53 protein-coding genes, 1 tRNA gene and 1 other RNA gene are annotated in these 49,841 nt (G+C 66.7%); 28 read left to right on the forward strand and 27 right to left on the reverse strand.

All coding sequences use genetic code 11. The features are described from left to right. Window positions 1-83: 83 nt before the first annotated feature. The 5 genes from BVE01S_RS15035 to BVE01S_RS15055 all read right to left on the reverse strand — a co-directional run bounded on the left by BVE01S_RS15035 (window position 84) and on the right by BVE01S_RS15055 (window position 5,210). Window positions 84-1,151 (reverse strand): substrate-binding domain-containing protein, encoded by a 1,068-nt coding sequence (locus BVE01S_RS15035; protein WP_066629283.1) that lies wholly within the window; start codon window positions 1,149-1,151, stop codon window positions 84-86. A gap of 91 nt (window positions 1,152-1,242) precedes the next feature. Next, window positions 1,243-2,055 (reverse strand): phosphonate ABC transporter, permease protein PhnE, encoded by an 813-nt coding sequence (phnE, locus tag BVE01S_RS15040; protein ID WP_045809538.1) that lies wholly within the window; start codon window positions 2,053-2,055, stop codon window positions 1,243-1,245. After that, window positions 2,052-3,068, reverse strand: a complete 1,017-nt coding sequence (gene phnD / locus BVE01S_RS15045; protein WP_055754543.1) for a phosphate/phosphite/phosphonate ABC transporter substrate-binding protein — start codon at window positions 3,066-3,068, stop codon at window positions 2,052-2,054. Before phnD ends, phnE begins: the two co-directional genes overlap by 4 nt. Further along, window positions 3,065-3,874 carry a phosphonate ABC transporter ATP-binding protein gene (gene phnC, locus BVE01S_RS15050; protein ID WP_055808912.1) on the reverse strand — a complete coding sequence of 270 codons (810 nt, stop codon included), beginning with the start codon at window positions 3,872-3,874 and terminating at the stop codon, window positions 3,065-3,067. Before phnC ends, phnD begins: the two co-directional genes overlap by 4 nt. Window positions 3,875-3,980: 106 nt before the next feature. Continuing rightward, the gene (locus BVE01S_RS15055; protein ID WP_066629284.1) at window positions 3,981-5,210 is read right to left on the reverse strand and encodes a DUF2254 domain-containing protein; all 1,230 of its coding nucleotides are present in this window, start codon (window positions 5,208-5,210) and stop codon (window positions 3,981-3,983) included. 229 nt (window positions 5,211-5,439) lie between these two features. Here BVE01S_RS15055 and BVE01S_RS15060 point away from each other — a divergent pair, with 229 nt between their 5' ends. Together BVE01S_RS15060 and BVE01S_RS15065 are read left to right on the forward strand one after the other, a co-directional pair. Further along, the gene (locus tag BVE01S_RS15060) at window positions 5,440-6,705 is read left to right on the forward strand and encodes a type III PLP-dependent enzyme (RefSeq protein ID WP_066629285.1); all 1,266 of its coding nucleotides are present in this window, start codon (window positions 5,440-5,442) and stop codon (window positions 6,703-6,705) included. 213 nt (window positions 6,706-6,918) lie between these two features. Beyond that, window positions 6,919-7,974 carry a 1,9-bis(guanidino)-5-aza-nonane synthase gene (locus BVE01S_RS15065; RefSeq protein WP_066629287.1) on the forward strand — a complete coding sequence of 352 codons (1,056 nt, stop codon included), beginning with the start codon at window positions 6,919-6,921 and terminating at the stop codon, window positions 7,972-7,974. Window positions 7,975-8,035: 61 nt separating this feature from the next. On the opposite strand, the gene BVE01S_RS15070 is transcribed toward BVE01S_RS15065, so the two are convergent. From BVE01S_RS15070 to BVE01S_RS15090, 5 genes are all read right to left on the reverse strand, one after another. Continuing rightward, the gene (locus tag BVE01S_RS15070) at window positions 8,036-9,172 is read right to left on the reverse strand and encodes a CobW family GTP-binding protein (protein WP_066629296.1); all 1,137 of its coding nucleotides are present in this window, start codon (window positions 9,170-9,172) and stop codon (window positions 8,036-8,038) included. A gap of 57 nt (window positions 9,173-9,229) precedes the next feature. Continuing rightward, a complete protein-coding gene (locus tag BVE01S_RS15075) occupies window positions 9,230-9,454 on the reverse strand; it encodes an alkylphosphonate utilization protein (RefSeq protein WP_055754537.1) in 225 nt (74 codons plus the stop codon). Between the two features lie 212 nt (window positions 9,455-9,666). Next, a complete protein-coding gene (locus BVE01S_RS15080) occupies window positions 9,667-11,706 on the reverse strand; it encodes an NAD(+) synthase (RefSeq protein ID WP_066629298.1) in 2,040 nt (679 codons plus the stop codon). Between the two features lie 90 nt (window positions 11,707-11,796). Next, on the reverse strand, window positions 11,797-12,564 hold the full coding sequence (gene map, locus BVE01S_RS15085; RefSeq protein ID WP_066629300.1) for a type I methionyl aminopeptidase: 768 nt from the start codon (window positions 12,562-12,564) through the stop codon (window positions 11,797-11,799). Beyond that, window positions 12,561-12,773, reverse strand: a complete 213-nt coding sequence (locus BVE01S_RS15090; RefSeq protein ID WP_066629396.1) for a ParD-like family protein — start codon at window positions 12,771-12,773, stop codon at window positions 12,561-12,563. Before BVE01S_RS15090 ends, map begins: the two co-directional genes overlap by 4 nt. A gap of 124 nt (window positions 12,774-12,897) precedes the next feature. Here BVE01S_RS15090 and BVE01S_RS15095 point away from each other — a divergent pair, with 124 nt between their 5' ends. Beyond that, window positions 12,898-14,019 (forward strand): Rieske 2Fe-2S domain-containing protein, encoded by a 1,122-nt coding sequence (locus BVE01S_RS15095; protein ID WP_066629302.1) that lies wholly within the window; start codon window positions 12,898-12,900, stop codon window positions 14,017-14,019. Between the two features lie 45 nt (window positions 14,020-14,064). On the opposite strand, the gene BVE01S_RS15100 is transcribed toward BVE01S_RS15095, so the two are convergent. Further along, window positions 14,065-15,081, reverse strand: a complete 1,017-nt coding sequence (locus BVE01S_RS15100; protein WP_066629304.1) for an adenosine kinase — start codon at window positions 15,079-15,081, stop codon at window positions 14,065-14,067. A gap of 92 nt (window positions 15,082-15,173) precedes the next feature. On the opposite strand from BVE01S_RS15100, the gene BVE01S_RS15105 reads away from it, so the two are divergent. After that, a complete protein-coding gene (locus tag BVE01S_RS15105; protein ID WP_066629307.1) occupies window positions 15,174-16,046 on the forward strand; it encodes an ATP-grasp domain-containing protein in 873 nt (290 codons plus the stop codon). A gap of 39 nt (window positions 16,047-16,085) precedes the next feature. Here the strand turns inward: BVE01S_RS15105 and BVE01S_RS17420 are convergent, their stop codons facing one another. Further along, window positions 16,086-16,409 carry a hypothetical protein gene (locus tag BVE01S_RS17420; RefSeq protein ID WP_306301769.1) on the reverse strand — a complete coding sequence of 108 codons (324 nt, stop codon included), beginning with the start codon at window positions 16,407-16,409 and terminating at the stop codon, window positions 16,086-16,088. Between the two features lie 15 nt (window positions 16,410-16,424). After that, a complete protein-coding gene (locus tag BVE01S_RS15110; protein ID WP_306301770.1) occupies window positions 16,425-17,549 on the reverse strand; it encodes a methyl-accepting chemotaxis protein in 1,125 nt (374 codons plus the stop codon). A 229-nt stretch (window positions 17,550-17,778) separates the two neighbouring features. Here BVE01S_RS15110 and BVE01S_RS15115 point away from each other — a divergent pair, with 229 nt between their 5' ends. Further along, the gene (locus BVE01S_RS15115; RefSeq protein WP_066629310.1) at window positions 17,779-18,267 is read left to right on the forward strand and encodes a MarR family winged helix-turn-helix transcriptional regulator; all 489 of its coding nucleotides are present in this window, start codon (window positions 17,779-17,781) and stop codon (window positions 18,265-18,267) included. Here the strand turns inward: BVE01S_RS15115 and nth are convergent. Together nth and BVE01S_RS15125 are read right to left on the reverse strand one after the other, a co-directional pair. Then, a complete protein-coding gene (gene nth, locus BVE01S_RS15120; RefSeq protein WP_066629313.1) occupies window positions 18,264-19,007 on the reverse strand; it encodes an endonuclease III in 744 nt (247 codons plus the stop codon). The genes BVE01S_RS15115 and nth overlap by 4 nt on opposite strands. Then, entirely contained in the window at window positions 19,004-20,335 is a 1,332-nt protein-coding gene (locus BVE01S_RS15125) for a flavin monoamine oxidase family protein (RefSeq protein ID WP_066629316.1), read from the reverse strand. The genes nth and BVE01S_RS15125 overlap by 4 nt, the downstream gene beginning before the upstream one ends. A gap of 121 nt (window positions 20,336-20,456) precedes the next feature. Here BVE01S_RS15125 and BVE01S_RS15130 point away from each other — a divergent pair, with 121 nt between their 5' ends. From BVE01S_RS15130 to BVE01S_RS15150, 5 genes are all read left to right on the forward strand, one after another. Next, the gene (locus BVE01S_RS15130; RefSeq protein WP_055754526.1) at window positions 20,457-21,542 is read left to right on the forward strand and encodes an HlyD family secretion protein; all 1,086 of its coding nucleotides are present in this window, start codon (window positions 20,457-20,459) and stop codon (window positions 21,540-21,542) included. Then, window positions 21,539-23,149, forward strand: a complete 1,611-nt coding sequence (locus BVE01S_RS15135; RefSeq protein WP_066629318.1) for a DHA2 family efflux MFS transporter permease subunit — start codon at window positions 21,539-21,541, stop codon at window positions 23,147-23,149. Before BVE01S_RS15130 ends, BVE01S_RS15135 begins: the two co-directional genes overlap by 4 nt. After that, on the forward strand, window positions 23,149-23,766 hold the full coding sequence (locus BVE01S_RS15140) for a TetR/AcrR family transcriptional regulator (protein WP_055754528.1): 618 nt from the start codon (window positions 23,149-23,151) through the stop codon (window positions 23,764-23,766). The genes BVE01S_RS15135 and BVE01S_RS15140 overlap by 1 nt, the downstream gene beginning before the upstream one ends. Window positions 23,767-23,813: 47 nt before the next feature. After that, on the forward strand, window positions 23,814-24,587 hold the full coding sequence (locus tag BVE01S_RS15145; RefSeq protein WP_066629320.1) for a creatininase family protein: 774 nt from the start codon (window positions 23,814-23,816) through the stop codon (window positions 24,585-24,587). Window positions 24,588-24,733: 146 nt separating this feature from the next. Then, window positions 24,734-25,054 carry a phasin family protein gene (locus BVE01S_RS15150; RefSeq protein WP_240612045.1) on the forward strand — a complete coding sequence of 107 codons (321 nt, stop codon included), beginning with the start codon at window positions 24,734-24,736 and terminating at the stop codon, window positions 25,052-25,054. Here BVE01S_RS15150 and BVE01S_RS15155 read toward each other — a convergent pair. The 3 genes from BVE01S_RS15155 to ftsY all read right to left on the reverse strand — a co-directional run bounded on the left by BVE01S_RS15155 (window position 25,051) and on the right by ftsY (window position 27,321). Next, complete coding sequence (locus BVE01S_RS15155) at window positions 25,051-25,665, reverse strand: MarR family winged helix-turn-helix transcriptional regulator (protein WP_066629323.1); 615 nt, start codon at window positions 25,663-25,665, stop codon at window positions 25,051-25,053. The genes BVE01S_RS15150 and BVE01S_RS15155 overlap by 4 nt on opposite strands. Before the next feature lie 98 nt (window positions 25,666-25,763). After that, window positions 25,764-26,384 (reverse strand): inner membrane-spanning protein YciB, encoded by a 621-nt coding sequence (locus tag BVE01S_RS15160; protein ID WP_066629325.1) that lies wholly within the window; start codon window positions 26,382-26,384, stop codon window positions 25,764-25,766. A gap of 1 nt (window position 26,385) precedes the next feature. Beyond that, window positions 26,386-27,321 carry a signal recognition particle-docking protein FtsY gene (gene ftsY / locus BVE01S_RS15165; protein WP_066629327.1) on the reverse strand — a complete coding sequence of 312 codons (936 nt, stop codon included), beginning with the start codon at window positions 27,319-27,321 and terminating at the stop codon, window positions 26,386-26,388. 328 nt (window positions 27,322-27,649) lie between these two features. Between ftsY and BVE01S_RS15170 the strand changes: the two genes are divergently transcribed. The 3 genes from BVE01S_RS15170 (at window position 27,650) to BVE01S_RS15175 (ending at window position 30,958) form a co-directional block, all read left to right on the forward strand. Beyond that, on the forward strand, window positions 27,650-28,621 hold the full coding sequence (locus tag BVE01S_RS15170) for an alpha/beta fold hydrolase (protein WP_066629329.1): 972 nt from the start codon (window positions 27,650-27,652) through the stop codon (window positions 28,619-28,621). 5 nt (window positions 28,622-28,626) lie between these two features. Continuing rightward, window positions 28,627-28,758 carry a hypothetical protein gene (locus BVE01S_RS17405; RefSeq protein ID WP_276309696.1) on the forward strand — a complete coding sequence of 44 codons (132 nt, stop codon included), beginning with the start codon at window positions 28,627-28,629 and terminating at the stop codon, window positions 28,756-28,758. A gap of 106 nt (window positions 28,759-28,864) precedes the next feature. Then, window positions 28,865-30,958, forward strand: coding sequence for a transglycosylase domain-containing protein (locus BVE01S_RS15175; protein ID WP_066629332.1), 2,094 nt, complete (start codon window positions 28,865-28,867; stop codon window positions 30,956-30,958). Between the two features lie 71 nt (window positions 30,959-31,029). On the opposite strand, the gene BVE01S_RS15180 is transcribed toward BVE01S_RS15175, so the two are convergent. The 4 genes from BVE01S_RS15180 to BVE01S_RS15195 form a co-directional block, all read right to left on the reverse strand. After that, on the reverse strand, window positions 31,030-31,407 hold the full coding sequence (locus tag BVE01S_RS15180; protein ID WP_066629335.1) for a lysozyme inhibitor LprI family protein: 378 nt from the start codon (window positions 31,405-31,407) through the stop codon (window positions 31,030-31,032). Window positions 31,408-31,465: 58 nt separating this feature from the next. Beyond that, window positions 31,466-32,188, reverse strand: a complete 723-nt coding sequence (locus tag BVE01S_RS15185) for a M48 family metallopeptidase (RefSeq protein ID WP_055754441.1) — start codon at window positions 32,186-32,188, stop codon at window positions 31,466-31,468. Beyond that, window positions 32,154-33,434, reverse strand: a complete 1,281-nt coding sequence (locus tag BVE01S_RS15190; protein WP_066629337.1) for a polyhydroxyalkanoate depolymerase — start codon at window positions 33,432-33,434, stop codon at window positions 32,154-32,156. The genes BVE01S_RS15185 and BVE01S_RS15190 overlap by 35 nt, the downstream gene beginning before the upstream one ends. Window positions 33,435-33,514: 80 nt before the next feature. Then, window positions 33,515-34,138 (reverse strand): SCO family protein, encoded by a 624-nt coding sequence (locus BVE01S_RS15195; protein ID WP_066629339.1) that lies wholly within the window; start codon window positions 34,136-34,138, stop codon window positions 33,515-33,517. A 44-nt stretch (window positions 34,139-34,182) separates the two neighbouring features. On the opposite strand from BVE01S_RS15195, the gene BVE01S_RS15200 reads away from it, so the two are divergent. The 3 genes from BVE01S_RS15200 to BVE01S_RS15210 all read left to right on the forward strand — a co-directional run bounded on the left by BVE01S_RS15200 (window position 34,183) and on the right by BVE01S_RS15210 (window position 37,102). Next, window positions 34,183-35,649 carry an ActS/PrrB/RegB family redox-sensitive histidine kinase gene (locus BVE01S_RS15200; RefSeq protein WP_244878406.1) on the forward strand — a complete coding sequence of 489 codons (1,467 nt, stop codon included), beginning with the start codon at window positions 34,183-34,185 and terminating at the stop codon, window positions 35,647-35,649. Window positions 35,650-35,736: 87 nt separating this feature from the next. After that, entirely contained in the window at window positions 35,737-36,291 is a 555-nt protein-coding gene (locus BVE01S_RS15205; RefSeq protein WP_055754444.1) for an ActR/PrrA/RegA family redox response regulator transcription factor, read from the forward strand. Window positions 36,292-36,334: 43 nt separating this feature from the next. After that, window positions 36,335-37,102 (forward strand): DUF3800 domain-containing protein, encoded by a 768-nt coding sequence (locus BVE01S_RS15210; RefSeq protein ID WP_205678461.1) that lies wholly within the window; start codon window positions 36,335-36,337, stop codon window positions 37,100-37,102. 122 nt (window positions 37,103-37,224) lie between these two features. Here the strand turns inward: BVE01S_RS15210 and BVE01S_RS15215 are convergent, their stop codons facing one another. Both BVE01S_RS15215 and ffs read right to left on the reverse strand, forming a co-directional pair. Beyond that, window positions 37,225-39,066, reverse strand: coding sequence for a DNA polymerase III subunit gamma/tau (locus BVE01S_RS15215; RefSeq protein ID WP_066629356.1), 1,842 nt, complete (start codon window positions 39,064-39,066; stop codon window positions 37,225-37,227). A 594-nt stretch (window positions 39,067-39,660) separates the two neighbouring features. Further along, an RNA gene (ffs, locus tag BVE01S_RS15225) (signal recognition particle sRNA small type) lies at window positions 39,661-39,756 on the reverse strand. 47 nt (window positions 39,757-39,803) lie between these two features. Here ffs and nudC point away from each other — a divergent pair. Further along, a complete protein-coding gene (gene nudC, locus BVE01S_RS15230) occupies window positions 39,804-40,724 on the forward strand; it encodes an NAD(+) diphosphatase (RefSeq protein ID WP_066629360.1) in 921 nt (306 codons plus the stop codon). Here the strand turns inward: nudC and BVE01S_RS15235 are convergent. Beyond that, window positions 40,721-41,443, reverse strand: a complete 723-nt coding sequence (locus BVE01S_RS15235) for a 3-deoxy-manno-octulosonate cytidylyltransferase (protein ID WP_084375445.1) — start codon at window positions 41,441-41,443, stop codon at window positions 40,721-40,723. The two genes, nudC and BVE01S_RS15235, sit on opposite strands and share 4 nt — an antisense overlap. 142 nt (window positions 41,444-41,585) lie before the next feature. Here BVE01S_RS15235 and BVE01S_RS15240 point away from each other — a divergent pair, with 142 nt between their 5' ends. Continuing rightward, entirely contained in the window at window positions 41,586-42,320 is a 735-nt protein-coding gene (locus BVE01S_RS15240) for a c-type cytochrome (protein ID WP_066629370.1), read from the forward strand. A 72-nt stretch (window positions 42,321-42,392) separates the two neighbouring features. Here the strand turns inward: BVE01S_RS15240 and BVE01S_RS15245 are convergent, their stop codons facing one another. After that, entirely contained in the window at window positions 42,393-43,007 is a 615-nt protein-coding gene (locus BVE01S_RS15245; RefSeq protein WP_066629373.1) for a malonic semialdehyde reductase, read from the reverse strand. Window positions 43,008-43,164: 157 nt separating this feature from the next. Here BVE01S_RS15245 and BVE01S_RS15250 point away from each other — a divergent pair, with 157 nt between their 5' ends. Then, the gene (locus tag BVE01S_RS15250; RefSeq protein ID WP_066629376.1) at window positions 43,165-43,494 is read left to right on the forward strand and encodes a YbaB/EbfC family nucleoid-associated protein; all 330 of its coding nucleotides are present in this window, start codon (window positions 43,165-43,167) and stop codon (window positions 43,492-43,494) included. Further along, on the forward strand, window positions 43,494-44,096 hold the full coding sequence (recR, locus tag BVE01S_RS15255) for a recombination mediator RecR (protein ID WP_066629379.1): 603 nt from the start codon (window positions 43,494-43,496) through the stop codon (window positions 44,094-44,096). Before BVE01S_RS15250 ends, recR begins: the two co-directional genes overlap by 1 nt. Window positions 44,097-44,101: 5 nt before the next feature. Here the strand turns inward: recR and BVE01S_RS15260 are convergent, their stop codons facing one another. Next, window positions 44,102-44,464, reverse strand: coding sequence for a hypothetical protein (locus BVE01S_RS15260; protein ID WP_055754450.1), 363 nt, complete (start codon window positions 44,462-44,464; stop codon window positions 44,102-44,104). A 120-nt stretch (window positions 44,465-44,584) separates the two neighbouring features. Between BVE01S_RS15260 and BVE01S_RS15265 the strand changes: the two genes are divergently transcribed. The 8 genes from BVE01S_RS15265 to BVE01S_RS15300 form a co-directional block, all read left to right on the forward strand. Continuing rightward, window positions 44,585-45,802 carry a DNA recombination protein RmuC gene (locus BVE01S_RS15265; protein ID WP_066629380.1) on the forward strand — a complete coding sequence of 406 codons (1,218 nt, stop codon included), beginning with the start codon at window positions 44,585-44,587 and terminating at the stop codon, window positions 45,800-45,802. An 85-nt stretch (window positions 45,803-45,887) separates the two neighbouring features. Then, the gene (locus tag BVE01S_RS15270) at window positions 45,888-46,346 is read left to right on the forward strand and encodes a hypothetical protein (RefSeq protein ID WP_066629381.1); all 459 of its coding nucleotides are present in this window, start codon (window positions 45,888-45,890) and stop codon (window positions 46,344-46,346) included. Window positions 46,347-46,349: 3 nt separating this feature from the next. Then, window positions 46,350-46,556, forward strand: coding sequence for a helix-turn-helix transcriptional regulator (locus BVE01S_RS15275; protein ID WP_039244055.1), 207 nt, complete (start codon window positions 46,350-46,352; stop codon window positions 46,554-46,556). Then, entirely contained in the window at window positions 46,553-47,203 is a 651-nt protein-coding gene (locus BVE01S_RS15280) for a hypothetical protein (RefSeq protein WP_066629383.1), read from the forward strand. Before BVE01S_RS15275 ends, BVE01S_RS15280 begins: the two co-directional genes overlap by 4 nt. A gap of 44 nt (window positions 47,204-47,247) precedes the next feature. Next, a complete protein-coding gene (locus BVE01S_RS15285; RefSeq protein WP_084375446.1) occupies window positions 47,248-48,210 on the forward strand; it encodes a TraB/GumN family protein in 963 nt (320 codons plus the stop codon). An 81-nt stretch (window positions 48,211-48,291) separates the two neighbouring features. Beyond that, window positions 48,292-48,366, forward strand: a tRNA-Gly gene (locus BVE01S_RS15290). 422 nt (window positions 48,367-48,788) lie between these two features. Next, on the forward strand, window positions 48,789-49,355 hold the full coding sequence (locus BVE01S_RS15295; protein ID WP_066629393.1) for a hypothetical protein: 567 nt from the start codon (window positions 48,789-48,791) through the stop codon (window positions 49,353-49,355). 257 nt (window positions 49,356-49,612) lie between these two features. Beyond that, on the forward strand, window positions 49,613-49,841 hold a 229-nt coding region (locus BVE01S_RS15300; RefSeq protein ID WP_157076483.1), incomplete at its 3' end, for a hypothetical protein.

Below are 49,841 nucleotides of genomic sequence, written 5' to 3' on the forward strand. Positions count from 1 at the left end.
CAAATCATCCTGACAGCTATCCCGCCCCTTCTAACCGGTGCGGACCGGCGAAAGAAGGGGCGGAACGGCGGTCGGGTTCCGCCTTACTTGGCGGGGCGGGCCATCGGGGTCATGGCGGCGATGGTCGCGCGCTGGGCCAGCAGTTGGTCTTCCGGCAGCGGGATCAGGCCGCGGTCGGCCAGGTAGCCGCCCTTGCCGGCGGCGCCTTCCGAAAGGAACTCCTGCACGAACTGCTGCAGGCCCGGAATGACGCCGATATGGGCCTTCTTCACATAGATGTAGAGGCTGCGCGACAGCGGGTATTCACCGCTGGCGATGGTGTCGGCGGTCGGGGCCACGCCGTCGATGGTCTCGGCCTTCACCGTATCCAGGTTCTGCTCCAGGAACGAATAGCCGAACACGCCCAGCGAACCCGGCGTGCGGGTCAGGGTCTGGACGATGGCGTTGTCGTTCTCGCCGGAATCGATCCAGGCGCCGTCCTCGCGCAGGGTGTGGGCGATGCCTTCAAACCGGTCCTTGTCGCCTTCGATCGCCTTGACCGCCGGCACCAGCTTGGCGCCCGGCGTCATGCCCAGCTCCAGGAAGGCGTCGCGCGTGCCCGAGGTGGGCGGCGGGCCATAGACCTGGATGCGCTGGTTCGGCAGGCCGGCGTTGACCTGGTTCCAGGTCTTGGCCGGATTGGCGACGAACTGACCGTTGGCGCCCGGCACTTCCTTGGCCAGGCCTTCGTACAGGTCATTCAGTTCGAAGTTGAAGCCGTTGCCGTTACGGGCCGTGGCGATGACGATGCCGTCGAAGCCGATCTTGATCTCGACGATGTCGGTGACGCCGTTCTTGGCGCACAGGTCGAACTCGGACTGCTTCATCTGACGCGAGGCGTTGGCGATGTCCGGGGTGGTCGGGCCGACGCCTTGGCAGAAGGCCTGAATGCCGCCGCCGGTGCCCAGCGATTCGACGCGCGGCGCCGCGCCGCCCGAACCGCGTGCGAAGGTCTCGGCGACCCGCGTGGCGAAGGGGAAGACGGTCGACGAACCCGCCGCCCAGATGCCGGAGCGCGCGCCGGAGGCGGAACCGCCCCCGCCGTTGTCGCCACAGGCCGCTAGGGCCAGAAGGGCGGCGGCCGAAGCCGCCAGTTTCAGTGTGCGGATCATCCAAGGCTCTCCCTGAGCATCGATTTCGCGATGCTTAGAGCAGAGGATTATGACAGTCCCGAGAATGGGCCCGCGAAAGGAACCGCCGCCGCTACAGCAGGCGGCGGCGCATTACCTGCGACAGGGTGTCGATCAGGGTCACGGCGACCACGACGACGATCACGATGGCCGAGACGGCGCGGAAATCGAAGGCGTTCATGCTGTCGAACAGCACCTGGCCGATGCCGCCCGCGCCGATCAGACCCAGCACGGTCGCGGACCGGCTGTTGGATTCGAAACGGTACAGGGCGAACGAGGTCCACAGCGGCGCGACCTGAGGCAGGACGCCCCAGACGATCTCGTGCAGCTTGCCGGCGCCGGTGGCGCGCACGCCTTCGACCGGACCCTTGTCGATCGACTCGACCGCTTCCGAGAACAGCTTGGCCAGAACCCCGGCCGTATTCAGGGTGATGGCCAGAACACCCGCCAGAGGCCCAAGGCCGACGGCGGTGACGAACAACAGGCCGATCACCAGATCCGGCACCGAGCGCAGCAGGTTCATGATCCAGCGCACCGGCGTCACGACCCAGACGGGCGCGATGTTGCGCGCCGCCGCCAGACCCAGCGGGATACCCAGAATCACGGCCAGGAAGGTGCCCCATAGGGCGATCTGCACCGTCTCCCACATCTTGGCGACGAACATCTTCCAGTCGCTGAAGTCGGGACGCAGCAGGTCGTGGACGAACAGCTGGGTGCTGTCGTTGCCGGCGAACAGACGCGAGATGTTGCCCAGATCGACGGCGTCAATGCTGTACAGCAGGACGGCGGCGACGCCGCCCCAGACCAGGACGTCGGCGACCCAGGCGAGGGCGGACTTCTTGGGCGCCGCCGGAATCGCGACGGCGGGAGACGCGACTGCGGTCAAGGCCGGACCTCACGCAGGCTGCGCAGGCGTTGAAGCTCGCGCTCGGCGGCGGCGGCGGCGGCCGTATCGCCCTTGGCGCGGGCCTCGCCCAGTTTCTGGTCGGCGATCATTTCGCGGATCGGGTCCAGATAGCTGTCGTCGGCGGCGGTGAAGCGGGAATATTCCAGGTCCGCCAGAACCTTACGCTGCCGCTCGGCCTCGGCGCCTTCGCCCTGGCCATAGGTCAGGAAGAAGCTGCGGATCTTTTCCTTCAGCGCAGGATCCAGGTCCTCGCGCACGACGATGCCGCTCTCGGGGATCGGCGGCGAGGTCCAGATTTCCTCGATCTGGCCGGCCAGCTGCGGGTTCTCCTTGCGCATGAAGATGGTGTTCACGCTGTTGGAGGTCGCCACGTCGATCACGCCGGTCGCCACGCCGAAGGCGTTGGCCTGGTGGTTGGCCGAGCGCACGGTCTTGAAGCACTGGCTGGGGACCACGCCGCGCGGATTGAACAGGAAGGTCAGCGGGGCCAGGGTGCCCGACGTCGACTGGGCGTCGCCGATGCCGAAGTTGTACTTCTTGCCGCACGCCATGACCTGATCCAGCGTGATGCCCGATCCCTTCTTGACGATCAGGGTCGACTGATAGCTGTCCAGACCCTCGCGGTTGACGGTGCGGGCGATGACCTCGGCCTTGGCGCGGTCGATGGCCTCGACCTCAGGCTTGGCCGAGAACCAGCCCACTTGGGTGTGGTTGCCGCGCATGGCCTCGACCAGGACGGTGTAGTTCGAACCGAAATAGGGCTTCACCGGCACGCCGATGGCCTTGGACATGTCGTCCAGCAGCGGCTGCCACAGCGGGCCGGCCGAGGCTTGGCCTTCGGCGGACAGGATCGAGAAAGTAATCTCGCTGGGCGCGCCGCCCGCAGCCTTCTTGTCCTCGCCGCCGCCGCAGGCCGCCAGGCCCAGGATCATGACGGCGGCGCCGGCCGCAGCGATTAGACGGCGGGTGGGGGAAATGCGCGACAGGCTCATGCCTTGGTCTCCCAGAACGCGTCCTCGAACTCGGGACCGTAGATTTCGATCAGGCGCTTTTGGTCCAGCGCCGTGGACGGGCCGTCATAGACGATCTTGCCGCCTTGCAGGGCGATGACGCGGTCGCAGTAGCGGATGGCGTAGTCGACCTGGTGCAGGGTGACGATCACCCCCATGCCGTCGCGCTTGTTCAGCTCAACCAGCAGTTCCATCACCTTGCGGGCTGACACAGGGTCCAGCGAGGCGACAGGTTCGTCGGCCAGGATCGCCTTGGCGCCCTGAACGATGGCGCGGGCGATGGCGCCGCGCTGCTGCTGGCCTCCGGACAGGGTGTTGGCGCGCTGGGCGGCGTAGTCGCTGACGCCGACGCGGTGAAGGGCCGCCATGGCCTTGTCCTTGTCCGCCTGGGGCCACAGGCCCAGCAGGCCCTTCCATCCGGGCAGACGGCCCAGCGCGCCCAGCATGACGTTGGAGAACAGGCTCAGTCGCCCGACCAGATTGAACTGCTGGAAGATCATGCCCAGCTTGCCGCGCGCCTTGCGCACGGCGCCGGTGACCCGGCCGTCCTTCTGCACGGTCTCGCCGAACACCTGGATCGTGCCGGCGCCGGCGTCGATCGACTGCAGACCGGTGATGGAGCGGAGCAGGGTGGACTTGCCCGAACCGGACGGACCGATCAGGGCGACCATTTCGCCGGAGGCCACGGAAATCGAGACGCCGTCCAGCGCCTTTCGCGATCCGAAGGTCTTCGACACGTCACGCGCCAGGACTAGCCCAGGGGCGGCGGCGGCTGCGGATGAACTCATGAACTCGCTAGGAGGCTATGGCGAAGGGGCGCCGCAATAAGCTGAAATCGCGCTCGGGCAAGTCCTAATCGCACGTCGGGCGCAATCTCGTCCAGACCCGAGCCGTTCAGGAGCCTTCTGCCGCACCCTTCACCCGGACGTAGTCCGCCGGAATCGGCAAGGCGGCGCGCGATCGCTCAAGCGCCTGATCGGCCATCGTCCGGACTGGTGCGGCCAGACAAGGGATCGAGGCCAGCGCCCTCAAGCCTTTTTGCAGTCTGATGGCGACCGCAACGTCGCCGGCCCCGTAACGGGCGATCGGGCCGAACAGATCGTCGAGCAGATCGTCTTCGGAGACGCCCGGCATCATCAGGCGATCGCGCAGGGTCCGCTTCTCGTCTTCCCCGCCGTGTCGGGCCCAGATGTCCATCAGCCTCACGCCGGTCGACACCACCTGAATGGCCGTTCCGGGATCGTTGATACCAGGCGACAGGGCCTTGGCGGCGATCTCGCCCAGAACGATCAGGCCAAAGCGGGGGTCTTGATCATAGGAGCGCGAGTCTCCGATCGCGAAGGCGGAGCAGAAGGCATCCTGGGCCTCTTTGTCGCAGGCCGGCAGGCTGATCCGGGCGAGGACCTCGCCGCGTCGCACGAAGGCGCCGGGCGCGGCGACCACCTCAACTTGGCAGTCTCGTTTCTCGGCCATGGCCTGCAGGCGATCGGGATCGACGTTCTGGACATAGCCGGTTTCCGGCGCCGTCACGTCCGCACCGTTTTGCAAATGCCCCTCGCGCCCGCCCAGAAATGGATTGTCGCGCCGCTGTTCCAGCGCCTCTCGGGCCCGGGCCTCGACTAGATCGATCATGTGACCGACCCGCGCCAGGCTGGACAGACGGTTGATCCAGGCCAGGAGGCGAAACGCCACCAGACCCACCATGACGAGGCTGACCAGGAACAGGATCGCCCGGCCGTTCTGGCCGTAATAATGGGCGTTGATCGCGGTGACCGCGACGATGGCGTAGAGGAACGCTCCAACAAAGGTCGCCAGCGATTTCTGGGTTTCGTCATCGCTGGTGACCAGGGCCGCGACGCGCGGACTGGCCGCCGACGACACCGACGTATAGGCCGTGACCATGGCGCCGACCGAAAAGGTCGCCACGCCCAGTAGGCTGGACGCCAGAATCGTCAGGATCGATTCCACAGACTCGCCGCCCAGGCGCTCGGCCATCTCCTGCGGCACCCATGGGGCCAGGGCGGCGGCCAGCAAGGCTGCGGCGACGCCCGCGACCGCATAGGCCGTGGCGCGCACCCACAACTGACGCCGCATCTTGCGCCAAAAGAACAGCCACCGATTCATCGAACCCTCCGAGCATCGCAACGGCGCAGAACGGTCAAGGTTGCCGTCGGATCGTGTCGTGGAGGGCGCAGAGCGGATTTGTGACAGTCAAACCTAGGCCCCGCCACGAAAAAACCTCTTTACATGACAGTCGCGCGTCCCCATATCGCGCTCTCCGGCGGACCCCGTAGGTCCTGTCTGCGCCGCTAACGCCGGTCTGGGTTTAACAATTAGCAGGGGGTTACGTGAATTGCGCACGTATCAGCTTCCCCTGGACCTGGTCCGTGAGCGGTCCCCTGAACGTCCCGTCGCCCTCGTGCGGCCGCGTTCGGTTTCCGTAGCGGCGCGCTGGTTCCAGGATAATCTCAAGGCCGACGTCTTCTACGCTGTGAAGGCCAACCCTTCGCGCTGGGTTGTCGAAACCCTGATCGAGGCCGGCGTTCGCGGCTTCGACGTGGCGTCCATCGCCGAGATCGAGCTGGTTCGCTCGGTCAGCCATGACGTGCGCCTGGCCTTCATGCACCCGGTCAAGAGCCGGTCTGCGATCACCAAGGCCTATTTCGATCACGGCGTGCGCACCTTCTCGCTCGACTGCATCGACGAGCTGAACAAGATCCTCGACGCCACCGGCGGCGCGGACGACCTGAACCTGGTCGTGCGCATGGCCGTCTCGGCCGACGGCGCCGCCTATACGCTGTCGGGCAAGTTCGGCGTGTCGTCGGATCAGGCGCCGGCCCTGCTGATGGCGACGCGCCAGGCGGTCAAGGACGGCCTGATGGGCGTCTCCTTCCACGTCGGCAGCCAGTGCATGCGCCCGACCGCCTATCAGGCCGCCATGGCCCAGGTCGGCCGGTCGATCAGCCGTGCGGGCGTGATCGTCGATATCGTCGATGTCGGCGGCGGCTTCCCGTCGGTCTATCCGGGCATGGTCCCGCCGGACATGAGCGAATACGCAGACGCCATCCATCGCGGCTTCAACGAGATGCCGGTGTCGGAAACGACCGAGCTGTGGTGCGAGCCTGGCCGGGCGCTGGTCGCCGAAAGCTCGTCGATCCTGGCCCGCGTCGATCTGCGCAAGGGGGATGCCCTTTATCTGAACGACGGCTCCTACGGCTCGCTGTTCGACGCGACCCACTCGCGCTGGCCCTTCCCGACCAAGCTGGTGCGGGACGGCGAAAGCGCGGGCGAGCTGAAGGCGTTCCAGTTCTACGGCCCGACCTGCGATTCCATCGACCATATGCCGGGACCCTTCTGGCTGCCGGCCGATGTGCGCGAAGGCGACTTCATCGAGATCGGCATGCTGGGCGCTTACGGCGTGGCCATGTCGACCGGCTTCAACGGCTATGGCGAACACGACATCGCCGCAGTCGAGGACGCTCCGATGGCCTCGCTCTACGGCCTGGCCCCGCGTTCCATCCCCACCGTGCGCACCACGGCGGAAGAGAACGCCCGCAAGGTCGTGCGCCTTTCACGGCCCAAGGGCAAGGCCGGTCAGCGCAAGTCGCGCCGGAAATAGGACGCTCCATCTGACATCCGTCATCCTCGGACTTGATCCGAGGATCGGCCGCTCTGCGTCTCCTTTACAAGAAGGGCGCGGCGGAACGTCCGACCCTCGGATCAAGTCCGAGGGTGACGGCCGATGGTTGGGAGTCTATCGGTCCTGTCGGTCGCTCCGTCCCGGCACGTCTGCTTGTTCGACGGGCGCTCAAATCACAGGGAAACCGCCGAAATGAACGCTCCCGTTCAATCGAACACCAAGGCCCAGCTGCTGCAGAATGTCGTCGAGCACGTCGACATCACCAGCTTCGACGCGCGCCCGATCATCGACTCGATGCGCAAGATGTCCTTCTCGTCGCGCGACACCGCCCGCGCCGCCGACATCTTCTCAATGGCCATCGAAGACAAGGACTGCTCGCCCTGGCTGATCCTGGCCGGTTCGACCTCGGCCGGCGGCTGCATGCACGTCTACCGCGACATGGTGAAGTTCGGCATGGTCGACGCCGTGGTCGCCACCGGCGCCTCGATCGTCGACATGGACTTCTTCGAGGCCTTGGGCTTCAAACACTATCAGGCGGCCGGCGGGGTGGACGACAACGTCCTGCGCGACAACTACATCGACCGGATCTACGACACCTATATCGACGAGGAAGAGCTCCAGGCCTGCGACCACACCATCCTGGAGATCGCCAACCGGCTGGAGCCGCGCGGCTATTCCAGCCGCGAGTTCATCTGGGAGATGGGCAAGTGGCTGAGTGAGGGCAATGCGAAAAAGCCCGGCTCGCTGATCCAGACCGCCTATGAAGAGGGCGTGCCGATCTTCTGCCCGGCCTTCGTCGACTCCTCGGCCGGCTTCGGTCTGGTGAAACACCAGAAGGAACGGGCCGCCGCCGGCCAGCCCTATCTGATGCTGGACGCCATCGCTGACTTCCGCGAACTGACCGACATCAAGATCGCCGCCGGCGTGACCGGCCTGTTCATGGTCGGCGGCGGCGTGCCCAAGAACTTCGCCCAGGACACGGTCGTCTGCGCCGAAATCCTGGGTGTCGAGGCCGAGATGCACCGCTATGCGGTCCAGATCACCGTCGCCGACGTCCGCGACGGCGCCTGCTCGTCCTCGACGCTGAAAGAGGCGGCCTCCTGGGGCAAGGTCCAGACCACCCACGAACAGATGGTCTTCGCCGAGGCCACCACGGTCGTCCCCCTGATCGGCTCCGACGCCTACCACCGCGGCGCCTGGAAGGCCCGCGACAAGCGCCGCTGGAACAAGTTGTTCGAGAAGGGCTGAACAAAGAAAAAGGCCGGTGGATTGCTCCGCCGGCCTTTTGTCTGTCTGTCCACCTTTGAGATCAGGCGGCGCAGGCCTCGAAGCCCGCCTTCAGCGCGGCTTCGTCCAGATCGCGGCCGATGAAGACGGCGCGGCTCCAGCGGCGTTCGGCGGCGCCCCATTCGCGTTGCAGGTCGCCCTCAAGGATCATGTGCACGGCCTGGAAGACCAGGCGGCGGTTCTCGCCCTTGACGTCGATGATGCCCTTGGCGCGCAGGATGTTCTGACCCTGCTCGCCCAGCAGCCGGTCCAGCCAAGCGGTGAACTTGGCCCCGTCCAGCGGCCGATCCAGAGACAGGGAGATGCCCTTGATGTCGTCCTGGTGGGCGTGACCCCTGACTCCGTGAGAATGGGCCCCGTGGCCGTGATCATGCGCATGGTCGTGGTGATCATGGTCATGGTCATGGTCGTGATGGTCATGACCGCAGTGTTCGTCGTGGACATGGCCGTCCGCGCCGTGCGGCGGGTTCACGAAGTCCGGCTTGACCTCGAGAATGCGGTCCAGATCGAAAGCCCCCAGGCCCAGCACCTGATCCAGCGGCACGTTCGACCGCTCGGCTCGCACGATGGGCGCCAGAGGGTTCAGCGCCCGTAGACGCGCCTCGACCGCGTCCAGTTCGTCAGCCGTCGCCAGATCGACCTTGTTCAGGATGATCCGATCGGCGAAGGCCACCTGCTCGCGCGCCTCCTTGGAGTCGTCCAGGCGCGCCATCACATGTTTGGCGTCGACCAGGGTCGTGACGCTGTCCAGCTGGGTCTTGGCCTTGACGTCCTCGTCCACGAAGAAGGTCTGGGCCACCGGACCGGGATCGGCCAGGCCCGTCGTCTCCACGATGATGGCGTCGAAGGCCGGCTTGCCGGGGCGCTGGCGCTTCATCAGGCCGGCGACCACGCGGATCAGGTCGCCCCGCACCGTGCAGCAGACGCAGCCGTTGTTCATTTCGAACACGTCCTCGTCGGCGCCGACCACCAGGTCGTTGTCGATGCCGATCTCGCCGAACTCATTGACAATGACGGCGTAGCGCTTGCCGTGATCCTCGGTCAGGATGCGGTTCAGCAGCGTCGTCTTGCCCGCGCCGAGATAGCCGGTCAGGACGGTGACGGGGATCTTGCCGTTTGTTGCAGCGGTCGAGGCGGGGGCGGCGAGGGTGTCGGTCATAGGCCGCTAGATGGCGGCTGCACCGGCGCTTGAAAAGGGGGCCGATGAAAAGGGGGCTTAGGCCTTCTTCACGAACTCGGTGCGCAGGACCAGGCCGCGCACCTTCTCGACGTTGGCCTCGATCTCGTCCGTGTCGCCGGTCAGGCGGATGTTCTTGACCAGGGTCCCGCGCTTCAGCGTCACCCCGCCCGAGCCCTTGACCTTCAGATCCTTGATCAGGGTCACGCTGTCGCCATCGGCCAGGATATTGCCGTTGGAGTCTTTGGTCACGTCGTCGGTCATGGCCAAGCTTCTAGCGTTCGGGTGGGCGAATATCCATGCTAAAAATATGGCTATTCCGAATGTCTCCTCCCCATCGCTGATGGGGAAGGGGACCGCGAAGCGGTGGAGGGGCTCTTGAAGCCCCACCGACGTCGGTCCCTAGCGCGGTGAAAGCCCCTCCGTCTCTCCGCTGCGTTCCGAGCCACCTCCCCATAAAATGGGGAGGAGACGGTTTAGTCCGGCACGTTCGCGTCCAGCTCGTCCAGCCACACCCGCGCATTGCCGTCCGACGGCGCGCGCCAGTCGCCGCGCGGCGACAGCGATCCGCCGGTGACCACCTTGGGCCCGTTCGGCAGGGCCGAGCGCTTGAACTGGGCGGTCTGGAAGAAGCGGACCAGGAACTTCCTCAACCAGCCCTTGATCGTCGCCAGATCGTATTCGACCTTTTCGTCGTCCGGCGTATTCGCTGGCCAATGCCCTGCGCCCGCATCGCCCCAGGCCTGGTGCGCCAAGAAGGCGACCTTGGACGGCGTCATCCCGAACCGGCTGATGTAGAACAGGAAGAAGTCGTTCAATGCATAGGGGCCGACGGTCCCTTCCGTCGACTGGATCACCCCATCCTTGGCCGGCACCAGCTCGGGCGAAATCTCGGTGTCCAGAATGGCGTGCAGCGTGTCGCGCGCGCCTGCGCCGATCAGGTCGCCGGCCGCCACCCAGCGGATCAGGTGACGGATCAACGTCTTCGCCACCCCGCCGTTGACGTTGTAATGGCTCATATGGTCGCCGACGCCATAGGTGGCCCAACCCAGCGCCAGTTCCGACAGGTCCCCGGTCCCCAGCACGAAGGCCCTGTGCTGGTTCGCCAGCCGGAACAGATAGTCGGTCCGGAGGCCCGCCTGCACGTTCTCGAAGGTGATGTCGTGCACGGGCTGACCCTCGGCGTAGGGGTGGCCGATGTCCTTGAACATCTGTTCGGCGGCGGGGCGGATATCGATCTCTGCGCCCGTGACGCCCAACGCGGTCATCAGGGCCCAGGCATTGGACTTGGTCCCGTCCGAGGTGGCGAACCCCGGCATGGTGAAGCCCAGGATATTGGACCGCGGCAGATCCAGCCGGTCGAAGGCGCGGCACGCGACCAACAGGGCCTGGGTCGAATCCAGCCCGCCGGACACGCCGATCACCAGCGACTTGGCGCCGGTCGCCGTCATGCGGCGCATCAGCCCCTGCACCTGGATGTTGAACGCCTCATAGCAGTCCTGATCCAGCCGCCCGGCGTCGTCCGGCACGAAGGGGAACCGGTCCAGCGGCCGGATCAGCTCGCTGGCCTCATAATCCTCGCGCGCCATGAAAGGCACGACCGTTGCCGCCTCGCCCTCGTTCCTCGCACACTCGGCGAAGGTGCCGTTGCGCAATCGGTCCAGCCCGATCCGGCCCACGTCCACGTCAGCGATCGTCAGATGGCTGTCCAGGGCGAACCGCTCGCCTTCGGCCAGTTTGGATCCCAGTTCATGGATCGTCGCCTGACCGTCCCAAGCCAGGTCGGTGGTGCTCTCGCCCCAGCCCGAGGCGGCGAAGACATAGGCCGACAGGGTTCGCGCCGAATGGCTGGCGCTCAGCATCGCCCGCTCGTCCGCCTTGCCGATGACGATGTTGGACGCCGACAGGTTCAGCAGGATTCGCGCGCCCGCCAATGCGGCCCGCGTCGAGGGCGGCATTGGCGCCCAATAGTCCTCGCAGATCTCGACCGAGAAGACGAAGCCCGGCCGGTTGACCGCTTCGAAGAGCAGACCCGGCGCGAAGTCCACCGTCTCGCCGTTCAGCCGGAGCACGTCTTCCGCGCGCGCCGTCGCCGGCGCAAACCAGCGTTTCTCGTAATATTCCCGATAGTTGGGCAGATAGGTCTTTGGCACGACGCCCAGCACCTCGCCCGCACCGATCACCACCGCGCAATTATACAGGGCGTCGCCGTTGCGGATCGGCGCCCCGACCACCGCCACGACATCTGCCTCGGCCGTCGCCTCGGCCGCCACGGCGATCTGCCGCTCGACCTCGTCCAGCAGCGCCGCCTGCATATGCAGATCGTCGATGGCGTAGGCCGACAGCGACAGCTCGGGAAAGACCATCAGGTCCACGCCCTGTTCGCCCGCCTGACGGATCAGCGCGACGTGCTCTTGCCCGTTCGCCCTGGGGTCGCCCGGATGGCTGACCGGCGTCGCCGCCGCCACGCGCACGAAGCCGTGGGTCTTGGGAGAATGGAACAGAGCATCAGCCATCGGATCGTCCGCATCACCCGGCCCGCGCCGGTCGTCGCCTTCATATAGGCGCGAATGATGAAGGGACGGAATCTCTCCTTCGCGCGCGTCCTACCCCGCCCGTTTCTCGTCCGGCCTCAGGGTCAGGACCCGCACGCCCTCCTTCGTCACCGCCACCGTATGTTCGAACTGGGCCGACAGTTTTCCATCGGAGGTGACCACGGTCCAGCCGTCGTCCTCGGTCAGGACCGTGCGCACGCCCTGGTTCAGCATCGGTTCGATGGTGAAGGTCATGCCTTCGCGCAGGGTTACGCCGGTCCCGGCCTTGCCGAAATGCAGCACCTGCGGCTCTTCATGCATCTCGCGCCCGATGCCATGCCCGCAATAGTCGCGCACTACCGAATAGCCGGCCTGCTTGGCGTGTTTTTCGATGGCGAAACCGATGTCGCCCAGTTTCGCGCCTGGGCGCACCGCCTGAATGCCCTTCCACATCGCCTCATAGGTGGTGCGGGCCAGCCGTCGGGCCTGCGGTCCCACCGAGCCGATGAGATAGGTCTTGGAGGAATCTGCGATGAAGCCGTCCTTCTCCAGCGTGATGTCCAGATTGACGATGTCGCCGCTCTTCAGGATGTCGTTTGCCGAGGGCACGCCGTGGCAGACGACCTGGTTGATTGAGCTGTTCAGGACGAAGCCATAGCCGTACTGCCCCTTGCTGGCCGGCCGCGCCTTCAGCTCGTCGACGATGAAGGCCTCGACCCGTCGGTCGATCTCCAGCGTGCTCAGCCCCTCCAGCGTCATCGCGTCCAGATGGGTGAAGACCGAGGCCAGCCGTCGCCCCGCCTCGGCCATCAGCGCGATCTCGGCCGGCGTCTTGATCACGAGGCGGCATCCGTGGGCACGAGCGCATCGACGCCCGCCGCCCGCAACTCGCGCGCCACCAGCTCCTGGAACGTCACGCCGGGATGGGTCTCACACAACATACCGATCCTGATCCAGAACGCCGCCTGGGCGTTGATCGACCGATAGGACGCCTTGGCGGCCCGACGCAGCTGCTCGTGCAGTTCGTCCTCGATATTGACGATGCCCACCTGCTGGCTCCCGACCACATGAAACAGATATGTTTCGTATATCATATCGATAGGACGACAAGCCATATTGTTGAGGCCGGCTGAGATGATGGCCTAGCCTGTCAGCCGCTGTTAAACAGCGCAGATGACCGTCGCTCCTGTGCCACCGCCCCAAGCCGAATCCGCCCCGTCCAAGGCGGGCGCGCAGCCGTTCGGCAAGGGGTTCGTCACCGACGCCTGGTATTTCGTCGCCCTGGGCCGCGACGTCGCCCCGGCCAGCCTAAAACGCTATGAGATCATGGGCGAGCCGGTGCTGATCGGCCGCACCCGCGCAGGCCAAGTCTATGCGATGCGCGACATCTGTCCCCACCGCGCCGCGCCTCTGTCGGCCGGCAAGCTGGTCGAAAAGCCCGGCGAGGGCGAGACGGTCGAATGCCCCTATCACGGCTGGCGTTTCCGGCCCGACGGCGTCTGCGCCGCCATTCCTTCGCTGGTCGAGGATCAGGCGTTCGAGGCGAACCGCATCCGCGTGCGGTCCTATCCGGTGCGCGAGAGCCAAGGGATCGTCTTCGTCTGGATGGCGTCGGACGCCCGCAATCCGATGGAGCCGGACCACGAGCCGCCTGTCTTCCCCGGCGTGGTCGGCGGCGAGGCCAAGCTGGTCGAGGCGATGGATTTCGACAGCCATATCGACCACGCCGTCGTCGGCCTGATGGACCCCGCCCACGGCCCCTACGTCCACCAGCAATGGTGGTGGCGGTCCGAGCATTCGATGCACGAAAAGTCCAAGGCCTTCGCCCCGACCGCGTTCGGCTGGGCCATGGTGCGCCACGCCCCATCGTCCAACAGCCGCCTCTACAAGATCCTGGGCGGCGCGCCCGCGACCGAAATCACCTTCCGCCTGCCGGGCTTCCGCTGGGAGCATATTCAGGTGGGCGAAAAACAGGTCCTGGCCCTGACCTGCCTGACGCCAATCACCGACACGAAGACGCGGATCACCCAGATCTTCTGGTCCGACCACTGGGTGTTCGACCTGGCCAAGCCCTTCCTGCGGATGGGGGTGGTGGCCTTCCTGAAACAGGACGGCGGCATGGTGAACCTGCAGAACGAGGGCCTGCGCTACGACCCTGCCCTGATCTGGATCGACGACGCCGACAAACAGGCCAAATGGTATCAGCAGCTGAAGCGCGAATGGGCCAAGAGCCGCGCTGAGGACCGGCCGTTCGCGAACCCGATCCAGCCTGTGACGCTGAGGTGGAAGAGCTGAAGACGAACGTCTCCTCCCCACCGCGTGGGGAGGAGACACTGGGTCTTACAGCTTCAGCCCGTTCTCCTTGGCCAGGTCGACCAGCTTCACCATCGGGCGCGGGCCCCAATGGGCGATGACTTCCGACGCCGCCAGCGAGCCCAGCTTGCCGGCCTCTTCGAGCGTCAGGCCGCGCGCGAGGCCCAGCAGGAAGCCAGCGGCGTACTGGTCGCCGGCGCCGGTGGTGTCGATCACCTTGGCGACGGGATAGGCGTCGACCACGACGCGCTCGTCGCCCTTGATCACGACCGAGCCATGCTCGCCGCGGGTCACGGCGGCGATCTCGACGATGGCGGCCAGTTGCGCGGCGGCGGCGTCGAAGTCTTCGGTCTCGAACAGGGCGCCCAGTTCGGCCTCGTTGGCCAGGACGATATCGGCCGACTGTTCGATGAAGCTCAGCAGTTCGGCGCGCCAGCGGGCGACGACGAAGGTGTCCGACAGGGTGATGGCGACCTTGCGGCCCGCCTTGTGCGCGGCGGCGGCGGCGCGTTCGAAGGCGGCGCGGGCGGGCGCCGGATCGAACAGATAGCCTTCCAGATAGACGATCTCGCTGGCGCCGATCAGGGCCTCGTCGATGTCGTCGGCATACAGCTGGTTCGCGGCCCCCAAGAAGGTCGCCATGGTGCGCGCCCCGTCGGACAGCACATTGATCAGGCAGCGACCGGTGCCGAAGCCCTGGTCGGCCCCGCCCGTCAGGACCGGGGTGTCGAAGTGAACGCCGGCGGCGCGGATGTCGTGGCTGAAGACCTGGCCCAGCGTATCGTCGGCGACCTTGCCGATATAGGCCGCGCGGCCGCCGAACGAGCCGACGCCCGCCACGGTGTTGCCTGCCGAACCGCCCGAGGCCTCTACGCCCGGCGCCATGGCGTCATACAGGGCGGCGCTGCGTTCGGCGTCGACCAGCTGCATGGAGTTGGGCGCCAGGTCCTGGGCCGTCAGGAAGGCGGCGTCGCAGGGGCTGAGGACATCGACGATGGCGTTGCCGACGGCGCAGACGTCATATTGGGCGGTGTTCTGGGTCATGGTCGCGCCTTAGCCGGTCAACGCCCGCACGTCACCCGAAATCATATAAGGAAGCCCTTATATGCTCCGCGTCGCTTCGGTATGAGGACCGCATGACCCAGATCGCCGTCCTGACTCCCGACCCCGCCGACAAGACCTATGTTGGCCGCTGGCCCGAGGTGCTGGACCGGTTGAAGGCGACGCTGGAGAGCACGGGCACGACGGTCACGGCAACGCCTTGGACCGATCATGTCGAGGACGCGTCGGGCCTTGGGGCCTATGACCTGATCCTGCCGGTCATCGCCTGGGGCTATCACCGCGATCATGGCCGCTGGCTGAAGGCTTGCGCGACGTGGAGCGCGGCCGGCCTGGCGGTCGCCAATCCCGCCGAGGTGCTGCGCTGGAACTCGGACAAGGCCTATCTGGCGCGGCTGGCTGACAAGGGCGTGCCGATTCCGCCGACGCGCTGGACCGACGGCGTGATCCAGGATCAGGTAGACGCCGCCTTCGCAGAGACCGGCGCGCCAGTGCTGATCGTGAAGCCGACCGTCTCGGCCGGGGCGTTTCGCACCCTGCGCCTGATGCCAGGCGAGGTGTTGAGCGATGCGCCCGAGGGTGCGGCGATGATCCAACCCTATCTGAAGTCGATCGAGACCGAGGGCGAAACCTCGCTGCTGTTCTTCGGCGGCCGGTTCAGCCATGCGGTCAACAAGCGGCCCGTGGCCGGCGACTTCCGCATCCAGGTGCAGTTCGGCGGCCTGTATAGGGCCGTGACGCCGGACGCGGCGGCCATGGCCTTGGCGCAACAGGTGCTGGCCGCCATCGACGAACCGCTGCTCTATGCCCGCATCGACATGGCCCGCGACGACGCCGGCCGATGGGTGCTGATGGAGGCCGAACTGATCGAACCGGACTTCTACCTGGACCACGACCCCGCAAACGGCGCCGGCTTCGCCGAGGCTGTCATGGCGCGGCTGGAGGCCTAGGCCGCCTGGCGCTGAATCGCGCCCAACCGAGCCTGGAGCTCAGAACTCTTCCCAGTCCGACTGAACGGTGGCCACAGCGGCCCGCCCGCCGCCGCCGGCCGCCATGCGGGCGCGCGCAGGGGCGGCGTGGGCGCGGGCGAAACTTTCGACCCGCGCTTTCATCTGCTGGATGGGAGCCTTGTGGATCGGCGACGGAGCCGCCGCGACCTGGCTGGTCTCGAAGCGGCCGACCAGTTCGGCCAGTTCGGCAGCCTCGCGGCTCAGGCACAGGCTCGCGGCGGTCGACTGCTCGACCATGGCCGCGTTCTGCTGGGTGACCTGATCCATCTGGTTCACGGCGGTGTTGACCTCGGCCAGACCCACCGCCTGCTCCTGGGTCTAGGCGCGGATCTCGCTCATCAGGGTCGTGATCTCTTCGATCCGCCCCGCAATGCCGGTCAGGGCCTCGCCCGACTGACGCACCAGAACCACCCCGTCCTTGACTTGGCTGGAACTGGCCGAGATCAGCGTCTTGATCTCCTTGGCCGATTCCGCCGAACGCTGGGCCAGGGCCCGCACTTCGGACGCGACGACGGCGAAGCCACGACCGGCCTCGCCCGCACGGGCGGCCTCGACCCCGGCGTTCAGCGCCAGGAGATTGGTCTGGAAGGCGATCTCGTCGATCACGCCGATGATCTGGCTAATCTGATCGGACGAGCGTTCGATCTCGCCCATGGCCGCGACAGCCTTCTGGACGACCACGCCGCCGCTTTCGGCCTGGCTCCGACCCTGAGTGACCACACCGTCCGCCGCCTGGGCGTTCTCGGCGGTTTTGCGCACCGTCGCGGTGATCTGATCCAGCGCGGCGGCGGTTTCCTCCAGGCTGGCGGCCTGTTGTTCGGTGCGACGCGACAGGTCTTCGGCGGCGCTGCTGATCTCATGCGCGCCCGACTGCATCGATCCGGCATTGACGCCGATCACGCCGACAGCCTCGTCCAGAGCGGCCATGGCCTGGTTGAAGTTCTCACGCAGGACGGCGTAGTCGCCGGGGAAGTCTTCCTCAATACGATAGGACAGATCGCCCTCCGCCATGGCCGACAGGCCCTTGGCTGTGCCCGCAACGACGGCGGCCTGGACCTGGGCGGCCTCGCGCTCGATCTCAGCGCGCCGTTCGCGTTCTTCCTCGACCGCGGTGACGTCCATGGCGAACTTGACGACCTTGTAGGGGCGGCCTTCCTTATCAAGGATGGGATTGTAGCTCGCTTCAATCACGACGCGCTTGCCGCCCTTGCCATAGCGGACGAACTTGTCGGCGACGAACTCGCCGGCGTTCAATCGACGCCAGAACTCGACATAGGCGGGCGTCTGCGCCTCCGCCGGATCGACGAACATCCGGTGATGGCGTCCGACGATCTCGCCGAGATCGTAACCGATGACCGAGAGGAAGTTTCGGTTGGCGTCCCGGACGGTTCCGTCGAGGTCGAACTGGATCACAGCTTGCGAGCGATCAACAGCCGCCAGCATGCTTTGCAACTCTACAAGCTTGCTGTCGTCCTGAGGTTTACCGAAAACGCGCATCTCTTTGGCTTCCCTATAGATTTCTGAAGCTTCATCCCACACAACCTCTTTAAGATGCTTGTCTCTCTGGTTAGCACGCTAATGCTCAACTTGAGCGAGTATACAGCTCACGTCTTGCGTTCACATCTATTGAAATGAGTAAGATCGGAGCCGTCTTCGGCTCTACGAGGACGCCTTGCCAAACACCGGAATAGAGCCGCGCAGTCTTCAGCGCGAGAAGTTGCAGCTTAAGGTCGCCCTGCAGGTCATGGTGACCGCACGGCGATGGAAATTATGGATGGCCGAAATGTTCCGGGGCGTCGGGCATACAGGCGCGCCGATCGTCGTCCTGTATCATCTGGCCGACCAGCCCAAAGGCCTCACGCTTTCTGAATTGTCGATCAGAATGGAGCTCTCTGGCGCTTCCTTGACGCGATTGGTCCAGAGGCTCGAACGCGACGGCCTCGTCAGTCGCCATCGCTTGATCGGTGATGGGCGGTCATGGCTGATCGTCATGGAACCGGCGGGCCGCGCGGAGATGGAAACGTTCGAAGTCCATGCTGCGGCCATGCGTCAGGCCGTGTTCGAGGGCATTTCAGAAGATGACCTGGTGACAACGCTCAGTGTGCTGCACGCGGTGGCGGCGAAACTGACGCATGGACAGGACGCGCCAAGCCGAGTTTAGCCCGTCTCGCCCAGCCCCATCAGGCCCGCCCGCGAGGGGCACAGGTCGGCGATGATGCAGGACGGGCATTTGGGCTTTCGCGCGGTGCAGGTGTAGCGGCCGTGCAGGATCAGCCAGTGGTGCGCCTTGGGCAGCCAGTCCTCCGGCACAACCTTGAACAGCTGGGCCTCGACCTTGTCCGGCGTCCCGGCATTGGCCAAGCCCAGCCGATGCGAGACGCGAAAGACGTGGGTGTCCACGGCGATGGCCGCCTCGATCCCAAGCTCGTTCAGGACCACCGAGGCCGTCTTGCGACCCACGCCGGTCAGGGCCTGAAGATCGGCGCGGTTCAGCGGGACCTCGCCGCCATGCTGCTCCAGCACGATGCGGCTCAGCGCGATGACGTTCCGCGCCTTGCCGCGATAAAGGCCGATGGAGGCGATGTAGGGGATCAGCCCCTCCTCGCCGAGGGCCAGCATCTTCTCCGGCGTGTCCGCGACCTTGAACAGCCGCTCGGTCGCCTTGTTGACCGAGACGTCCGTGGCCTGGGCCGACAGGGCGACGGCGACGACGAGGGTGAAGGGATTGGAGAAATCCAGCTCGGTCTTGGGCTCCGGCATGACGCTGGACAGGCGTTCGAAGATCGCCTCGACACGGTCCTCATTTGGCGGCCAGCGCAGCACGGGAATGGCCGCCCCGGTCATCACGGCCGGGCGTTTGACAGGCTTGGCGGCGGGCTTTTTGGCCTTGGCGGGCTTCATGCCTCGCTGTCGTCCTCGGGGCGACGCGGGTCAAGACCCAGGCCCTTGAGCGCTTGGGCCGTCAGGGCGGCGTCGGCGGCGCGCTCGCCCTCCAGCCAGGCGCCGTGGGCCGTGCCGTAATAGACCGGCGCCGTCGCCTCGCCGGCCAGGAAGATTCGGTCCTCGACCGACGTGCGCAGCTTGGACCGATCCGCTGCGTGGCCCGGCAGGGCATGGGAATAGGCGCCGCGCGACCAGGGATCGACGCCCCAGCCGCTGACCGAGACCGCCTCCAGCCGCCGACGCATGTCCGACCCCAGGGCCGCGACCAGTTCGGACACGGCGAAGTCGAACAGGGCGGCCGGCCCCTGCGCCTCCAGCCCCCAAGCCAGGTCGGCCCCGAAATAGGCCTCGATCATCGGCCGGCCGAACGGCCGCAGGTGATAGCCGCCGGTCTCGGCCGTATCGGTGCGGGTCCACAGCTGGGTGTCGGGCTGGAAATCGCCGGCGCCGCGCACCGTCATGTGCACCTTGGACGCCAGGCCCAGCGGCACGCCCGCCGTCGCCTCGAGCAGGGCCGGAACCGGCGGATCGATGCGGATCGTCTCGCTGGCGATCAGGCTGTTGGGCACGGTCAGGATGACGATCCGCGCGGTCAGCTCGCCGCGATTGGTCTCCAGCCGCAACACCGGTTCGGAACGGTCGATGCGGCTGACGGCGCAGTCGGTGACCGTGATGGACGAAACAGCCTCGCCCAGCCGAGCGATCAGCCGACCATAGCCTTCCCGCACCCGCCAGTTCACGCCGGTGTCGCCATAGGCGTCGTAATCGAGGCTGGACACCTCGGCAAACCGCGCGCCGTTCAGGGCGCCGGAGATGGCGTCCATGCGCGGGTTCCAGCGACAGTCGGGATCGAAGAAGTCCGACGCCGGGCGATCCTCACCCACACCCGAGCGGACGAGGGCCGCCGCCTCGCTCACCCGCTGGTCGAAGGCGGCGAAGGCCTCGCCGAACGCGGCCTGATCCGCGCGGGTCATCTCGTGATCGAAGGCCTGGGTGCGCCAGGGCGGCGGCGTCTGGTCCAGCGTCAGCCCCTCGGCCTCGACCCGTCCGGCCAGCACATTGTCGTCTGCCGAATGCAGCCAGCCGCAGCCCATGTCCAACCCTTCGCCCTCGGCCCGAACCGTCCAGGCGCGCCCACCGATCCGGTTGCGGGCCTCCAGCATCAGAACCGACAGGCCGGGCCGCATCAGCCGGCGAGCCGCGGCGATGCCGGCGGAGCCTGCGCCGATCACCACGACATCGACCTGGGACGGCAGCGGCTGGGAGGCGGAGATGCGGGCGTTCATGGCGTCAGGACATACACGAAAACCGGTCGTGATCGGCGCCGTCCCGATCGCCTATTGATTTTTGGACAGCGGGGTCCATTTTAGCGCCGCTTCAAAACGCCGCACCTCCCCCGGATTTTCCATGTCGCCTGAACTTAAGAAACGCCTGCCGCTGTTCGCGGCCGCCCTCGTCGGCCTGGCCCTGATCGTGGGCGGCATCGTCTGGTGGGTGAACGGCCAGCGTTGGGAAAGCACCGACAACGCCTTCGTCCAGGCCGACACCACTTTGGTTAGCCCGCAACTGTCCGGCCGGGTCACCGAGGTTTTGGTGGGCGACAACCAGCGGGTCGCGGCGGGCCAGATCCTGGTCAAGCTGGACGACTCCGACCAGAAGGCTCAGCTCGCTCAGGCCGAGGCCAATCTGGCCGCCGCCATCGCTGCCGTCGGCCATGTCGACGCCCAGGCCGAGCAGGAACAGGCCACCATCGCCGCCCGCGCCGCCTCCGTCGCCCAGGCCAACGCCCAGGCCGGCCTGGCCCGCGCCGAGGTCGATCGTTACGGCAAGCTGGCCGAACAGGGCTGGGTCTCGCAACAGCGCATCCAGACCGAGCGCGCCTCGGCCGCCACCGCCGCCGCCAGCGTCCAGCAGGCCCAGGCCGCCCTGGTCGCCGAACAACGCACCGCCGGGGTTCTGGGCTCGACCCGCCAGCAGAGCGTCGCCGCTGTCGAACAGGCCCGCGCCGTCGTCGATCAGGCTCGCATCGCGCTGGAGCGCACCGTCATCCGCGCTCCGGTCGCCGGCGTCGTCGGCGCCCGCAGCGTGCGGCCGGGCCAGTATGTCAACGCCGGCACGCAACTGCTGTCGGTCGTGCCCCTGACAAACACCTACATCGTCGCCAACTTCAAGGAGACGCAGCTGGACAAGGTGCGCCTGGGTCAGAGCGTCGAGATTTCCGCCGATGCCTTCCCCGGCCGCAAGATCGAGGGCCGCGTGGACAGCTTCGCCCCCGCCACCGGGTCTGAGTTCGCCCTGATCCCGGTCGAGAACGCCACCGGCAACTTCACCAAGATCACCCAGCGCGTGCCGGTCCGCATTGTCGTCAGCGGCGCAGACCGCAGCCTGGCCCTGCGTCCGGGCCTGTCGGTGGACGTCAAGATCGACCTGAAGAGCCAGGGCGGCCAGAGCTTCGCCGAAGCCGCCACGACGACCGGAGCCGCAGGCCAGTGACCGCCGCCAACCCCGCCGCAAAGGGCGGGGCCCCCGTCGCGCAAAGGGGTCCCGTCGCCGGCCATCCCGAAATCAACTGGACCATGCTGTTGCTGGGCTTCGCTGGCATGGTGGTGGGCCAGTTCATGGCCATTCTGGACATCCAGATCGTCGCGGCGTCCCTGCCCCAGATTCAGGCGGGGGTCGGCGCCTCGGCTGACGAGATCAGCTGGATCCAGACCGCCTATCTGATCCCCGAGGTGGTGATGATCCCTCTGTCGGGCTTCCTGTCGCGGCTGTGGGGGACGCAGCGGCTGTTTCTGGTCTCCTGCGCCGGTTTCGTGCTGATGAGCATCGCCACAGGTCTGTCGTCGTCGATCGACATGATGATCCTGTTCCGGGCCATCCAAGGCTTTGTGGGCGGGGCCATGATCCCGACCGTCTTCGCCGTCGCCTTCACCGCCTTTCCGCCTGACAAGCGCGTCACCGCCAGCGTCGTCATGGGGCTGATCGTCACCTTGGCGCCGACCGTCGGGCCCACGCTGGGCGGGCACCTGACGGAGTGGCTGAGCTGGCGCTGGCTGTTCTTCATCAACGTGGGGCCGGGCCTGCTGGTGCTGTTCCTGGTCGGGCGCTACGGCAACTTCGACAAGGGCGACCCGTCGCTGGCCAAGGGCTTCGACTGGTGGGGCCTGGGCCTGATGGCCGCCTTTCTGATGTCGATGCAGTTCGTGCTGGAAGAGGGCGCCAAGAACGACTGGTTCGACGACACCCACATCCTGTTGCTGACCGTCGTGGCGGCAGTCGCCGGTCCGATCTTCATCTGGCGGTCCCTGACCTATCGCCAGCCGATCGTGGAGCTGCGCGCCTTTGGCAATCGCAACTTCCTGGTCGGGTTCATCATGACCTTCATCGTCGGTTTCGCCCTGTTCGGCGGCACCTTCCTTCTGCCGCTCTTCCTGGGCCGCGTGCTCGGCTATTCGTCGTCAGAGGTCGGCACCACCATGGTCGTGTCGGGCCTAGCCATGTTCGCCACCGGCCCCTTTGCTGGACGACTGGTGCGCAAGCTGGATGCGCGGGTGCTGATGTTCGGCGGCTTCATGCTGTGCGCCTGGGGCATGTGGGAGGCGCGCGTCGTCACCGATGACTGGGGCTTCTGGAACTTCGCCTCGGTCCAGGCTTTCCGCGGCGTCGGCGTTATGCTGGCCATGATCGCGTCCCAGCAGGTGACGATGGCGACCCTGCCGCCGCACATGGTCAAGAACGCCTCGGGGCTGGTCAACCTGTCGCGCAACGTCGGGGGCGCATTCGGCCTGGCGATCCTGAACACCAGCCTGACGTCCAACACCGCCCTGCACATGAGCGAACTGACCAGCGCCATCGGTCAGGGCGACCAGGCGATGCGCAACATGATGGCCGGCATGGCGTATCGGTTCGCCGGCTCCATCGATCCGGCCGCCTCGGCGATGAAGGCCATCTATGGGATGTTGCAGAAACAGGCGACGACGATGGCGTTCGGCGACGCCTTCGCCCTGCTGGCCATCCTGTGCGCGGGCGCGGCCTTCGTCACCCTGGCCGCCCAGCCGGTGAAGGCCCAGGCTGGCGCGCCGCCCTCGGACGTCCACTGATGGCGCGCCGTCGCGGACAGGTCGATGAACGAAAGAGCGAGGCGATCCTGGACGCCGCCGCGACCCTGTTCGCCGACAAGGGGCTGCAGGCCAAGATGGACGAGATCGCCAAACTGGCCGGCGTCTCCAAACAGACGGTCTATAACCGCTTCGCCTCCAAGCTGGAGATCGCCCAGGCCCTGGCGTCAAAGCGGGTCGAGGACATCGTTGCCCCCCTGCGCGGCGCCGGCGATCCGCAGACGGTGCTGGAGACCCTGGCCCTGACGCTGCTGAACCGGGTGTGCAGTGGCGACAAGGTCGGCTCGATGCGCGGTGTCGCCCTGGTCTCGGTCGAGGCGCCTGATATCGCCCACGCCATCTATGAGGCCGGGCCGCGTCGCAGCCTGCGCGAACTGGGCGCCTGGCTGGCGGAACAGACGCGGCTGGGCCGGATGAGCGTCGCCGATCCGGAAGAGGCGGCCGAGATGTTTGCCGGCCTTGTGCTGGGCCACGGCCATCTGCGCGCCATGCTGGACGTGCCGCAGCTGGAGGCCGACAAACGCGCAGGCCGCGCCAGAGAGGCCGCGCGCATCTTCATGGCCGCCCATCCGCCCGCCACGGCCGCCAAGACTTCCTGAGCCCGGCGCGCTACAGTCGTTCCACCCTGTCGCTTGAGACCGCCTTCATGCTGATCCACCTGTCATCCTGGCCCGAAATCGATGCGCGACTGAACGACGGCGGTCCGCTGTCCAGAACGGTGATCGTGCCCATCGGCTCCAACGAGCAGCACGGACCGACGGGGCTTCTGGGCACCGACTGGCTGTGCCCGGAGATCATCGCCCATGCGGCCGAAAAGACCGACGCCAACCTGATCGTGGCCCCGACCTTCAACATCGGCATGGCCCAGCATCACCTGGCTTTCGCCGGCACCATCAGCCTGCGCCCCTCGACCTTCATGGCCGCGATCACGGACTGGGTGTCGTCCTTGAGCCGTCACGGATTCGAGCGGATTTACTTCCTGAACGGCCACGGCGGCAACGTCGCCACCATCGAGGCGACGATCTCGGAGATCTACGCCGAGTGGAGCTTCGTCGAGGACAGCCCGCCCTTCATCCTGAAGCTGAAGAACTGGTGGGACCTGCCCGGCGTCCATGGCCTGTGCAACCGCCTGTTTCCGACCGGCCATGGCATGCATGCCACCCCGTCCGAGATCGCGGTGACGCAGGCCGCCTATCCCGAGCGGATCAAGACCGCCGACTACAGCCCGCAGATCGCGCCGAACGGGCCGATCCGCGACGCCCTGGACTATCGCGCCCGCTTCCCCGACGGCCGGATCGGCTCGGACCCGGCCCAGGCCAGCCCCGAGAAGGGCCAACAGATCATCGACGCGGCGGTCCCCGCCCTGTTGAGCGACATCGCGGCGTTCGCCGCAGAGACCCAGCCGGGAGCGTCGCTCTGACCCGCAAAACCCCCACAGCCGCCAGCGCAGCCGTCGTCGGCGCCGAGATTCTGGCCGCGTCGGCCGAGGTGATCGCGGCCCGCACCGGGCTGATGGCGCAGGGCCTGACCAGCGCCAAGGGGCAGGACTTAAAGGAGCTGTCGCTGATGAGCTCCGAGAAAACCGAGGCGATGTCCGCCTCCGCCGACGCCATGGCCGCCAGCGCCGGGGCCATCGGTCAGCGGCTGGGGCGTGTGGCGATGGACGAAAGCGCCCATGCGCTGCGGGCGGCGGCGGCTGTGACCCAGGCCCGCACCCCGGCCCAGGCGGCCGAGGCCCAGTTCAGCTATGCCATGGGCTGGTGGAGTCGGGCGGCGGCCCAGGCCATCACCCTGAACGGCGAACTGCTGAAGGCCCAGGCCGAGGCGCTGGCGCCGATTCACAAGACGGCGACCGCCAACGCCAAACGGCTGCGCAAGACGCGCTAGGCCGGCTCCACCAGCTTCAACTTTGGCTTCTTGATCTTTGCGGGCTTGGCCGGACGGTCGGCCTTTTTGGCGGCCTTCTCGGCCTTCCGGGCTTCCTTCTCGACCGCCTTCAACGCCTTCTTGGCGGCCTTGGCCTCGGCCTTTGCGGCGTCGGGAGCGGCGTCGGCGGCGGCGGCCAGATCGGCCAGCTGATTGAGGAAGGTTTCGCGCTGGCCCTTGGGCAGCAGGGCCATGATCCGCTTGTCGGCGGCCTCGACCAGCGGCCGCGCGGATTCCAGACGGGCGGCGCCCTCAGCCGACAGACGCACCGCCTTGGCGCGCGCGTCCAGGGTCGAGCGTTCCCGCTCCAGAAGGCCCTTGCTGGTCATGCGCGTGACCAGATCGGCCAGGGTCGAGCGGTCGATGCCGGTCATCCGCACCAGTTCAGTCTGGGTCAGGCCGGCCTTGAGCGACACCGCCTCCAGCACCGCGAACTGGCGCTGGGTCAGGCCGTCGGCGCCGGTCTCCTCGGCATAGATGTCGAGCGCCAGCTGCAGTGCGCGGTGCATCAGGTGGCTGGGCGAGGTGGCCAGGGGCCCGACCTTCCTTACCGCTTTTCCCGCCTTCACCATCGCGCCGCTCCCCTGAAGTTTCGTCCGAACACGTATCAGCTCTGCTTTACGATTTGACGGGGAAAGCGCGTCGGTTCCGTGACAGTTCCGCTTGGTCTCTAGAGCCCGGTATCAGGCGAGACGGGGGCCGGCTCCTCGTCCTTGATCAGGTGCTTCATGATGAAGAAGACTTGCCAGACGCCGAACACGGCCGAGGCGATCCACAGGCCGCCGCGGAAGGCGACCCACGCATCGTCGGACTGGGTGCGCCAGACGATCTCGTTGATTATGCAGACGGCGGCGAAATACAGGCCGTAACGCAGGGTCAGGCCGCGCCAGCCCGCGTCGGTGATGCGGATCGCCTCGCCCAGCAGATATTTGAACGGATAGCGGTTCAGCGGCAGCGACCCCAGCAGCACGACCGCCAGCAGGCCGTTCTGGATCGACAGCTTGATCTTCAACAGGTTCGGATCGTGGAAGACGATGGTCAGCACGCCGAAGATCAGGGCGAAGCCGCCGGTCAGCAGCGGCAGGGGCGCCAGACGACGCTCGACCACATAGCCGACGATCAGGGCGATCAGCGAGGCGCCGACCAGGACCCACGTCGCCTGAACCAGGGCTTCCTGCCCGTCCAGACCGCGCGCGAACCGGTTGATCGCATAGGCGGCCATGAAGGCCACGAGGGCGCCGAAATCGACGGCCTGGCGGATGTTGGAAGCCTTCTTCGGCGTCTCGGTCATGTCAGTCTTCCAGTCCCACCAGCGAGCGGGAGAAGGCGCGGGCGTCGAACGGTTGCAAATCCTCGACCCCTTCGCCGACGCCGATCAGCATCAGCGGGGCGTCGGACGCCTGGGCCACCGGCACCAGCACGCCGCCGCGTGCGGTGCCGTCCAGCTTGGTCATGACCACGCCGGTCACGAAGGCGGTGCGGCCGAAGATCTGTTCCTGAGCCAGGGCGTTGCGGCCCACGGTGGCGTCCAGCACCAGCAGGGTGTCGTGCGGCGCCTCGGGATCAACCTTCTTCAGCACGCGGACGATCTTGAGCAGTTCGTCCATCAGGGCGGACTTGTTCTGAAGCCGGCCGGCGGTGTCGATCAGGACGACGTCGTAGCCTTCGGCCCGCGCCTTGGTATAGGCGTCGAAGGCCAGGCCCGCGGCATCCGCGCCGTCGCGACGGCTTTCGAAATCGGCGCCCGCGCGCTCTGCCCAGACCTTCAGCTGTTCGCGGGCGGCGGCGCGGAACGTGTCACCGGCGACGATCATCACCCTGGCGCCCTTGCCCGTCAGATCGGCGGCGATCTTGCCCAGGGTCGTGGTCTTGCCCGAGCCGTTCACCCCGACGAACAGGACGACATAGGGTTTGGGGCCGGACAGGGGGTCGAAGGTCGCTTGGCGCGGCGACAGTTCGGCGGCGACCGCCTCGGCCAGGGCCTCCTTGACCTCGCGCTCGGGCGCGTCCTTGCCGAACTTCAGGCCGCGAAAGCGTTCGACGATCCGGGCCGAGGCGGCAGGGCCGAGATCGCTCTCCAGAAGATGCTCTTCCAGCTGCTCCAGCGACGCCTCGGACAGAGGCTCCTTGACGAAGGTGGCGACGACCTGATCGGTCATCTGTTTGGAGGAGCGCGAGAGCCCAGCGGACAGGCGCTGGAACCAGCCCTTTTTCGGCGTATCGTTCATGCAGTGGCTTTAGCGGGGGCGAAGGCCGACGTCATCCGCATTCGCGAACGCTGTCCGTCCGTTCAGACGGTCGGCGACAAAAACACCGTCTAATTCGTCTAATTCGTCCAATGTCGATGACTCCCGGCGAAAACCAGACATTATACCGCGTTCGCGGATCGGGATGGCTGGCGTTCGGTGACATCGGATAAGTTGTTGTAAACGCTGCGGTCGCCGCGACAGATTGCGCCGGCAAGGCGGGTAAAGATTGCGCGACCGAAGCCAACAGAGAACTTTACATAACAAAGCTTAGGCCTCATAAGCCAAGCAACACGAGGGGAGTTTCGTCATGACCATTTCATCCACTGTCAGCCGCATCGCCGGCGCCGCAGCGGCCGCCGCCTTGATCGCTGTGGCGCCAGCAGCCTTTGCGCAGGACGGGCACGGCGCCCATGCCGAAAGCGGCCATGCCCACGGCCATCAGCATGCGGATTTCCAGTCCGACCGCATCCATGTCCGCGTCGACGGCGACGCCGGCGGGCGCGACATCATCCTGATCCCCGGCCTCAGCTCGTCGCCGGAGATCTGGCAGGGGACGGTGGATCATCTGGGCGCCGGCTGGCGCGTGCATCGCATCCACGTCCAGGGTTTCGCCGGCGCGCCGGCCGAGGGCAATGCGCAGGGCGCGACGCCGTCGCCCGTCGCTGCGCCTGTCGCCGAAGAGATCGCCCGCTACATCCGCGAACAGGGCCTGACCAAGCCGGTCGTCGTCGGCCATTCGATGGGCGGAACCATCGGCATGATGCTGGCCGCGCGCCATCCCGATGCGGTCGGCAAGCTGATGGTCGTGGACATGGTGCCTTTCATGGGCGCGATGTTCGCCGCGCCGGGCGCCTCGGCCGAAAGCGTGACCCCGGTCGCGGACCAGATCTGGGCCGCCCAGGCCAACAGCCCGCGCGAGGCCTATGTCGCCCAGGCGACCACCAGCATCAACGGCATGATCAACACCGAAAGCCGCCGCGCCGAGGCGTTGGAAGACATGCGCGAAAGCGATCAGAAGGTCTCGGCCGCCGCCTTCCGCGAGCTGATCACGACGGACCTGCGTCCCGAACTGTCCAAGATCACCGCCCCGACCGAGGTGGTGTACGCCAAGTTCAACGATCCCCGCATGACGCCCCAGATCACCGACAGCATCTATCGGATGTCCTTCGCCAATCTGAAGGACGCGCAGTTGAAGCGGATCGACGACAGCGCCCACTTCATCATGTTCGACCAGCCCCAGGCCTTCTACGCCGACCTGGACGCCTTCCTGGCGAAATAGGCGACGTGACCCATCATACCGCGAAACGGATCGTCGGCCTTTATCGGGATAGGGCCGGCGTGGGCATGACCGTCGAATACGACGGGGCGGAAACCCACATCTGGCTGGCTCGGCGCGCCTTTCTTTCGGCGAAATAGCCGCTCACGATCCCGTGAAGTCGGCGGGGCCGTTTCGGTGGGCGTTCATACGCGATACACAGCCGATGAACGAGAACTCGCCCAAGGCGGCATCTGAAGGACGGACATGGCGGGACCGGTGAATGCGGGCGGACCACAGGCGCAGGGCAAGCCCCGCCGGTCGGCCCTGGGACGGTTGTTCTATTGGAGCGCCGTGCTGGCGGTCTGGGGGCTGATCTTCCTGGTCGTCTTCTTCGCCGTCTTCGCGCGCGGCCTGCCGGACACCTCCAGCCTGTATCAGGTCGATCGTCAGCCCTCGATCACCTATCTGGATCGCAATGGGGCGCTGATCGCGACGCGGGGTACCCAGATGGCGCCGCCCGCCGATCTGGACGCCCTGCCGGACTATGTGCCGGCCGCCTTCATCGCGATCGAGGACCGGCGCTTCTATCACCACCCCGGCTTCGACCCCATCGGCATGATGCGGGCGATGGCGACCAACGTCCGCGCCGGGCGGGTGGTGCAGGGCGGTTCGACCCTGACGCAGCAACTGGCCAAGAACCTGTTCCTGACGCCCGACCAGAACATGCGCCGCAAGGTGCAGGAGCTGATGCTGGCCGTCTGGCTGGAGATGAAATTCTCCAAGAAGGAGATCCTGGCCCTGTATCTGAACCGGGTCTATTTCGGCGCCGGCGCCTATGGGATCGAGGCGGCGTCGCAGCGCTATTTCGACAAGTCGGCCAAGAATCTGACGGTCGGAGAGGCCGCGCTGCTGGCCGGCCTGCTGAAGGCGCCCTCGCGCTATTCGCCGGTGTCCGAGAGCGAGCGCGCCGCCGCCCGCGCCACCGTCGTGCTGAACGAGATGGAAGAGGCCGGCGTCATCACCGCGGCTCAGCGCGAACAGGCCGTGACCCAGCCGGTCATCGTCTCGCGCACGCTTGCGACCCAGCACGCCCAGTATTTCATCGACTGGCTGGACAAGTCGATCCGCAGCCTGGTCGGCGAACCGACCGAGGACATGGTGGTCGAGACCACGCTGGACCTGACGCTGCAGACGGCGGCCGAGCGATCGGTGCGCCGCATCCTGGACCGCGACGCCGGCAAGGGCGTGCAGCAGGCGGCCCTGGTCGCGCTGGACGGCGACGGCCGGGTGCGCGCCATGATCGGCGGCTCCTCCTATGCCGACAGCCAGTTCAACCGCGCCGTCGACGCCAGGCGCCAGGCGGGCTCGGCCTTCAAACCGTTCGTCTATCTGGCGGCGGTCGAGGCCGGCTATACGCCCCAGACCCCGGTGGTCGATCAGCCGATCACCATCGGCAACTGGTCGCCCCGCAACTATTCCGGCACCTTCAGCGGAAACATGACCCTGGCCCAGGCCGTGGCCCAGTCGACCAATACGGTGGCGGCCTATGTCGCCGATCAGGTCGGGCGCGACAGCGTGGCCCGCGCCGCGCGGCGTCTGGGCATCGAAAGCCGCATCGGTCTGGAGCCGGCGATGGCGCTGGGCGCGGTCGAGGTCTCGCCGATCGAGATGGCCACAGCCTACGACGCCTTCGCCAATGGCGGGCGCCGCGTCGACGCCTATGGCATCAGCCGCATCCGCACCCCCCAGGGCCGCGTCATCTATCAGCGCCAGTCGGGCCAGAGCGGTCAGGCGATCAACAATCCGTCGCTGTACTACATGAACCAGATGTTGCGCGGCGTCGTGACCAGCGGCTCGGGCCGGTCGGCGGCGATCTCGGGCCGCGACCTGGCGGGCAAGACCGGCACGACCTCGGATTACAAGGACGCCTGGTTCGTGGGCTATACCGGCGGCTTCGTCACCGCCGTCTGGGTGGGCAAGGACGACAACACCGCCATGCGCGGCGTGACCGGCGGCTCGTCGCCCGCCGCCATCTGGAAGGGCTTCATGGAGGCGGCCTTGCCGCGCCTGGACGCCCCCGCCATCCCCAACGGTCCGCCCATGCCCGAAGGCTGGGTCGCGCCCGATCCGGTCGGTGACCTGATGAGCGGCCTGGATCAGAACGGCCTGCCCATCGAACCCGTCGATCCCCTGGCGGGCGAGCCCTATGTCCCGGACGACCAGGCGCCGATGCAGCAGCCTTCGCCGCAACCGTCCAGTCCGGCGTCCCCCAAGGGCGGTTATCGCGATTCGCCGAACCCGCAGCAGCCCGAAGGCCGTCCGGCGCCCGAGCGAAAGGGCGACGCCCTGTTCTTCTGATCACGACGCAAACAGCGCGTAAAAAAGGGAGGCGACCCGGCGGTCGCCTCCCTCTGCATTTCAGGCCTGGGTCAGCGGGGGCAGGACAGGTCGCCTTCCTGACATTGGCTGAGGGTCCGCAACTGGCGCGTCCGCTCCGTCGTCAGACGCGCGAAGCAGGTCGAATGCACCATCGGATAGGCGGAACCGCCCTGAACGCCGGAGGCCTCGAACCGGCATTGCTGATCGCGGAAGCTGATCCAGGTGCGTTGGGCGGTGCGCAACAGGGTGCGGCTGGCGGGCGACAGCCGTCCCATCGTCGCCGTGTATTGGCTGTTCAGCGCCCGATCGGCGCGCTGCAGTTCCTGAGCGGCGTTGGCGTTCATCGTGGCCTGCGACTGGGCGCTGGCGGACGAGGCGGCGGCAGCGGCGAGACCGAGCGCAATCGATAGGGTGAGCATCGTTTTCATGGAGCGTTCCTGAGTGGACGGGCCATGCTGAAACGCGCCCGGCCGCCGGGGTTTCCGCCTAGCGCCCGACTGCGTGAAGGGCGGCGCCGTAATCCTTCAGCCATTTGCGCCAAGGCTTGTGATCCCCGACCAGCCGTTCGACGACGGACCAATAGGCCGGGCTGTGGTCGGCGTGGACTAGGTGGGCGACCTCGTGGGCGGCGAGGTAGTCGATGACCGGGGGCGGGGCCATGATGACGCGCCAGGAATAGCGGATGGTGCGGTTGTGCGGGCTGCATGAGCCCCATCGCGACCGGGTGTCGGCGATGCCCATCTTGACCGGGCCCTGGCCTAGGGCGCGCAAGTGGTGGTCGGTGCGTTCCAGAAGCGTATCGCGCGCCTCGCGCTTCAGCAGGTTTTCGACGCGGCGGGCGTAGGCCTCGCCCTCGCCGCCCGAGCGGATGATGGTCCCGTCCTCGACCAGGCGCGCGGCGCCCGCGCCAGGCACGGCCTCTAGCCGCACGGGCCTGCCGCGCAGGGAGATCACCTGGCCCGGTTCCAGCGGGCGGCTCTTGGGACGGACGGCCAGGCGTTCGCTGATCCAGACCGCCTTGGATCGGGCGAAGGCGACGGCCTGGCTCAGGCCGCGCTCGGTCGGGGCGATGACCACGGCCTCGCCGGCGCGCGCGTCGATCCGCACCGACAGACGTCGCGCGCGCGGATTGACCGAAAGTCTGAGGACGGGACCGGCGCCGGCCCCGCTTTCGTCAAGCGGCAGCCGCTGACCGTTGCGATACGCCACCGGCGGCCTCGTTCTGAGCGATGAAATCGCGCATGCGGGGATAGATCTCGTCACGGAAGCGACGGCCGTTGAACACGCCGTAATGGCCCACGCCCGGCTGGACGTAGAGGACGCGGCGATCCTCGGGGATATTGGGGCACAGGCCGTGCGCGGCCTGGGTCTGGCCGACGCCCGAGATGTCGTCCTTCTCGCCCTCGACGGTCATCAGGCCGATGTCGGTGATCCTGGACAGATCGACCTTGCGCCCGCGATGCTCCAACAGGCCCCGCGCGAGCAGATGCTGCTGGAAGACGATGTCGATGGTCTGGAGGTAGAATTCTTCGGTCAGGTCCAGCACCGACAGATATTCGTCGTAGAATTCCTCGTGCTTCTCCACCCCGTCGCCATCGCCGGCGATCAGGCTGTTGAAATAGTTCCAGTGGGCGTCGCGGTGGCGATCCTCGTTCATCGACATGAAGCTGTAGAGCTGGACGAAGCCCGGATAGACGCGCCGCCCGAAGCCCGCATAAGGCAGGGGCACGGTGTGGATCATGTTCGACTTGAACCAGGTGAAGGGCTTTTCCTCGGCCAACTGGTTGGTGACGGTCGGCGACAGGCGCGCGTCGATGGGCGACCCCATGAAGGTCATCGACAGGGGACGGTTTTCGTCCTCGTCCTCGGCCATCACCGCGCCGGCGGCCAGCACCGGCGGGCCGGGCTGGCACACGCCGACGACGTGGGCGCGGCCCCCGATCTCGGCGAGCATCAGCCGGACGTGGTCGATGTAGTCGAAGAAATCGAACCGCCCCTCCAGCATCGGCACCTGGCGGGCGTTGACCCAGTCGGTGACATAGACGTCGTGGTCCTGAAGGAAGGCTTCGACCGTACCGCGCAGCAGGGTGGCGTAGTGGCCCGAAAGCGGGGCCACGATCAGGACGGCTGGGCCGGAGGCGGGCTTCTTGGCGCGCTTCAGGTCGCCGATGTTGCGGGCGAAGCGGACCAGGCGGCACCACGGGCTCTGCCAGATCACCTGTTCGGTGGTGCGCACCGGCTTGCCGCTGATGTCGATGGTTTCCAGCTTCCAGGCCGGCTTGCCGTAGCGCCGCGTCACGCTCTCGAACAGTTCGGCCGAGGCGTAGGCCGTGCGGCCGATGGCGGTGTCGGCCGCCGGGTTGAACGGCGAGGTCCAGAAGCTGCGGGCCAGTTGCGCGCCGACCCGGAACGGCAGGGCCGACTGGTAGGCGAGTTCATGAAAGGCGTAGAGCATGACGATCCGATACGGCCGAGCGCCGTTTGTGCAGGGCAACATATAATGCATCACCCTGCAAAAGGATTATGGGGTCGCCGCTAACCTCGCGCCATCGCCTGTTCGATGATCCTGGTCGTCTTGTCCGGCCCCATTCCATAGGCGACGGCGGTGCGGAACTTTCCGTCCGGGCCCATCAGATAGACAGTCAGGGAGTGGTTCATCGTATAGCCCTCGCCCTCGCCGACCTTCTGATAGAAGGCGCGGTAGGCCTTGGCGGCGGTCGCCACCTGTTCGGGCGTGCCCGTCAGGCCGATGGTCCCCTTGGGAAAGCCGTCGGATGACAGATAGTCCTTCAGCGCCTGGGGCGTGTCGCGTTCGGGGTCGATGCTGACGAAGACGATCTGCAGATCCTCCGCCTTGTCGCCGAGCCGCTGTTGCACCGCGCCCAGCTCGGCCAGGGTGGTCGGGCAGAACTCGGGGCAGTAGGTGAAGCCGAAGAAGACCAGGCTCCATTTGCCGTTCAGCATCGTCTGATCGACGGGTTGTCCATCCTGATTGACCAGTTTGAAGTCGCCGCCGACCAGGGGCTGGCCGGTCGACGTCACCTCGGCGCCGTCCGACGTGGGCGCACGACCGCTGACCACCACGACGGTGATGATGGCCAGCGCCACGGCGATGGCGATGCAGGCGCCCGCGAACAGCAGGATGGAACGACGCGGCATGACGGCCTCTCACGAAACGGATGTGATCGGTCTATAGAAGGCGTGTGACCTCGACAGAAGCCCGCATGGCGCCGCACGGCGCATCCTCTTCGGAGCCGTTGAACGGCTGGAGCGATGCGCCGCGTCGCGGCCGCGGGTTTTCGCTGCGGACCCTGATCGTTCTGCGCTGGCTGACCATCATCGGCCAGAGCGCCGCGATCCTGACGGCGCATCAGGGGCTGCATTTCCCCCTGCCGCTCTGGCCCTGCCTGATCGTGATCGCCATCAGCGCGGCGGTGAACGTGGGGGCCATGGCGCGGGTGCGCCGGCTGGAGGCCAGCCTGCCGGACGGGCGCACGACGGCGATCCATCTGGGCTTCGACATCTTCCAGCTGGGCGTGCTGCTGGGTCTGACCGGCGGGCTGGAGAACCCGTTCTGCCTGCTGCTGGTCGCGCCCGTCACCATCGCGGCGGCGGCCCTGCCGGCGCGTCAGGCCCTGATGCTGGGCGTGCTGGCCCTGATCGCGGTCGGGGTGCTGTTCTTCTGGTCCGAACCATTGCCGTGGCGGCCGCACGAGAACTTCCACCTGCCGACGCTGTATCGTCTCGGCATGGCCATGGCCCTGGTGACCGGCGTGGTCTTCACCGCCGGCTACGCCTGGCGGGTGGCGGCCGATGCGGAGAAGCTGGAGCTGGCCCTGGCGACCACCCAGGACGTGCTGCAACGCGAACAGAGGCTGGCGGCGCTGGGCGGCCTGGCGGCGGCGGCGGCGCACGAACTGGGAACGCCGCTGGCGACCATTCAGGTGGTGGCCAAGGAGCTTCAGCGCGCCTCCGCCCCCGACAGCGACGCGGCCGAGGATGCGGCCCTGATCCTGCAACAGGCCGAACGGTGCCGGGGCATCCTGACCCAGTTGTCGCAGCAGCCCGAGGGCGACGACGCCCTCTATGCCGACGTCTCGCTGAAGGCCCTGCTGGAAGAGGTGGTGGAGCCCCACCGGGGCTTCGACCTAGCCTTTGATGTGCTGGTCAAGACGCCGCCGGGTCAGCCCGCGCCGCGCGTGCGCCGGATGCCCGAGGTGATCCACGGCCTGTCCACCCTGGTCGAGAACGCCGCCGATTTCGCCAAGACGACGGTGCGGGTCCAGGCGGTGGTGGACGCCGGCTGGATCGAGATCGAGATTCTGGACGACGGGCCGGGCTTCGCTGGCGACATCCTGCCCCGGCTGGGCGAGCCCTATGTGACCAGTCGGCCGCAGGGCAAGGCGCGCCAGGCCCTGGCCGCCCAGGTCGCCGCCGCCGCCCGCCCGTCCAAACCCCGCGCGACGGTCGAGCCGCCCATCGCCCCCAGTCAGGGCGGCATGGGCCTGGGCTTCTTCATCGCCCGCACACTGCTGGAACGGACCGGCGGCTCGGTCAGCGTGGGCCAGGGCCTGCCGCAATCGGACGTCCAGACCGAGACACGGGCCGCGCCCCGTGGCGCGCGCGTGGCGGTGCGCTGGGCGCGACCGGCGCTGGAGGTCGCGGCATGAGGCGATTGGGTCGAAGCGTCGCAGGCGGAACCTTGGCCTTGACCCGCGCGCTACCCGTCCCGACTTGAAGCGGCAGGAGAGAAACGCATGTCAGAACTCGAAGCCCGCATCGCCGCCCTGCCCGACAAGTCCCTGCTGCTGTTGGACGACGACCAGGCCCTGCGCACCCGGATGGGGCGGGCGCTGGAGGCGCGCGGTTTTCAGGTGACGACCGCTGAATCCGTCGCCGAGGCGATGCAGCTGCTGCGCGACAAGGCCCCGGCCTTCGCCGTGCTGGACATGCGGCTTGAGGACGGTAACGGCCTGAAGATCGTCGAGGCGGTGCGTGAGAAGCGCGAGGACGCCCGCATCGTCATGGTGACCGGCTATGGCGCCATCGCCACGGCGGTCGCAGCGGTCAAGGCCGGCGCTGTCGACTATCTGTCCAAGCCCGCCGATGCCGACGATGTGGTCAAGGCCCTGCTCGCCACCGGCGATTCCCCCGAGCCGCCCGAAAACCCGATGAGCGCAGACCGCGTCCGCTGGGAACATATCCAGCGCGTCTATGAGCTGTGCGACCACAATGTCTCGGAGACGGCGCGCCGCCTGGGCATGCACCGCCGCACCCTGCAACGCATCCTTGCCAAGCGCGCGCCGCGATAGGAGCTGACACAGACGCGCAAACGTCTGAGTTGTGGTTGTTCTATTGACCGCCTTCCTTGGCTGGTCATTTTACAGCATGGCTTTTTCAGACTTCATTGTGTTCGCCGACGAAAGTGGTTCGCCCGTTCTAGAAGGGCCGGACCCGACCTTTCCGGTGTTCGTCCTGAGCTGTGTGCTGATCTCGAAACAGGTCTATGCCGAGCAAGTCGTGCCTCAACTTCAGAGGCTGAAGTTTGATTTCGTCGGCCACGATCAAATTGTCCTGCATGAGCGCGACATAAGGCGCCAGCAGAAGGCCTTCGCGTTTTTGCAGGCCAATTCAGCAGTTCGAGAAGCATTTCTGAATCGCATCAACGATATCGTTGCTGGTGCCGACATCGACGTCATAACGGCCGTTATCGACAAGGTCCGGTTGGCGGAACGCTACGCAAAGCCTTGGAATCCCTACGAAATCGCCTTGAACTTTTGCATGGAAAAGCTGCTTGCCCGCCTCCGCGCGCTCGAACAGCAAGATCGGCTCATCCATGTCGTCTTCGAGGGCCGAGGAAAGAAGGAAGATGCAGAGCTCGAACTGCATTTTCGACGCATTGCGGCCAATCAAGCGAACTGGGGTTATAAAAACCCAGACTTCAGCTTCCTGAACTGGGAACCCGTCTTCGTCGACAAGAAGTGCAATTCGTCAGGGCTTCAACTAGCCGATTTGATGGCGCGCCCCATCGGGCTCAAGGCCCTCCGTCCGTTGCAGGCCAATAGGGCGTTCGATCTTCTGCAGCCGAAGTTGAAGGCCGACGGGCTGAAAGTCTTTCCCTGAAAGCAGAAGGGCCCCCGGCGAACCGGGAGCCCTACGCCGACCGAGAAACCCCAGTCCATTTCGCAAAGCAATATAGGCCTTATTGATTAAAAAGTCAACAACCGAAGCGCGCGTGACGTTGTTCAATCCTCGTCGTCGTCCTCGACCACGTCGGGGATTTCCGGGGTGACCACGGTCGGGGCGATGGTCTTGATCTCGCCCAGCTTGGCGCCGGGGAAGGCCTGAAGCACCGCCTGGACGAAGGGATTAGCCTCGACCTCGGCGCGTTCGGCGGCGCGGGCCTTTTTCTGGATCTCGATGACCGTCTCGGCCCCGCCCTGGCCATTGGCGGCGATCAGCCAGGTGCGACCGGTCCATTCGCGCAGGCGGGCCGACAGCTTGCGCGCCAGTTCGATGGGCGCGCCCTGGACGCTTTCATAGACGATGGCGCCGGGCTTGAACGAGACCGGCTTCACATACCGCTCCACATCCATCTGAAGCCCGACCTCGCGCTTCTCGCCGATCAGGGCGACGACCTGTTCGAAGGTCTGCGGATCGGGCAGGGCAGGCGCCATCACCGGCCGCGCGGCCAGCTGCGCCGAAGTTCCGCCGCCGCCTCCACCACCGCCACCACGCGGGGCCGAGCCGCCGCCCATCGGTTCACCGGACTGCAGCCGCTTCAGCGCCTCCTCCGGTCCCGGCAGGTCGGCGGCGTAGGCCAGGCGCACGATGGCCATCTCGACCGCATCGGCCGGATTGGGCGCGCGCCGCACCTCGTCCAGCGCCTTCAGCAGCATCTGCCAGGTGCGCGACAAGGTCGCCGCCGGAATGGCCGCGCCCAGGGCCGCCAACTTCTGCGCCTGATCATTGGGCAGGCGCGTCGCGTTCGGACCCAGCATCTTGGCGACCGAGGCGGCGTGGCAATGTTCCAACAGGTCGTTGGTCACCTGCACCGGATCGGCGCCGAAGCCGTAGAGGGTGCGGAAACTCTCCAGCGCCTCGGGCGTGCGGCCGGCCATGACGCTTTCGAACAGGGCGATGGTCTGGGTCCGGTCGGCCAGACCCAGCATGTCGCGCACCGTCTCGGTCTTGACCGTCTCGCCGCGCTCGGCCTGGACCAAGGCCTGGTCCAGCAGCGACAGGCCGTCGCGCACCGACCCCTCGGCCGCGCGCGAGATCAGGGCCAGGGCGTCGTTCTCGATCTTCATGCCTTCGCGGTCGGCGATCCGGCCCAGATGCTCGACCAGGATTTCCGGCTCGACCCGACGCAGGTCGAAGCGCTGACAGCGGCTCAGGATCGTCACCGGCACCTTGCGGATCTCGGTGGTGGCGAAGATGAATTTGGCGTGGGGCGGCGGCTCTTCCAGCGTCTTCAACAGGGCGTTGAACGCCTGCGTCGACAGCATGTGGACCTCGTCCAGCACATAGACTTTGTAGCGCGCCTCGACGGGCGCATAGCGGACGCTTTCCAAGATGTCGCGGATGTCGTTGACGCCGGTGTGCGACGCCGCGTCCATCTCCATCACATCCATATGCTGGCCGGCCATGATGGCGGCGTCGTGCCGGCCGTGGGCGGTCAGGGTCAGCGACGGCTTGTCGATGACGTCGGTTTCGTTGTTCAGGGCGCGGGCCAGAAGGCGGGCGGTGGTCGTCTTGCCGACGCCGCGCACGCCCGTCAGCATGAAGGCGTGGGCGATGCGGCCCGTGGCGAAGGCGTTGGTCAGGGTGCGCACCATCGCCTCCTGACCGATCAGGTCCTCGAAGGTGCGCGGCCGGTATTTGCGCGCCAGCACCTGATAGGCGGCGCCGTCATCGACATGGGCCGCGACTTCGGCATGGGCGGGCTTCGCGACGACAGGCGCGGCGACCGGCTCAGGCGCCGCCGCGGCGCGCGCGCCGAACATGTCGTCGGTGTTCTCGTCGCGCTCGACGACGTCGTCCTCTTCCCAGGGCGGGCCGTCGAGATTCTTGTCGCTGTCCGTCATGGGAGGAAGTCTTACAGCGGGCGAGGTCCGCAGCGAAGCGGCCGTTCACCCAAAAGGCTGGATTATCTCGGATTGGAAACGCGGCGCTAGGACTCGGTCATGCAGGCAAGTTCATCAGCCGTACGTGCTGGTACCCTCGAATCTGCAAGTCCTTAAGAATTCCAACGACGTCGGTGTATCGATTGGATGCTTTCGGCCCGACGTAGATCGGGTTCCTGACATCGAGGCCCATTTCGTACAGGCGGCGACCGATTTCACTTGCGGGAGTACGTTGAGATTTGTCGCCGTTGTACGTCGAAATCTGGACGGTTCCGTCAGGGTTGAGATCGATCTGAGCGCCGTTTGTCTGAAGCGCCGTCTCGTAACAGCCCATCGTCCGGTAGACGCTGAACCCCGTCAACTGCGGTCGCGGCTCCGCGGGCACCGATCCACAGGCGCACAACCCCAACAATCCAAGGAGCCATACAGGTCTCATAGGACGACGTTCGCAGAAGTTGTGGCGTATCACAACCGTCTGCCCTGGCGTTCAAAAAATGGCGCGCCAAACGCGCTCGAGCAGCGAGCCTCCGTGCGGCGAGCGCTAGCGCAAAAAAGAGGAAGTAGAGACCGCGACCCGAAGGGGAATTCGTTGTGGCTGCTGCCTTCCGGCCCTGACCAGATTGGCGAAACCTTCGCCCGCGATCTCCAAGCGGAGATATGACGGGTGCGGCGGTTGGAATCAAGAGCTACAAACCCGCATGGCCCATCACAACACCTTCGCTGGCAATCCGCTCGATCGGGCCGGGGACCTGAGGAATGATCCCGACTGGCTGGCCGAGCAGGCCGCCAAGCCCTACGCCCAGGCCCTGGTGCTCTGGGAAGGGCGGCCGCTGATCGAGGAGACGGGCGAGGGGCCGAGGCCGGCGTGGCTGCAGATGCGCCATGCGCGCACCCTGGTGCGCGATCGCGAGGCGTTTCTGGGCCTGTGGAATGACGAACCCGTCTTCGCTATCGAGTTCGAAGGCTCGATCGATCCGACCGACGGACCGCTGGCCGGGCTGGGCGCTTTTCAAGAGATGCGCGCGGCGGCGGCGATCCTGCCGGCGGCGGATGCGGCGATCGCGGGCGGGGCCAAGAGCCTGTTCGACTGGCGACGCAAACACGGCTTCTGCGCCAACTGCGGCACTCTGAGCGAGACGGCGTCGGGCGGCTGGAAGCGGATTTGCCCGGCCTGCGGGACCGAGCATTTCCCGCGCGTCGATCCGGTCACCATCATGCTGCCGGTCTATAAGGGCGGGGCGGAGCCCATCTGCCTGCTTGGCCGTCAGGCGGCCTGGCCTGCCGGGCGGATGTCGGCCCTGGCCGGGTTCCTGGAGCCGGGCGAATCCATCGAGGAGGCCTGCGCCCGCGAGGTGAAGGAAGAGGCCGGCCTGACCGTGATCGCCACGGCCTATCACTCCAGCCAACCCTGGCCCTTTCCCTCGCAACTGATGATCGGCCTGATCGCGGAGGTGTCGGACGATCAGGCGCAACCGGACCAGACCGAACTGGAAGCCGTCGCCTGGCTGACGCGGGCCGAGGCGCGCGCCGTGCTGGCGGGCGAGCATCCGAGCATTCAGGCCCCGCCGCCCTTCGCCATCGCCCACAGCCTGATCAAGGCCTGGGTCGACGAGGTCTAGGCCAGCGCCCGCGCCGCCTCCAGGTCGGCGGGATTGTCGACGGACAGGGGGGCTTCGTCGATGACGGCGGCCCAAATCTGCATGCCCATTTCCAGGGCGCGCAGCTGTTCCAGCTTCTCGCGTTTTTCCAGCGGCGACGGCGGCGCGGCGCAGAAGCGGTTCAGCGCCTCACGGCGATAGCCATAGACGCCGATGTGGCGCCAGACGGGGGCGTCGCCGTACAGGGTCGAGCGCGTGAAATAGAGGGCGCGCGCCTGGCGTTCGCCCTCGCCCAAGGCCAGCACCGCCTTGACCACATCGGGATTGGTCCGGTCCGACCCGTCGGCCTCGGCGGCGACCAGGGTGGCGATGTCGCAGGTCGGCTCGCCGTGCAGAATGGCGGCGCAGGCGACGGCCAGACCGGGGCTGGCGAAGGGCATGTCGCCCTGGACGTTGATGACGGCGTCGAAGTCGCCTTCGGGGTCGATGGCGTCCACTGCGGCGCGAATGCGGTCCGAGCCCGAGGGCAGGGCCGGGTCGGTCAGGACGGCGCGGCCGCCTGCGGCTTCCACCGCCTCGACGATCTCGGAATCGCCGGCGGCGACCACGACCGGCAGGCCCGAGGCCTCGGCCTGACGATAGGCGCGCACGATCATCGGCGTGTCGCCGATCAGGGCCAGCGGCTTGTTCGGCAGGCGGGTGGCGGCCATGCGAGCCGGTATCATTATCAACGGATTCATCGACTTCCCTGACGCCTGTCTGGCCCGTCGCGCGTTGGGCCGGTTGCGAAGGCGGCGCTACCGTGCCAGAGACGCCAAAGCAAGATTATGTCCGGGGCGTGTTTTCGAGGGGCCCGGCCGGCAGAGGGAAACGACCAGGCGTATGAGCGGCGATCTTAAGTGGAACAAGATTTTCGGCGCGGCTCTGGGGACGGCGTTCGTCATCCTGGTCGTCCAACAGGCCTCGGGCCTCGTCTATCATTCGGAAGCCCCCGAAAAGATGGGCTATTTCGTCGATGCGCCGGAAGAAGCCGCCGGCGGTGAAGCCGCCGAACTGGCGCCCGACTGGGGCACGGTGCTGCCGACCGCCGATCTGGCCGCCGGCGAGGCCGCCTTCGCACGTTGCCAGGCCTGCCATGACGCGCACCAGGGCGGCGCCGACAAGATCGGTCCGAACCTGTGGGGCGTGGTCGGCGGGCCGGTCATGCACCGTCCGGGCTTCGCCTATTCCGACGCCATGGCCAAGCACAAGGCCGAGGCGCCGACCTGGGGCTATGACCAGATCAACAGCTTCATCACGGCCCCGGCCAAATACGTGCCGGGCACCAAGATGTCCTTCGCCGGCATCCGCGACACCCAGACCCGCATCAATCTGATCGCCTGGCTGCGCACGCAGGGCTCGGGCGGCTTCGCCATCCCGGCGCCGGATCCCACCCGTCAGCCTGGTGCAGCCGCGCCGGCCGCCGGCGCGCCCGCGACGGGCGAGGCCCCGGTGACCGAAGGCGCCGCCGCGACCGAAGCGACCGGCACGTCCCCGGCCGCCGGCGCCCCCGCCGCATCTCAGGCGACCCCGGCGGCCCCGCCCGCCGCGACGGCGTCTGCGCCGCCCAACACCTGATCGTTCCGGCGATGAACGACAAAAGGGCGGCCCGACGGGCCGCCCTTCTTCGTTTCTGGCTGAGCGCTCGGCTCAGAGGACCTGCGCGGCCTCGTCGAACGACAGGCGCGGCGAGCGTGGAAACAGGTTCTCGTCCGAGCCATAGCCGAGGTTGAGGATATAGTTCGGCTCGACATTGCTGTCGGGGAAGAACTCGGCCTTCACGCCGGCGGCGTCGAAGCCGGACATCGGCCCGACATCCAGGCCCAGGGCGCGGGCGGCGATGGTCAGATAACCGCCCTGCAGCGAGGCGTTGTGGAAGGCGGTCTCGCGCCGGCCGGCCTCGTCTGCGAACCAGGCCTTGGCGCCCGGCGCGTGGGGGAACAGGGCGTCGAGATGGTCGTGGAAGTCCATGTCCTGACCGACGATCACCGTCACCGGGGCCTGCTGCGTCTTGTCGCGATTGCCTTCGCTCATCAGCGGGATCAGGCGGGCCTTGGCCTCGGGCGAGGTGATGAAGACGAAGCGGGCGGGCGATCCGTTGACCGCCGTGGGCCCGAACTTGGTCAGGTCATACAGCTTGCGCAGCAGTTCCGGCGCGACGGGGCGGTCAGTCCAGCCGTTGCGCGTGCGCGCCTCGGTGAACAGTTGCGACAGGGCGGCGCCCGACAGCGGGACGTCGCGTTGATGAGTAGCGTCATAGGCCATGGGAATGCGTTCCTGACTTAAATAGCAACGAGTACAGGTGCTAATTAGGGTGTTTCGCAACAGCCGCAAGCGCCAATCCCGAAAGACTGGGTTTCGATATCACGCACCGAGCACAACCCCTCTGTCGCCCGAGCTTTGTTCGCCCTATCTAGAGGGCATGAAAGATCTGACCCAACTGATGCAGCAGGCCCAGGCGATGCAGCAAAAGCTGCAGGACGCCCAGGCCAGGATGGCTGAAACCACAGCCGAGGGTTCTTCCGGCGGCGGCCTCGTCTCGGTGTCCCTCAGGGGCCCTGGCGAGATTACGGCCATCAAGATCGACGACAGCCTGCTGAGCCCGGGCGAGGGCGAGATCCTGGCCGATCTGATCGTCGCCGCCCATGCCGACGCCAAGCGCAAGCTGGATGAGCAGAATAACGCCCTGATGCGCGAGGCCGCAGGCCCCATGGCCGGGATGAACATTCCCGGAATGCCGAAACTGTTCTGATGGCCGCCTCCGCCGGGCCGGAGATCGAACGGCTGATCTCCCTTCTCGCCAAACTGCCGGGCCTGGGTCCGCGCTCGGCGCGGCGTGCGGCGCTGGCTCTATTGAAACGGCGCGAGCAGTTGCTGGTGCCGCTGGCGGCGTCGCTGGTCGAGACGGCGGAAAAGGTCGTGTCGTGCTCGGTTTGCGGCGCGCCGGATACGCGCGACCCCTGCGCCATCTGTTCGGATGGAGCGCGAGACAACGGTCTGATCTGCGTGGTCGAGGAGGCCGGCGCCCTGTGGGCGATGGAGCGATCCGGCGCCTTTCGCGGAAAATATCATGTGCTGGGCGGATTGCTGTCCGCTCTGGACGGCGTCGGACCCGAGCATCTGCGGGTCACGGAACTGGTCGGGCGCGTAAGGGGCGGGGGCGTGCGTGAGGTCGTGCTGGCCCTGCCGGCCACGGTCGATGGCCAGACGACCGCCCACTATGTCGCCGAACGGATCGCCGGGCCGGATGTGGAGATCACCTCGCTGGCGCGCGGAGTGCCGGTCGGCGGCGAACTGGACTGGCTGGACGACGGCACCATCGTCCAGGCCCTTCGCGCCCGCCGCCCGGCCTGAACGAGTTAGTTCGAAGGCACCGTCGGGGCGTTGACGTTCGGCGCTTCGCCCGTCGGTGTGGCGACGGCGCGGCCCGTCGAATCCGTTGGCGCGTCGGCGGCGGGCGGCGTCTGGCTGTCGCCCGCGAACGCCTGGGTCTCGGCGGCGGCGGCCTCAGGACCCGTCTCAGCGTTCTTGGCGTTGAAAGCGCCGTTGGTCACGAACCACAGTCCCAACAGCAGCACCGCAGCGGCGAGCGTCGAAACCGCCAGGATGACGGCGATGCGCGGGTTCTTACGGCCGCTGCGCACCAGTTCGGCGTCGACCGGCCGGCCGTCGTGCACCGCATCGGCGGCGGTGTCGTGTCGGTGGGGCTTTTCCGGGGTCATGGGCGGGTCCTTCGTGCAAATGGCTGAGACACCAACGTCATCGCAACGGCGACGTTCCGGACAAGCGGCGCCGGAAGGGCCCCGCTTCTCATTGAAAGCGACTCCCGTTAGGAACGGAGCATGAACATGCTTGTGCCGATCCTCGCTGTCCTGGCCGCCGCCTTCGCGGGCGGTTTTCTGTGGGCCTATATGGGCTGGCAGAAAACGAGCGGCGCGCTGGCGGCGGCCGAGGCGCGCATCGATCTGGTCGAGGAAAGCCGTGTGACGATGGGCGAACTGCTCAAGGCCCAGGCCGCCCAGTCGGCCCAGGTCGTGGCGGATCAGATGGTCAGTCGCGCGACCGAGACCTTCCGCGCCCAGGATCAGCTCGCGCGCGAGCGGATGGCCGCCCAGCTGAAACCTGTCGCCGACACCCTGACGAAGTTCCAGGAGCATGTCGCCGCGTTGGAGAAGACGCGGTCCGAAGAAACCGGGGGGCTGCGCGAGCAGCTGGCCCAGCTGATGACGGCCTCGTCCGCCACGCGCGACGAGGCGCGCAAGCTGACCGAAGCCCTGCGCGGCAATACGGGCCGTCGCGGCCGCTGGGGCGAGCAGACCTGCCGCAACGTTCTGGAGGCCGCCGGCATGGCGGGGCGGTTCGACTTCACCGAACAGACCTCCAGCGCTGACGACGAGGGGCGCCAGAACCGGCCCGACTTCATCGTCCGCCTGCCCGGCGGCGGCATGTTCGTGATCGACGCCAAGGTCCCACTGGCCTTCGACGACGGGGAGGGCGACGAGGAGGCGCGCGCCCGCTCGGTCGGCCTGCGCACCGCCGCCAGCCTGAAGACCCATGTGCGCCAGCTGTCGTCCAAGGCCTATCAGGACCAGTTCAAGCCCAGCCCCGATTTCGTCGTCCTGTTCGTGCCCGGCGATGCGTTCCTGGTCACGGCGCTGGACCATGAGCCGGACCTGATGACCCAGGCCATGGCCTCGCGCGTCGTCATCGTCACGCCCTCGACCCTGTTCGCCCTGTGCAAGGCCGTCGCCTATGGCTGGCGCGCGGAAGAGCAGGCGGCCAATGCCGACAAGGTCGCCGCCCTAGGCCGCGAACTCTACAAGCGGCTATCGGTCATGGGCGGTCACGCCTCCGCCGTCGGGCGCGCGCTGGATACGGCCGTCGGCAAGTACAATCAGTTCGTCGGCTCGCTCGAGAGCCAGGTCATGGTCTCGGCTCGCCGGTTCGAGGATCTGCAGGTCGATCACGAGGGCAAGGCCTTGCCGGATTTGACGCCGGTTGAAACCGCCCCTCGCGCCATCGCCCGTCCCGAACTGATCGCCGCCGCCAAGGTCGAGTAGGGCCTCTTTCTGTGGAAAGGGCGCTTGACAGGGCCGGAGACGCGATGTCAATGTAGCTTGTCAATAGGACAAGGGGTGTTGACTGATGCGCAAGTGGCGGCCGGTAATCAAGGCGACGGTGATCACGTTCGGCGGCGGCCTGCTGTTCGCCTTCCTCGGCGGCATCGCGGTCGGCTACGCCTCCAGTTCGGGATGGATCGCGCCCGAGATGGGCGAACTGATCGTGACCGCAGTCTTCGCCGCCGCCGTCATGGCCGGCGCCCTGTGGATCGGCGCCGAATGGATGCGCGTGATCGACGAGGCTGCGCGTGAGGCGCACAAGGCGGCCTGGTACTGGGGCGGCACGGCCGGCATGTGCGTGAGCGGCGTCGGCCTGATCCTGTCCTCGGCCGGGCCGTGGCGTGACATCATCGCGCGTGAAATCGGATCGGGCGGCTCGCCCATCGACTATGTGTCCGCCGGCGCCGCCTTGATGATCGCCCCCATGCTGATCGGCTATACCGTCGTCTGGGTTTGGTGGTGGCTGGCGCGGATGCGGGGCTGAGCCATGAACAACCGTCTCAAGGTCCTGCGCGCCGAGCGCGACTGGAGCCAGGCGCAGCTGGCCGAACATCTGGGCGTATCGCGTCAGACCGTGAACGCGCTGGAGACCGGCCGTTACGACCCCTCCTTGCCGCTGGCCTTCAAGATCGCGCGCGTCTTCGGCCAGCCCATCGAATCCATCTTCTCGGACGATCAGGAGCCGACGAAATGAGGCCTTCCGCTATCTCTCCCGGATCCTGGCCACGCTGGGTTCGCGCCTTTGTTTTCGGCGCTGTCTTCGGGGTGATCGGCTACGGCGTCGGCGCCTGGCTGGCCAGGATCGCGCCGGGCGGACTCGGCCCGACCGACATGGACTTGCGCTGGTCGGACGGCCTGGCGATGCTGGTCGGCCTGGCCCTGGTCGCGGGATCGCTGTGGGCGATGTACGTCAGTTTGAACGCCGACCGCCTCGGTCGGATGTACAATCTGGATGGCCCTGCCTCGTCGGATGAGACGGCTCTGGCCCGGTTTCAGGCGCTGGTCATGGCCTTTTCCGGCGTCATCCTGACCCTGCCGGTCGTCTTCAGCATGGCGGGCGTCAATCCTGTGCTCGGCCTCAGCGCCATCGGCCTTCTGCTGGTGCTCCACACGGTGATGAATGTGCGCATCTATCGCCAGGCCAACGAGCTCTTGCGTCGAGCGGTGATCGAGGCGGCGGCCGTCACCTTTTTCGCGGGGCAGCTGGTCCTGTTTCTCTGGGCCGCCGCCGAGCGTCTGGGCGCCGCACCCGCCATCACGGCCTGGGACATCTACGCCGTCCTGATTGCGCTCTATCTGGGCTGCTCCGTGTGGATCAGCGTGCGTCGCGGCCTGGCCTGATCCCTCTTTCTTCTCCTTCATTTTCGACAACAACGAGACCTCTCATGACCTTCACCGATCGCCTTCTGTCGTCCGTTTCCAGCCTGGCGCGCGGCGCCGTCGGCGTCGCCGGCGGCCTGGCGCTATTCGTCGCCATCGCGGGCGTCCCGGCCGACGCCCTGGCCCAGACCGCCGCGCCGGCCGCCCCTGCGCCGATCCAGGGCGAAGGCCCCGCCCTGTGGGTGGTCAAGGATGCGGACTCGACCCTGTATCTGTTCGGCTCGGTCCATGTGCTTCGCCCGACGACCGGATGGGCCAGCCCCCGCGTCGAGGCCGCCTTCGACAGCGCCTCGGACATCTGGTTCGAGATCAGCAATCCCGACGATCAGGCTGCCATCATGCCGCTAATCCAGCAGCACGGCCTGTCGCCCGAGACCCCCTTGTCCAGCCGCCTGACGCCGGAAGAAAATGCCGAACTGGATGCCGCCGCCAAGGCCATGGGCGCCTACGCCGCCCAGCTTCAGCCGATGAAGCCCTGGCTGGCGGCGCTCAGCCTGTCGGTCGCGCCGCTGATCAAGGCCGGCTACGATCCTAAGTCGGGCGTCGAACTGGTGCTGAAGGCGCGCGCCGAGGCGGCGGGCAAGCCGATCCACGGCTTTGAGACCATCGACAAGCAGGTCGGCATCCTGGCCGGCCTGCCCGACGACGTCCAACTGGTCTTCCTGCGCGAGACGCTGAAGGACTACGAGAACGCCGCCACAAAACTGGATGAAATGGTCGAGGCCTGGGCCCGGGGCGACGTCGCAACGCTGGACCGCGTCACGATCACGGAAATGAAGGAGGCCTCGCCGGCGCTGTATCAGTCCGTTCTGGTGGATCGGAACACCGACTGGGCCAACCAGATCCAAACCCTGCTTGAAGGCTCCGGCACCGCCTTCATCGCCGTCGGCGCCGCCCACCTGACCGGCGACGACAGCGTCCAGGCCATCCTGCAAAAGCGCGGCGTCACCGTCGAGGCGGCGCACTAACCTCTGCCTTGAGCGCGGCTGCTGCGGCGGCTAAGACAATCAACGCCGGAGCGCGCTGACGCCGCTTCGGCGTTTTTCTGTGCGGGTGTAGTTCAGAGGTAGAACGTCAGCTTCCCAAGCTGAATGTCAGGGGTTCGATTCCCCTCACCCGCTCCAGTCCCGATCCTCGACACGTTGCCGCATCGGCTGCGGAGCGGCGCCATCTCGGGCAGCTACTCGATTTTGTGTGCCATTGTGAAACAGTTCGCTAGCGGTTGGTTGTCCCGCGATGGGACGCTGAGAATGCACGTGCTCGCCGCCGAAACGCCGTGACTGGCGTCGTCAGCCTAGCCGTCCCGAAAGCGATGACCGAGTTCTGCGAACGCCGCGCACTTGCGGCAGCCTGACGCACAACGCCGTTCAGCAAACGCATTGCATACCGCCGATCTTCGGCGTAAAGCGGCCACCGTTAACTATTTGTTAACCCAAGCCTGCCCGGCGCCGAACGTCTCGATTCGGGGTGGCACGGCTTTTGGAAGGGGTGGGGCGAACCGTCAGGGGTGACGGGCCGTCCTTGGGGACGGAAACGGGGTTGGGCAATGCAGAATTCATCGAAGCCTTTGCGCGCGTCGGTCCGCCGGCTGAGCGGAGCCGTTGCGCTGATCGTCGCCGCCACTGCGTGGCCGGCCCTGGCCAAGCCTGTCGCCGACAACCTCGACGTGGGCAAGACCCTGAACGTCAACGTCGTGGGCCAGATCGTCCCACGTTGCGAGATACAGGGCGGCGGAGACATCGACTTTGGCGAACTGACGGGCGGCGAACGCGCTACCGCGCTTTTCGGTCTGAACTGCAATGTGCCGTTCGATCTGAGCGTGACTTCGGCGCGAGGCGGTCTGGCCCACGTCACCAAACCGCAAGGCGAAGGCCCGTTCGCGGGTGTCCTCCCCTATGACGTCACCTTGACCGTTCCGACGCTTCGGCCTGAACCCCGCACGGTGCAGGCCAGCTTCAGCAGCGCCGACCATGTCGGAATGCTGAGCAGTGGCGACGGCATCGCGGCCGGCGGCGGCAAGATCGAGTTCCGCACGCGTCAACCGGCCGGAGCAGGTCTTCTGGCCGGGCAGTATACTGAAACCTTAACGGTGACGGTAACGCCGCGCGTCTGACGGCGCTAATTACCGGTAGACATTCAGTCCAGAACAGTTTTCGCATTATTTTTAGTAAAAGGAAGAATTACTTTTGCTTGAGTTGAGCAAAACGAATGTTTCTCCTGACGCGCGAATACGCTCAAAAATGATAGCTAACGCCGTTCTTTACTGTTGACGGTTTGTTAACAGCAGATTAACTGGACGAGATCGGACGGGGAGGGACTGCCGCCTCGATCGACTATTTTTTGCGAAATCATTCGCTTGGAGAGACTGAAATGAAGAAGTTCGCTTCGCTGATGGCCGGCGCCGCCGCGCTCGCCATGATTGCCGCCCCCGCAATGGCTGGCACCGTCTATCAGGGTTCGGCTACCGGTACCGTCAACCTCGGCTTCTTTGGTACCCTGTCGGGAACCACCAACAACACCTTCGTGGTCGGTCTGGTCGATGCCCTGAACCCTAGCGTCAACAGCAATGTCTCGCTGATCACCATCTCGGGCAGCTCGG

Origin of the sequence: Brevundimonas vesicularis NBRC 12165 (genome assembly GCF_001592205.1) — a bacterium.
In the GTDB taxonomy this organism is placed as follows: domain Bacteria; phylum Pseudomonadota; class Alphaproteobacteria; order Caulobacterales; family Caulobacteraceae; genus Brevundimonas; species Brevundimonas vesicularis.

Excerpts from the sequence above, each read along its gene's own strand:
- BVE01S_RS15035 (WP_066629283.1), bottom strand. The coding sequence starts at position 1,151 with ATGATCCGCACACTGAAACTGGCGGCTTCGGCCGCCGCCCTTCTGGCC.
- phnD (WP_055754543.1), bottom strand. The coding sequence starts at position 3,068 with ATGAGCCTGTCGCGCATTTCCCCCACCCGCCGTCTAATCGCTGCGGCC.
- phnC (WP_055808912.1), bottom strand. The coding sequence starts at position 3,874 with ATGAGTTCATCCGCAGCCGCCGCCGCCCCTGGGCTAGTCCTGGCGCGT.
- BVE01S_RS15055 (WP_066629284.1), bottom strand. The coding sequence starts at position 5,210 with ATGAATCGGTGGCTGTTCTTTTGGCGCAAGATGCGGCGTCAGTTGTGG.
- BVE01S_RS15065 (WP_066629287.1), top strand. The coding sequence starts at position 6,919 with ATGAACGCTCCCGTTCAATCGAACACCAAGGCCCAGCTGCTGCAGAAT.
- BVE01S_RS15070 (WP_066629296.1), bottom strand. The coding sequence starts at position 9,172 with ATGACCGACACCCTCGCCGCCCCCGCCTCGACCGCTGCAACAAACGGC.
- BVE01S_RS15075 (WP_055754537.1), bottom strand. The coding sequence starts at position 9,454 with ATGACCGACGACGTGACCAAAGACTCCAACGGCAATATCCTGGCCGAT.
- BVE01S_RS15080 (WP_066629298.1), bottom strand. The coding sequence starts at position 11,706 with ATGGCTGATGCTCTGTTCCATTCTCCCAAGACCCACGGCTTCGTGCGC.
- BVE01S_RS15095 (WP_066629302.1), top strand. The coding sequence starts at position 12,898 with ATGACCGTCGCTCCTGTGCCACCGCCCCAAGCCGAATCCGCCCCGTCC.
- BVE01S_RS15100 (WP_066629304.1), bottom strand. The coding sequence starts at position 15,081 with ATGACCCAGAACACCGCCCAATATGACGTCTGCGCCGTCGGCAACGCC.
- BVE01S_RS15105 (WP_066629307.1), top strand. The coding sequence starts at position 15,174 with ATGACCCAGATCGCCGTCCTGACTCCCGACCCCGCCGACAAGACCTAT.
- BVE01S_RS15110 (WP_306301770.1), bottom strand. The coding sequence starts at position 17,549 with ATGCTGGCGGCTGTTGATCGCTCGCAAGCTGTGATCCAGTTCGACCTC.
- nth (WP_066629313.1), bottom strand. The coding sequence starts at position 19,007 with ATGAAGCCCGCCAAGGCCAAAAAGCCCGCCGCCAAGCCTGTCAAACGC.
- BVE01S_RS15125 (WP_066629316.1), bottom strand. The coding sequence starts at position 20,335 with ATGAACGCCCGCATCTCCGCCTCCCAGCCGCTGCCGTCCCAGGTCGAT.
- BVE01S_RS15130 (WP_055754526.1), top strand. The coding sequence starts at position 20,457 with ATGTCGCCTGAACTTAAGAAACGCCTGCCGCTGTTCGCGGCCGCCCTC.
- BVE01S_RS15140 (WP_055754528.1), top strand. The coding sequence starts at position 23,149 with ATGGCGCGCCGTCGCGGACAGGTCGATGAACGAAAGAGCGAGGCGATC.
- BVE01S_RS15145 (WP_066629320.1), top strand. The coding sequence starts at position 23,814 with ATGCTGATCCACCTGTCATCCTGGCCCGAAATCGATGCGCGACTGAAC.
- BVE01S_RS15150 (WP_240612045.1), top strand. The coding sequence starts at position 24,734 with ATGAGCTCCGAGAAAACCGAGGCGATGTCCGCCTCCGCCGACGCCATG.
- BVE01S_RS15155 (WP_066629323.1), bottom strand. The coding sequence starts at position 25,665 with ATGGTGAAGGCGGGAAAAGCGGTAAGGAAGGTCGGGCCCCTGGCCACC.
- BVE01S_RS15160 (WP_066629325.1), bottom strand. The coding sequence starts at position 26,384 with ATGACCGAGACGCCGAAGAAGGCTTCCAACATCCGCCAGGCCGTCGAT.
- ftsY (WP_066629327.1), bottom strand. The coding sequence starts at position 27,321 with ATGAACGATACGCCGAAAAAGGGCTGGTTCCAGCGCCTGTCCGCTGGG.
- BVE01S_RS15170 (WP_066629329.1), top strand. The coding sequence starts at position 27,650 with ATGACCATTTCATCCACTGTCAGCCGCATCGCCGGCGCCGCAGCGGCC.
- BVE01S_RS15175 (WP_066629332.1), top strand. The coding sequence starts at position 28,865 with ATGGCGGGACCGGTGAATGCGGGCGGACCACAGGCGCAGGGCAAGCCC.
- BVE01S_RS15180 (WP_066629335.1), bottom strand. The coding sequence starts at position 31,407 with ATGAAAACGATGCTCACCCTATCGATTGCGCTCGGTCTCGCCGCTGCC.
- BVE01S_RS15190 (WP_066629337.1), bottom strand. The coding sequence starts at position 33,434 with ATGCTCTACGCCTTTCATGAACTCGCCTACCAGTCGGCCCTGCCGTTC.
- BVE01S_RS15195 (WP_066629339.1), bottom strand. The coding sequence starts at position 34,138 with ATGCCGCGTCGTTCCATCCTGCTGTTCGCGGGCGCCTGCATCGCCATC.
- BVE01S_RS15205 (WP_055754444.1), top strand. The coding sequence starts at position 35,737 with ATGTCAGAACTCGAAGCCCGCATCGCCGCCCTGCCCGACAAGTCCCTG.
- BVE01S_RS15215 (WP_066629356.1), bottom strand. The coding sequence starts at position 39,066 with ATGACGGACAGCGACAAGAATCTCGACGGCCCGCCCTGGGAAGAGGAC.
- nudC (WP_066629360.1), top strand. The coding sequence starts at position 39,804 with ATGGCCCATCACAACACCTTCGCTGGCAATCCGCTCGATCGGGCCGGG.
- BVE01S_RS15235 (WP_084375445.1), bottom strand. The coding sequence starts at position 41,443 with ATGAATCCGTTGATAATGATACCGGCTCGCATGGCCGCCACCCGCCTG.
- BVE01S_RS15240 (WP_066629370.1), top strand. The coding sequence starts at position 41,586 with ATGAGCGGCGATCTTAAGTGGAACAAGATTTTCGGCGCGGCTCTGGGG.
- BVE01S_RS15245 (WP_066629373.1), bottom strand. The coding sequence starts at position 43,007 with ATGGCCTATGACGCTACTCATCAACGCGACGTCCCGCTGTCGGGCGCC.
- BVE01S_RS15250 (WP_066629376.1), top strand. The coding sequence starts at position 43,165 with ATGAAAGATCTGACCCAACTGATGCAGCAGGCCCAGGCGATGCAGCAA.
- recR (WP_066629379.1), top strand. The coding sequence starts at position 43,494 with ATGGCCGCCTCCGCCGGGCCGGAGATCGAACGGCTGATCTCCCTTCTC.
- BVE01S_RS15260 (WP_055754450.1), bottom strand. The coding sequence starts at position 44,464 with ATGACCCCGGAAAAGCCCCACCGACACGACACCGCCGCCGATGCGGTG.
- BVE01S_RS15265 (WP_066629380.1), top strand. The coding sequence starts at position 44,585 with ATGAACATGCTTGTGCCGATCCTCGCTGTCCTGGCCGCCGCCTTCGCG.
- BVE01S_RS15270 (WP_066629381.1), top strand. The coding sequence starts at position 45,888 with ATGCGCAAGTGGCGGCCGGTAATCAAGGCGACGGTGATCACGTTCGGC.
- BVE01S_RS15275 (WP_039244055.1), top strand. The coding sequence starts at position 46,350 with ATGAACAACCGTCTCAAGGTCCTGCGCGCCGAGCGCGACTGGAGCCAG.
- BVE01S_RS15280 (WP_066629383.1), top strand. The coding sequence starts at position 46,553 with ATGAGGCCTTCCGCTATCTCTCCCGGATCCTGGCCACGCTGGGTTCGC.
- BVE01S_RS15285 (WP_084375446.1), top strand. The coding sequence starts at position 47,248 with ATGACCTTCACCGATCGCCTTCTGTCGTCCGTTTCCAGCCTGGCGCGC.
- BVE01S_RS15295 (WP_066629393.1), top strand. The coding sequence starts at position 48,789 with ATGCAGAATTCATCGAAGCCTTTGCGCGCGTCGGTCCGCCGGCTGAGC.